Origin of the sequence: Pseudomonas sp., from assembly GCF_017744435.1 — a bacterium.
Classification (GTDB): domain Bacteria; phylum Pseudomonadota; class Gammaproteobacteria; order Pseudomonadales; family Pseudomonadaceae; genus Aquipseudomonas.
Genome location: NZ_JAGIBG010000026.1, coordinates 1 through 57,671 on the forward strand (window position 1 = coordinate 1; position 57,671 = coordinate 57,671).

Genomic DNA, 57,671 nt, shown 5'->3' on the forward strand with positions numbered 1-57,671 from the left:
CTTCAAGAATCGAGTTGCCGCGATAATCTGGGGCTGCTTTGCAGCCCTTTCGCCGGCAAGCGCGGCTCCCACAGGTCAGCACTGTCATCAAAGCCTGTGCAGTACCTGTGGGAGCCGCGCTTGCCGGCGAAAGGGCTGCAAAGCAGCCCCAGATTATCGCGGCAACTCGATTCTTGAAGTTTCCCCAGGCACTGTCGGCCAATCCCCGGCAGCCCACTTGGCCCTGGCCCGCTCGATCAGCTCCCCATCACTGGCCACAAAATTCCAGTTCATCCGCCGTGGCCCATCCAACGGCTCCCCACCAATCAGCACCAGCTGGCATTCCTCCTCGGCATACAACGTCACCTCTTCGCCCTCCGGCAGCACGATCAGGCTACAGGCCGCGACCGGTTCACTGTCCATGAACAGCTCGCCGTCGAGCAGATACAGCGCACGCTGCACATGTTCGCCAGGCACCACCAGCGTGGTAGCTGGCTGCATCAGCACATGCGCATAAAGGGTGGGGGAGAGGACCGGCACCGGTGATTCCAGGCAGAACCCGCTGCCGGCAATCATGCAGATGCGTACGCCCAGGTTGTCACTGACCGGCAGGCTCGCCGCCGGATGGTGGCTGTAGCTCGGCTCGCCCTGTTCAAGCGCCTTTGGCGAGGCCAGCCACACTTGCAGCCCGTGCAGGCGTGAACCATGGGCCAGGGCGTCTGCAGGCGTGCGCTCGACATGCGCGACACCTTTGCCAGCGGTCATCCAGCTCACATCACCCGGCAGCACGCGCTGCTCCGAGCCGAGGCTGTCCTTGTGCAGGATCGCGCCTTCGAACAGGTAGGTGAGGGTAGAGAGGCCAATATGCGGGTGCTGGCGAATGTCCATGCCTTTGCCCGGTTCATAATCGGTCTCGAGCATATGGTCGAAGAACACGAACGGGCCGACGCTACGGCACTGGGCCGAGGGCAGCGGGCGCAGGATCGGTTGGCCCTCGACCGATTCGGCGCGTGGGCGGATGATCAGGGGGCTGCTCATGGCGGGCTCCAGGCGAGGTGGAAATGCCCCAAGCATAGCGGCTTGCCGAGCAATGCTGAAACACTGCGCTGGCTGCCCAGGCAACGCAAATGAAAACGCCCCGAACCAGTCGGGGCGTTTCAGTTGCTGCAGCAGCGTATTACTTGCCAGTCCAGCGCTTGAGCACCAGGGTGGCGTTGGTGCCGCCGAAACCGAAGCTGTTGCTCATGACCGTGTCGATCTTGGCGTTTTCTTCGGTTTTGCGCAGTACCGGCAGGTCGGCAACCTCGGGGTCCAGCTCGTCGATATTGGCGGAGCCGGCGATGAAGTTGTTTTCCATCATCAGCAGGCAGTAGATCGCCTCGTGCACACCAGCGGCACCCAGCGAGTGGCCCGACAGGCTCTTGGTCGAGCTGATTTTCGGTGCCTTGTCGCCGAACACTTCACGTACGCCCTTCATCTCGGCGACGTCGCCGACCGGGGTGGAAGTGCCGTGGGTGTTCAGGTAGTCGATCGGGGTGTCGACGGTGGACAGCGCCTGCTGCATGCAGCGGATGGCGCCTTCGCCGCTCGGTGCGACCATGTCGTAGCCGTCGGAGGTTGCACCGTAGCCGACGATTTCGGCGTAGATCTTGGCGCCACGGGCGAGGGCGTGTTCCAGCTCCTCGACCACCACCATGCCGCCGCCGCCAGCGATGACGAAGCCATCACGGTCGGCGTCGTAGGCGCGCGAAGCCAGTTCCGGGGTTTCGTTGCGCTTGGTCGACAGGGCGCCCATGGCATCGAACAGGAACGACTGGCTCCAGTGCTCTTCTTCACCGCCACCGGCGAAGACGATGTCCTGCTTGCCCCACTGGATCTGCTCCAGGGCGGTGCCGATGCAGTGTGCGGAAGTGGCGCAGGCCGACGAGATCGAGTAGTTGATGCCCTTGATCTTGAACGGGGTGGCCAGGCACGCCGAAACGGTGCTGCCCATGGTGCGGGTGACGCGGTACGGGCCGACGCGCTTGACGCCTTTTTCGCGCAGGGTATCCAGCGCTTCCATCTGGTTCAGGGTCGAGGCGCCGCCCGAACCGGCAACCAGGCCGGTACGCGGGTTGGAAACCTGCTCTTCGGTCAGGCCCGAGTCCTTGATCGCGTCCTGCATCGCCAGGTAGGCGTAGGCAGCGGCGTGGCCGACGAAGCGGTAGACCTTGCGGTCGATCAGTTCTTCGAGGTTGAGGTCGATGGACCCGGAAACCTGGCTACGCAGCCCCATTTCCTTGTATTCCGGGTTGTAACGGATACCCGGACGGCTGTTGCGCAGGTTTTCGGTGACGGTAGCTTTGTCATTGCCCAGGCACGATACGATGCCCAGACCAGTGATAACGACGCGGCGCATGCGAATAACCCTTAGAAATTGTCAGTGGAGGTGAACACGCCGACCCGCAGGGCTTCGGCGGTGTAGATCTCGCGACCGTCGACGCTGACCGAGCCATCGGCGATGGCCATGTTCAGCTTACCCTTCAGGACGCGCTTGATGTGAATGTTGTAGGTGACTTTCTTGGCGGTCGGCAGTACCTGGCCGAAGAACTTCACTTCGCCCGAACCCAGCGCACGGCCACGGCCCGGCAGGCCTTGCCAGCCGAGGAAGAAGCCGACCAGCTGCCACATGGCGTCGAGGCCCAGGCAGCCCGGCATCACCGGGTCGCCTTCGAAGTGGCAGGCGAAGAACCACAGGTCCGGGGTGATATCCAGCTCGGCGACCAATTCACCTTTGCCGTACTTGCCGCCTTCTTCGCTGATATGGGTGATGCGATCGACCATCAGCATGTTCGGCGCGGGCAGTTGCGCATTACCTGGGCCGAACAGCTCACCGCGACTGCAGCGCAGCAGGTCTTCCCGAGTAAAGGCGTGTTGTTTGGTCATGCGAGCTCCTCAATAACCCCCTGTGGCAGGGGATGAATCTTCCCGGCCGACCCTTCTTGCTTCTGGGACGGCAGCCTACAGGTAGACTATTGCGTTGTGGTGAAAGTCACAGCGCACCTGGCGAAAGAAGTACAGGTGTGCACTGAAACGTCTATTTTCAGGTCCGGATAAGGTCCTGTCCAGTACTTAAGACTGCCGCACTTTAGCATTTATCGCCAGTCGCCGCTGTCCGTCCAGGCAACCAGCGCTGCAATACCCGCTGCAACTCGGTGCGGCGGAACGGTTTGCTCAGGTAATCATTCATGCCGGCTGCCATGCAACGCTCGCGGTCACCCTGCAGGGCATTGGCGGTCAAGGCGATGATCGGCAGCTGGCCGCAGGCCGGCAACAGGCGGATGCGCCGGGTCGCTTCATAGCCATCCATCTGCGGCAGGCGGCAATCCATCAGCACTGCGGCGAACGGCTGCTGGCTGACCTGTTCCACGGCCTGAAGCCCGTCGTGGGCCACGCTGACCTCCATCCCCAGGCTGCGCAACATGGCTTCGATGACGCTCTGATTGACCGGATTGTCCTCCACCAGCAGGATCCGTTTGCCGACCTCAAGTGGCGCATTGGCCCCCGAGCTGCCCGGCAGCGTTGCCGGTGTGGTACTGGCCAGGGGCAGTGGCATTTCCAGGGTAAAGGTCGAGCCCAGCCCTTCGCGGCTTTCACCGCGCAGTTTGCCGCCCATGCGTTCGGCCAGGGTGCGGGCGATCGACAGGCCCAGGCCCGTGCCGCCATAGCGTCGCGAAATCGAGCTGTCGGCCTGCTGGAAGGCGACGAACATCATTTCCAGGCGTTCGCTGTCGATGCCGATACCCGTGTCACGTACGCTGCAGGTGAACCACAGCAATTGTCGGTCGAGCAGCTGCCAGTGCGCCTCGACCTGGACCTGGCCGCGCTCGGTGAACTTCAGGGCGTTGCCGATCAGGTTGAGGAGGATCTGGCGGATGCGCGTCGGGTCGCCGACCACCTGCGGCTGTGCGCCCTCTGCCGGCAATTGCAGGTGCAATTCCAGGCCGCGCTGCTGGGCGCCGTGCTGGAACGACTGCACGCAGGTGGCGATCAGCTCGCCCAGGTTGAAGTCGATGTGCTCGAGCTCCAGCGTCGTGCGTTCGATCCGCGAGAAGTCGAGGATGTCATTGATGACTTTCAACAGGTGCCCGGTGGACTCGCTGGCCACCGCCGTGTAATCCGCCTGTTCACTTGTCAGCTGGGTGGTTTCCAGCAGTTGCAGCATGCCCAGCACGCCGTTCATGGGGGTGCGCAATTCGTGGCTCATCATGGCCAGGAACTCCGACTTGGCGCCGTTGGCCTGTTCGGCTTCCTCGCGCGCCTGGATCAGCTGGGCGATGGCCTGCTTCTGTTCGGCACTGGCCTGGTCCAGGGCGTTGGCGAGGTTGTTGATATGCCGCGCCAGGTGGCCGAGTTCGCTGTCGTCGACCACCGGCAGCGGTGCATTGAATTCACCCTGCTGGATGGCCTTGACCGCATGGCCCATGTCGCTGATGGGTTTGGCCAGGCTCATGGCCAGGCGGCGTGCAAGGAGGAAGGTGAACAGCAGGGCGAACAGCGCCAGGATGCCGGCCTTGATCACAATTTCCTGCTGGCGCTGGCTGAAGGCATCGTCCGACATGCCGACGATCACCCGGCCCAGGTAGTCGTCGCCGATGGCCGGTGTCGGCGCCTTGCCCTGTTGCAGGAAGTCGCTGTCCAGGCGGATCTGCTGCAGGCGGATCGGCGCCTGGAACACTTCCACCTGCTGCGCCCGGTTGTTGCTCTCGTCCTGCTGTTCGACGTACACCAGGATGTGGTTGCGGCTGTCCTGTACTTCGAGGAAGCGCACGTGCGGGATGCTCAGGGTGGCGCGCATCAGGCCTTCGAGGACTTCATTGTTACCGGAGATGACACCGTACTCGGATGCCGGTGCCAGCTGGTTGGCAATCAGCTGCCCGGTGTGGTTCAGCTCCTGGCGCAGATCCTGGATCCGCACGAACGTGAAAAAGCTGATCAACAGCAAGGTCAGCAGCAATGCCGGGCCCAGGCTGATGATCTGGGTGCGGGTGTGGATGTCCCAGCTCAGGCGTTTGCTCATGGGGTGGGTTCTCCTTCGGCCAAGGCCTTGGCAGTGGCGTTCGGATCAATCGGCTCAAGGCCCAGTGCGCGGGCTACCTGCTGGTTGCCGCTGACGCCATAGCGCGCCGGGTACAGGCTGCGTGGCCAGTGCGTCGGAGGCTGGTCGAGCAACTGGTCGAGCACGGCCAGCCAGTCGTCCTGGTCGCTGTAGGTGCTGGCCAGTGCGCCAGCGCGCACGAAGCCGGCGTTCGGCCCGATCAGGGCCATCTGTCGGCCGTAGCTGCTGAGCAGCAGGTTCTTCGCTGTCTTGGAGTTGTACAGGTCGGGGTCATCGAGGCCCAACAGCACGTCGCTGTTGGCCAGCAGGTGTTGCAGGGGACGGCTGTCGCGTTGGTCCGGCCAGTCCTGGGCGACGATCTCCAGGCCCAGCGGGCGTGCCGCCTGGCGCAGTTCGTCGAGCAGGAACTGACTGCGCTTACCGTACAGCACGCCAATGCGCTGGGCCTGTGGCAACAGGTAGCGGGCCAGGCGCAGTTGCCGCGCCAGCGGCGGGTCGCTCCACAGCAGGGTCAGGTAAGCGGGACGCGACTTTCCCAGGCGTTGTTCAGCCTGTACCCGGCTGACGCGCATGGCCAGCGCAGGTGGCCCGCCGTTGTCGCTCAGGCGCCACTCGAGCGCGCTGTTGTCGAGCAGCACCAGGCGCACGTCAGCCTTGAGCTGAGCGGGGCGGGGCAGCGCGGCGATGCTCTGGAAACGAACCTGGTCATGGCTGCGGCGGCCTTGCAGGGCTTCGACGAAGCTGCGAAAGCCAGGCTGTTCGTCGCCGCCGACCAGCAGGATTTCGCTGGCGGACAGCGTACCCAGTGGCCACAGGCAGAACAGCAGCAGGCGCAGCAGTCGGGCCATCAGAACTCCAGCTCCGCGCTGACGCTCAGGCGGTGGCGGCTGTCATAACGATTCTGCTCCACCGTGGTGGGCTGGTCGTCCAGGCGTTGCTGCCACAGCCCGGCCAGTTCCAGGGTGCTGCCCTGGATACGGAAGCGCTTGGCCACGCGCAGGTCAACGCGTTCGTAGCGGTACTGGTTGAGGGCGTCGTCGCCGTAATAGAACAGCGCGCTCGACCAACCCTCGCCCCAATCGCGCATCCAGCCAGCCGAGCCACTGTTGCGCGCGCTGAGGCGTCGGTCGGCGGGGTTGCTGGCCCAGGCATCGACATAGGCATAGGTCAGGCGCAGGCGGTCGCGTGGCGCCAGGTGCCAGTCGAATTGCGCCTCGCTGCCGCTGAAGCGGGCCTTGTTGGCGTTGCTGGCGATGTACTGGTTGTTCCTCAGGGGTTCGCTGATCATTCCGGTGATCTCGTCGTAGAACAGCTTCACATCCATGTTCAGGTCGAAGTCGCTGAAGTAGCCGTTATAGCCCAGCTCGCGCGAGCGCATGCGTTCCTGTTCGAGGTCGCCAGGGCCGCGGGTCTTGACGAAGTATTCGGCATTGCGCTGGCCGAACGCGGTGGGGCTCAGGTTCTTGACCGTGTAGCTCCAGTTGACGTTGTTCTCGAACATGTCCGGCGAGCGCACCGCCTCGGAGTACACCGCACGCAGGCCGTGGCGCGGTGTGATGAGGTAGTTGATAGCCATGCGCGGGGTCAGGGAGCTGCCGGACAGGCGCGAATCTTCGAACATCGCGCCACCCTGGAGAATCCAGTGCTCGTCGGCGCGCCATTCCAGCTGGCCGAACAGGCGCCAGGTCTGGTCGTCGATGCTGCCGTCGAAGTAGGTCTGCGAATCGGCGCGATCATAGCGGTAGTTCATGCCGCTGAGCAGGCGCAGGCTGTCGGTCAGGCTCAGGGTGTCCTGTACCTCCAGGTCATAGCGGGTCTCGCGGGTACTCTGGTCGACATCGCCGCAGACCACATTCTTGCCGCCCTGGTTGTTCCACTGGTCCTTGATCGCATCGACCAGCGCTTGTTCTTCCGGGTTGCTGCTGTTCGGCGGGTTGTTCGCCCCGCGGGCGACCTTTTCGGCGAAGTCGGGGTTCATCTGCCACAAGCGGGTCAACTCGGGGCTGAACGACAGTGCCGCATCACAGGCGCGCCAGACCTGCTGGCGGTCGAACATCTGGGCCGAACCCTGCACATACAGGCTGTGCTCGGGGTTGAAGTCGATGTTCCAGCGTACCGAACCGGCATAGTCCTTGGCATTGACGTCGGCGTTGTCACCGCTCTGGGTGACGTAGGGGAACACCGGCTGATAGGTATACGGCCGCTGGTTGCTGCCTTCCTTGGCCGCCAGTTGCCATTCCAGGGTCTGGTCCGGCGCCAGAACGTGGCTGACACTGAGGTTGAAGCGGTTCAGGCGGCGGCTGTCGCGGTAGTCCTGGCCGAACTGGTTCTCGTCGAAGCCATCGTCCTGCTGGCCGGACACCGACAGGCGCATGTCGCCGCCGTCCCAGCCGAAGCCATGGCTGAGGTAGTAGTCGTTGATGCCATCCTGGCCGCGGGTCAGTTTCATCCGCGAGCCGTGGCTGTCGGCCGGGTTGCGGGTGAGAATGTTGACCACCGCCATCAATGCGTTGGCGCCGTAGCTGACGGTGTTGGGGCCGCGGAACACTTCGATGCGCTCGATGTCCTCGATGGCGACCGGGATGTCGCTCCAGTCCACCGTGGCCAGGCCTGCGCGGTACACCGAGCGGCCGTCGATCAGCACTTGCATGCGGCGTGCATCGTTGACGTTGCTGCCGTGGTAGTTGACGGTCGGCTGGTTGCCGGCGCCGTAGCCGATCATCATGCCCGGTACCAGGCGCAGCAGCTCGGGGATATCACGGGCACCGCTGGCACGGATCAGTTCGTTGTCGAGCACGGTCATGCTGCCCGGCACCGCTGCCGGGGATTGTTTCAGCCGCGTGGCGGTCAGAACCTGTGGCAGGTCCGAGTTGTCGATGAACAGGTCATCGGCCACAGCCGAGCCGCCGAGCAGGGCAGTCAGCAGCAGCAGGCGAGGGTAAGGGGGCGGGCCAGGGAACACAGGACAGCCTTGTCTCAGGATTGAAACAGGCATGTTAACTGACCGAGAAGGTTTTGCCAGTGATCTGCGGTGTGATCTGCGGTGGATATAACGGCCTCTTCGCGGGTAAACCCGCTCCCACAAGTATTGCGCAGCTTTTCGCAGTGGCGCGGTACCTGTGGGAGCGGGTTGGCCCGCGAATGGGGCAGTACTGGTTCTGTAGCAGGTGAGCCGTATAATGAGCGGGTCGCCACTTAACTTAATGGCTTTAACGGATTGAATATGACTGAACAGCAACCTGTTGCAGTTCTGGGGGGCGGCAGCTTCGGCACCGCCGTGGCGAACCTGCTGGCCGAGAATGGCGTGCCGGTACGCCAATGGATGCGCGACCCCGAGCAGGCCGAGGCGATGCGGGTCAATCGCGAGAACCCGCGCTATCTCAAGGGCATCCGCCTGAAGGACGGTGTCGAGCCGGTCAACGACCTGCTGGCCACCTTGCAAGCCAGCGACCTGATTTTCGTCGCGCTGCCTTCGAGTGCCCTGCGCAGTGTGCTGGCGCCCCATGCCGAGCTGCTGCGTGGCAAATACCTGGTCAGCCTGACCAAGGGCATCGAGGCGCAGAGCTTCAAGCTGATGAGCCAGATCCTCGAGGAAATCGCGCCCGAAGCCCGCATCGGTGTGCTCTCCGGCCCCAACCTGGCCCGCGAGATTGCCGAACATGCACTGACCGCCACCGTGGTCGCCAGCGAAGACGAAGCACTGTGCCAGCGGGTGCAAGCCGTACTGCACGGGCGTACGTTCCGGGTCTACGCCAGCAGCGACCGCTTCGGCGTTGAGCTGGGCGGCGCACTGAAGAACGTCTATGCGATCATTGCCGGCATGGCTGTCGCCCTGGGCATGGGCGAAAACACCAAGAGCATGCTGATCACCCGTGCGCTGGCCGAGATGACCCGCTTTGCCGTCAGCCAGGGGGCCAACCCCATGACGTTCCTCGGCCTGGCGGGTGTCGGTGACCTGATCGTCACCTGCTCGTCGCCCAAGAGCCGCAACTACCAGGTCGGCCACGCCCTGGGCCAGGGCCTGAGCCTGGAGCAGGCGGTCAGCCGCCTGGGCGAAGTGGCTGAAGGGGTCAATACGCTCAAGGTGCTCAAGGCCAAGGCCCAGGAAGTGCAGGTCTACATGCCGCTGGTGGCCGGCCTGCACGCCATCCTGTTCGAAGGCCGCACGCTGAACCAGGTGATCGAGCACCTGATGCGCGCCGAGCCCAAGACCGATGTCGATTTCATTTCCATCAGTGGTTTCAACTAAGCGAAGGAGCAGCACATGAACGATACACCCGAGCGCGCCCAGCGCGAGTCGATCATCCTGCGGGTGCTGTGGATGCTGGTGTTCCTGGTGGTCTGGCAACTGGCCGAGCTGCTGCTCGGCGGCCTGGTGCTGGTGCAGCTGATCTACCGCCTGGTCTATGGCGCACCGAGCGCCAGCCTGATGAACTTCGGCGACAGCCTGAGCCAGTACCTGGCGCAGATCGGCCGTTTCGGTACCTTCCACACTGACCAGAAGCCATGGCCGTTCGCTGACTGGCCGGCAGCCCGTGCCCCGGAAGGCGAGGCGCCCCACGCCGTGGCCCCGGCAGCGCACCCGGTGCGCGACGAGGAGCCCAAGCTGTGAAGCTGTGGGTGCTGCGCCACGGCGAGGCGGAACCGCGCGCCAACACCGACGCTGAGCGGCGCCTGACCGGCCATGGCCGCGAGCAGGTGCTGCACAGTGCGGCCCGGCTGCTTGGCCAGCCGTTGCAGGCGATCATCGCCAGCCCGTACGTGCGTGCGCAACAGACAGCCGCCCTGGTGCATGACACCCTGGGCTTCGCCGAGCCCGTGCGCACTGTGCCGTGGCTTACACCTGACAGCGACGTGCGGCAGGTGATCGGCGAGGTCGAGCGCCTGGGCCTGGAGCATGTGCTGCTGGTCAGCCACCAGCCTCTGGTGGGTTCACTGGTTGGCATGCTCGAGCATGGCCATGCGCAGCAGCCGGCGCCAATGAGCACTGCCAGCCTGGCGGAGTTGGAAGGCGATTGGCCGCTGGCTGGGCTGATGACATTGCGCGCGCTTATTTCGCCGGACTGAGCTGAAGCAACTGGCATTTTTGCCAGTTGCTTAAAAATTGGATCCAATGGATGCTTGGCGCCGGGATCAGCAGCAAATGAAAAGGCAGGGAGCGTTGAATGAGCGGGTTGATGCACGAGCTGCTGCGCTCTCTGGATCTGCAGCCCACGATTGAAACTGTGCAGCGCAACAACCGTCTCGATTTTGCCCAGTACACCCTGTTGCGCGAAGCCGCCGACGCCAAGCTCCATCACTTGAAGGGCAGAATCCGCAACAAGGTCGAGCAGCAGCCCCTGGACAACCTGTTGATCGAGCAGGACCTGGACGAACTGCAGAGATCCTGCATGCGCATGTCTCACCTGCTGCAAACCAGCTGCCTGGCCTTGCGCCGCCTGCAACTCGACCTTCAGGACCAGAGCCTGGCCCGTGAGGCGCTGGAGAGCCAGATTGCCTACATGCAAGCCTGCCTGCGCCGTTCGCTGGCCAGTTTCGACGAATCGGCATGACCTGATTGCCCTTGGCGATGACATTTACAGACGTTGCCGAGTGCCGGCCCGATGCAGACAATAAGCCATCTTTCCCGTCCGGACCCGGCGCCATGTCGCAGCAGATCTTCTTCGCCCATGCCAACGGTTTTCCCTCGGCCACCTACGGCAAGTTGTTCGCCGCCCTGGCGCCGGATTATCAGGTCAGTCATCTGGCCCAGCACGCCCATGACCCGCGTTTTCCGGTGGGCGATAACTGGCAGAGTCTGGTCGATGAGCTGCTGCACCACCTGGCGCAGCAGGCGGCGCCGGTGTGGGGCGTCGGCCATTCGCTGGGCGGCGTGCTGCACCTGCACGCCGCCTTGCGCCGGCCCGAACTGTACCGCGGCGTGGTGATGCTCGACTCGCCGGTATTGACCCGCGCAGACCAATGGCTGCTGCGCACCGCCAAGCGCTTTGGCTTCATCGACCGCATCACCCCGGCTGGTCGTACCCTAGGGCGGCGTGAAGCCTTTGCCGACCGTGCCAGCGCACGTGACTACTTCGCCAGCAAGTCGCTGTTCCGCCACTTCGACCCGGATTGCCTGGAAGCCTACCTCGAGCATGGCCTGCAGGCGGACGAACAGGGCTTGCGCCTGCGTTTCGACCCGGCCACCGAGATCAGCATCTACCGCAATATCCCGCACGCCAGCCCGGCGCCGGCGCGCCAGTTGCAGGTGCCTCTGGCGATGGTGCGTGGCGAGCGCAGCAACGTCATCCGCCGTCACCATGCGCTGGCGGTGCGCGGCATGCCGCAGGGCGAGTACCACAGCGTGCCGGGCGGGCACATGTTCCCGCTGGAACGGCCGGCCGACACGGCCAGCCTGATCAAGGGCCTGTTCGACCGCTGGAGCCAGGCATGAGCGCACAGGTCGAGGAGGTCCGCCTGAGCCTGGGCCATATCGAGCTGGCCGCGCACCTGTTCGGCCCGGAGGATGGCCTGCCGGTGATCGCCCTGCACGGCTGGCTGGACAACGCCAACAGCTTCTCCCGCCTGGCCCCGCAGTTGAAGGGCCTGCGCATCGTCGCCCTCGATCTGGCCGGGCACGGTTATTCCGAGCACCGCCCATTGGGTGCGGGTTATGCCTTGGCCGATTACGCCCATGATGTGCTGCGGGTTGCCGAGCAACTGGGCTGGCAGCGTTTTGCCCTGCTCGGGCATTCGTTGGGCGCGATCATTTCGGTGCAGCTGGCCGGCGCCTTGCCAGACCGGGTCAGCCATCTTGCCCTGATCGACGGTGTCATTCCCCCGACCGGCGCCGAGCAGGATGCCGGTGAGCGCCTGGGCATGGCCCTGCAGGCCCAGCTGCGCCTCGATGGCAAGCGCAAGTCCGTTTACCCGACCCTGGAGGAAGGCGTGCAGGCGCGCATGAAGGGCATGGTCGCGGTCAGCCGCGAAGCCGCCGAGCGGCTGGCACAGCGCGGCCTGATGCCGGTGCCCGGTGGTTACAGCTGGCGCAGCGACAGCCGTCTGACCCTGCCATCGCCGGTGCGCCTGAGCCAGGCACAGGCCATGGCCTATGTGCGGCGAGTGAGCTGCCCAGCCAGCCTGGTGGTGGCGGCCGACGGTATGCTGGTGCGCCACACCGAACTGCTGGAGCAGCTACCCTTTGAGCAGGCGGTGCTGCCCGGCGGGCATCACCTGCACCTGAACGACGAACCGGGCGCGGCCCTTGTCGCAGACTGTTTCAATCGCTTCTTTGGCTTTGCTTGACTTGCACCGGACAAGTGTCGAGGCTTGGCGGGTTGAACAGGGAGACAACCATGCAACTGCCAGACATCCTGGAGCTTCAACCCGGCGCACAGCGTCGCATGGGTCGCCGATGAGCGCGCCCGTTCCCATTCGTACTGCCATCGCCACCTGCCTTGTGCTGGCCAGCCCCTTGCTGTGGGCCGGCAGCCTGCCCGTGCCGGTGGACGCGAAGGTCGTCGACCAGCGCCCGGCCGTGGAGCAGGAACGTGTCTACCCCATGGGCCCGCTACGCAAGATTAGCGGCCGCCTGCGTGTCGAAGACAAGATCGAAAGCCGTGGCCAGGTCAGCTCGGTCACCTATGAACTGCCGGTCGAGCGTAGTGCCCGCGAAGCCTTCACCAGCGCACGCGAAGAGCTGCAGCATGACGGCGGCTATCCGCTGTTCTGGTGCCAGGGCCGCGATTGCGGCGAAGGCAGCCTGTGGGCCAACGACGTGTTTGCCAATGCCCGCTTGAACGGCGGTGACGAGCAGCAGGCGTTCATCCTGCTGCGCCGCTCGGCCGAGGAGGCCGACACCCTGGTTGCGCTGTACAGCGTCACCCGTGGCAACCGCCGCGCCTATCTGCATGTGGAAGAATTCGTCGCCAGCAGCCCGCTGGGCGAGATACTGCCGACCGCCGCCACGGTGCTGCGCGAAATGCGCGACACCGGCAAGCTCGACTACCCTGACCTGGCTGCACCGCAGGACAGCTGGGTGACCTTGCTGGCACGCAGCCTGAACCTCGACAGCACCTTGCGCGCGAGCCTGAGTGGCGCCCAGGCCGAGGCCTGGCGCGAGCAACTGGTCAAGGCGGGTGTGCGTGATGGCCGGCTCGAAGTCGGCAACGCACCCACCGATGGCCTGCACCTGGAACTGATTCGTTGAGTGAGCGTCACCATGGCCAATAATGATCGCCTGCTGATCCAGATTCTGCTGCTGGCGCTGCTGGGTGCCGCCCTGTGGGTCATGGCACCGTTCATCTCCGCGCTGCTGTGGGGGGCTATCCTGGCGTTCGCCAGCTGGCCGCTGATGCGCCTGCTGACGCGTGTGCTGGGGGGCCGCGAAACCCTGGCCGCCAGCCTGCTGACTACGGCCTGGATCCTGATCGTCGCCTTGCCGCTGGTGTGGCTGGGCTTCAACCTGGCCGACCACATCCGCGACGCCACGGCCTTTGTGCGTGACGTGCAGGTCGATGGCCTGCCCGATGCACCTGACTGGCTGGGCGGCATTCCCTTCGTGGGCGAGCGCCTGGTCAGTTGGTGGCAATCCCTCGATCAGCAAGGCGCGGCCCTGTTGCAGTCGATGAAGCCGTACCTGGGGCAGGTCGGCAACTGGTTGCTGGCGCGCAGTGCGCAGATTGGCAGCGGTGTGCTGGAGCTGACCCTGAGCCTGGTGTTCGTGTTCTTCTTCTACCGTGACGGGCCGCGGCTGTCGGCTTTCGTGTTGCGGCTGCTGAACCGGTTGGTGGGCGAGCGCGCCGATTACTATCTGGAGTTGGTGGCCGGGACCGTCCAGCGGGTGGTGAACGGTGTGATCGGCACGGCGGCGGCCCAGGCGCTGCTGGCACTGATCGGCTTCCTGATTGCCGGAGTGCCTGGGGCGATCGTGCTGGGCCTGGTGACTTTCATGCTCAGCCTGATCCCGATGGGGCCGCCACTGGCCTGGATACCGGCGACGGGCTGGCTGGTGTGGAAGGGCGAATACGGCATGGCGGTATTCCTCGGTATCTGGGGCACATTCGTCATCAGCGGCGTGGACAACGTGCTCAAACCCTACCTGATCAGCCGCGGCGGCAACCTGCCGCTGGTGATCGTGTTGCTGGGTGTGTTCGGCGGCTTGTTGGCATTCGGCTTTATCGGCCTGTTCATCGGGCCAACCCTGCTGGCGGTCGGCTACAGCCTGCTGCTGGACTGGAGCCGTAACTCGGCGCAAACCCCACCGTAAGGCTGTTTTTACGCATTCTTTATAGCCAGTCTCTCCCTCCGGTCTCGTCCCTTTACGCCCCTCTCCCAGACAATTCCCCCAAAGCGGCCCAGGCCGTACCACGGGGGAATTGCACTCATGTACATGCTCGACGGGTTGTCACTGCTACTGGCAGTGGCATTGGCGGTTTACCTGCTGGTAGCGCTGCTGCGCGCCGATCGCAGCTAGGGAGCGGCCATGCACAGTTACGATTACCTCTTGCTGTTGGCCTTCTTCGCCATAGTGCTGCTGCCGGCACCCTGGCTCGGGCGTTTCTACTACAAGGTCATGGAAGGGCAGCGCACCTGGCTGACTCCCGTGCTCGGGCCGGTGGAGCGCGGCTGTTACCGCCTGGCCGGCGTGCGCGCCGACCAGGAGCAGAATTGGAAGCAGTACACGCTGGCCCTGCTGGCCTTCAACCTGGCCGGCTTCCTGCTGCTGTTCAGCGTGCTCCTGCTGCAAGGCTACCTGCCACTCAACCCGCAGCACCTGCCCGGCCAGGAATGGTCGCTGGCCTTCAACACGGCGGTGAGCTTCGTCACCAACACCAACTGGCAGGCTTACAGCGGTGAGGCGTCGGTCAGCTACCTGAGCCAGATGCTCGGCCTGACCGTGCAGAACTTCGTCAGCGCTGCCACTGGCCTGGCCGTGCTGGTTGCGCTGTGCCGCGGCATCGCCCGTCGCTCCACCACCAGCCTGGGCAACTTCTGGGTCGACATGACCCGCGCCACCCTCTACGGCCTGCTGCCGCTGTGCCTGCTGCTGGCGCTGCTACTGGTGTGGCAGGGTGTGCCGCAGACCTTCGCCGACTACGCCCACGCCGTGACCCTGCAAGGCGCCGACCAGACCATCCCGCTGGGCCCGGCCGCCAGCCAGATCGCCATCAAGCAGCTGGGCACCAATGGTGGTGGCTTCTTCGGCGTCAACTCGGCGCACCCGTTCGAAAACCCAACGGCCTGGAGCAACCTGTTCGAGGTAGCCTCGATCATCCTGATCCCGGTGGCCCTGGTGTTCACCTTTGGGCACTACGTCAAGGACCTGCGCCAGAGCCGCGCCATCATCGCCTGCATGCTGGGCCTGTTCCTGCTGGGCGGCGCCACGGCAATGTGGTCGGAATACCAGCCGAACCCGGCGCTGGACAGCGCCCAGGTGCAGCAGAGCGCGCCCATGGAGGGCAAGGAGAGCCGCTTCGGCACCACCGGCTCGGTGCTGTGGACGGTGACCACCACGGCGGCCTCGAACGGCTCGGTCAATGCCATGCACGACAGCCTCAACCCGCTGACCGGCATGGTCGCGATGGTCAACATGATGGTGGGCGAAGTGATCTTCGGCGGCGTCGGCGCCGGGCTCTACGGCATGCTGCTGTTCGTGCTGATCGCGGTGTTCCTGGCCGGGTTGATGATCGGCCGAACACCCGAATACCTGGGCAAGAAGCTGCAGGCGCGGGAAGTGCAGTTACTGGTGGCAACCCTGCTGGTGATGCCGGTCGGCGTGCTGGTGCTCGCGGCCATCGCCGCCAGCCTGCCAGGGCCTGCCAGTGCAGTGAGCAACCCGGGCGCCCACGGCTTCAGCCAGCTGCTGTACGCCTATACCTCGGCCACGGCCAACAACGGCTCGGCGTTCGCCGGATTTGGCGCCAACACGGTGTACCACAACGTGATGATCGGCCTGGCCATGCTGATCGGCCGCTTCGGCTACATCCTGCCGATCCTGGCCCTGGCCGGCAGCCTGGCGGCGAAGAAGAGCGCGCCCCAGGGCAGCAACAGCTTCCCCACCCACGGCCCGCTGTTCGCCTGCCTGTTGCTGGTGACCATCCTGCTGGTCGGTGGCCTGACCTTCCTGCCGACCCTGGCCCTCGGGCCGATCGCCGAACAACTGAGCCTGGGTTTCTGAGGAATCATCCATGAACATGCCCATTCCTGAAGTGAAAGCCTCACACTGCGCCAAGGACCAGACCCGCTTTGCGGCCCTGTGGCGGCCGGCGCTGGTGCAGGCCTTCGTCAAGCTCGACCCGCGCCAGCTCAAACGGGCGCCGGTGATGCTGGTGGTCGCCCTGACGGCGATCCTCACCACCGCGCTGTGTTTCGCCCCCGGCAATGGCGTCAGCACCGGTGTTGCCGCGCAGATTGCCCTGTGGCTGTGGTTCACCGTGCTGTTCGCCAACTTTGCCGAAGCCCTCGCGGAGGGCCGTGGCAAAGCCCGCGCCGACAGCCTCAAGGCCGGTAGCCAGGGGCTGACGGCACAGCGCCGCAAACGCGATGGCAGTTTCGAAAGCGTCGCGGCCACGGCGCTGCGCAAGGACGATGTGGTGCGGGTGGTGGCCGGCGAGATGATCCCCGGTGACGGCGAGGTGCTCGAAGGCATCGCAGCGGTCAACGAAGCGGCCATCACCGGCGAGTCCGCGCCGGTCATCCGCGAATCCGGCGGCGACCGCTCGGCCGTCACCGGCAACACCCGGCTGGTTTCCGACTGGCTGCTGATCCGCATCACCAGCAACCCCGGCGAGTCGACCCTGGACCGCATGATCGCCCTGGTCGAAGGCGCCAAGCGGCAGAAGACCCCCAACGAAATCGCCCTCGACATCCTGCTGATCGGCCTGACCCTGATCTTCCTGATCGTGGTGGTGACCTTGCAACCGTTCGCCCATTTTGCCGGCGGCAGCCTGCCGCTGATCTTCCTCGCCGCGCTGCTGGTGACGCTGATCCCGACCACCATCGGCGGCCTGCTCTCGGCCATCGGCATCGCCGGCATGGACCGCCTGGTGCGGCTGAACGTGATCGCCCGCTCCGGCCGTGCGGTAGAGGCAGCCGGCGACGTGCATACGTTGATGCTCGACAAGACCGGTACCATCACTTTCGGCAACCGTCGCTGCAGTGCCCTGCATGCGGCCCAGGGCGTGACAGCCAAGGAGCTGGGGGAGGGTGCCTTGCTCGCTTCGCTGGCCGACGACACCGCCGAGGGCAAGTCGATCGTCGAATACCTGCGCCAGTTGCACGACTTCGTCGAGCCGTCGCCCGGCCAGTACCAGGCCATCGCCTTCAGCGCCGAGACGCGCCTGTCGGGCATCGACTTCCAGCAACACCGTTACCGCAAGGGCGCCGTTGACGCCGTGCTGGCCTTCGTCGGCATGCAGCGCCTGGACCTGCCCACCGCCTTGGCCCGTGAAGTGGAGCGCATTGCCCAGAGCGGTGGCACCCCGTTGCTGGTATGCCTGGACAAGCGCCTGCTCGGCGTGATCCACCTCAAGGACGTGGTCAAGCCGGGCATCCGCGAGCGTTTCGCCGAGCTGCGCAAGCTGGGCATCCGCACCGTGATGGTGACCGGTGACAACCCGTTGACCGCTGCGGCCATCGCCGCCGAAGCCGGCGTGGACGATGTGCTCGCCGAAGCCACGCCGGAGAAGAAACTGGCACGCATCCGCCAGGAGCAGAACGACGGTCGTCTGGTGGCCATGTGCGGTGACGGCGCCAACGACGCCCCGGCGCTGGCCCAGGCGGACGTCGGCATGGCCATGAACGATGGCACCCAGGCGGCACGCGAGGCGGCCAACATGGTCGACCTGGACAGCGACCCGACCAAGCTGCTGGACGTGGTGCAGGTGGGTAAGGAACTGCTGGTGACCCGCGGGGCGCTGACCACCTTCTCCATCGCCAACGACGTGGCCAAGTACTTCGCCATCCTGCCGGCGCTGTTTGCCGCCATCTACCCGCAGCTCGGCGTGCTCAACCTGATGCACCTGGCCAGCCCGCAGAGCGCGATCCTCTCGGCCATCGTGTTCAACGCGCTGATCATCATCGTGCTGATCCCGCTGGCACTGCGCGGTGTGCGTGTGCAGGCGGCGAGCGCGGCGCACCTGCTGCGGCGCAACCTGCTGATCTACGGGCTGGGCGGCATCATCGTGCCGTTTGCCGGGATCAAGCTGATCGACCTGCTGCTCAATGCCCTGCACCTGGTCTGAGGAGGCCATCATGAACAGTTACGTACGCCCGGCGATGAGCCTGATCCTGCTGATGACGGTCGTCACTGGCGCGCTGTACCCGCTGGCGGTGACCGGGGTTGCCCAGCTGGCGTTCCCCGAGCAGGCCAATGGCAGCCTGGTGCGCGATGAGCGCGGGCAGGTGCGGGGTTCGGCCTTGATCGCCCAGGATTTCCAGGGCGATGGCTGGTTCCACTCGCGGCCCTCGGCCGGGGCATTCGCCACCGTGGCCAGCAGCGCCAGCAACCTGGCACCGAGCAACCCGGCACTGGCCGAGCGGGTCAAGGGCGATGCTGCGACGCTGTACCAGGCGCAGTTGGGGCCGGTGCCGCAGGCCTTGCTGACCACCTCGGGCAGCGGCCTTGACCCGCACTTGCCACCGCAAGCCGTGGCCTACCAGATTCCTCGGGTAGCGGCGGCGCGCCAGGTACCGGTGGAGCGCTTGCAAGCCTTGCTGGAAGAGGCCACCCTCCACCCATTGATCGGGCCGCCGGTGGTCAATGTGCTGGCCTTGAACCAGGCACTGGAACATCTTTGACCGGGGCCGCTCTGCGGCCCTTCGCGGGCTTGCCCGCTCCCACAGGGATCGCCACAGCTTTCATGCCAGTGGTATCCCTGTGGGAGCGGGCAAGCCCGCGAAGGCCTGCAGAGCAGGCCCAGGGAATACGCAAAAGAGCAAATTCTGAAGGATGAAACATGAGTGACTCCACCCGCGCAGACGCGCTGTTGGCCACCCTCCCACGCAGCGGCCGCGGCCGGCTCAAGGTCTTCCTCGGCGCCGCCCCAGGCGTGGGCAAGACCTTCGCCATGCTCCAGGCCGCCCACGCCCAGCAACGCCAGGGCGTGCAAGTGTTGGCCGGGGTGGTCGAAACCCATGGCCGCAGCGAAACCGAAGCGCTGCTCGGCGGCCTGCTCCAGCAGCCCTTGCTGCGCAGCGAATACCGCGGTGTCACCCTCGAGGAAATGGACCTCGACGGCCTGCTCAAGGCTGCCCCGACCCTGGCCCTGGTCGACGAACTGGCCCACACCAACGCCCCCGGCAGCCGTCACGCCAAGCGCTGGCAGGACGTGCAGGAGCTGCTCGCCGCCGGCATCGACGTGTACACCACGGTCAACGTCCAGCACCTGGAAAGCCTCAACGACAAGGTCCGCGGCATTACCGGCGTGCAGGTGCGCGAAACCCTGCCGGACTGGGTGCTGCAGGAAGCCTTCGAGCTGGTGCTGATCGACCTGCCGCCGCGCGAGCTGCTCGAACGCCTGCGCGAAGGCAAGGTGTACGTGCCGGAGCAGGCACGGGCCGCCATTGATGCGTACTTCTCGCAAACCAACCTTACTGCCCTGCGCGAACTGGCCATGCAGACCGCTGCCGCCCAGGTCGACGCCGACCTGGCCCACGGTTATCGCCTGCGCGGCGAAGCGGCGCCGGCCTTGCGTGGGCGCCTGCTGGTGGGCGTGGATGGTGACGAGCAGGCCGAGCGCCTGGTGCGTCACGCCAGCCGTGTTGCCCAGCGCCGCCACCTGCCCTGGAGCCTGGTGCACGTCGACAACGGCCGGCTGCGTGACGAAGCCGCCCGTCAGCGCCTGCAGGCGGCTCAGCAACTGGCCGAGCGCCTCGGGGGCGAGGTGGTGTTGCTGCGTGCCGGCGAAGTGGCGCGGACCTTGATCCAGCACGCCACCGAACGTCGCGCCAGCCTGGTGCTGGTCGGGCAATCCCGTGACCGGCTGCGCCGTCGTCTGTTCGGCGCCGGCGTCGCCACCCGGCTGCTGCGCGAAAGCCATGGCCTGGAGATCAACGTGCTCGACCGCGACAGCCAGGCACGGCCGGCGCGGGCGGCGGTCAGCCGGGTGTGGGTCTGGCGCCACTACCTGCTGGCGCTGGTGGCCACGGCGCTGGCCGCCGGCCTGGCCTGGGGCGTGTCGAGCGTGCTGGCGCTGCCCAACATCTCGCTGGTGTTCCTCGCCGCCGTGCTGCTGGTGGCCGTGCGCAGCAGTCTGGGCCCGGCGCTGGCCTGCGCGGCGCTGTCGTTCCTGACCTACGACTTCCTGTTCATTCCACCGAACTTCTCGTTCAGCATCCAGCGTGAGGAGGATGTGCTGACGCTGGTGTTCTTCCTGCTCATGGCGGCCCTCACCGGCAACCTCGCTGCCCGCCAGCGCAGCCAGCTGCAGGCCCTGCGCGAAACCCAGGCGCAGACCAACCAGCTGCTCGACCTGTCGCGTCGCCTGACGGTGGCCACCGATCGCCAGGCGGTGTTCAACGCCGCCGGTCGACACCTTAATGGCTGGAAAGACGTGCAGGTGTGCCTGCTGGAGCGCAACAGCGAAGGCCTGCTGCACCTGGCGAGCGGCGAAGCCCAGGCCTTGAACGACAACGAGCGTGCTGCCGCCGAGTGGGCCTGGCAGCATGGCCAGGCCGCTGGCCACGGCAGTGATACCTTGCCCAACGGGCGCTGGTGGTGGTGGCCGCTGGCGGTTGACGATCAGCCCCTGGCCCTGCTCGGTGTGCGCCCGCGTTCCGGCGAGCCATTGAGTGCCCAGCGTCGGCGCCTGCTGATGGCCCTCGGCCAACCCTTGGCGCAGGCGCTGGCCCGTGCCCGCCTGGCCGAACAGCTCGAAGCCGCTCGCCTGCACGGCGAAACCGAGCAGCTGCGCAGTGCCTTGCTAGCCTCGGTGTCCCATGACCTGCGCACCCCGCTGACGGCCATGCGCGGCAGCATCGACAGCCTGCTGGCGCTGGGCGAGGCGATCCCGGTCGAAGATCGCCGCGAGCTGCTCGAAGGCACGCGCAACGAAGCCGAACGCCTGGACCGCTACATCCAGAACCTGCTCGACATGACCCGCCTCGGCCACGGCGGGCTCAAGCTTGCCCGCGACTGGGTGGCCCCGGCCGACATTGTCGGCAGTGCCCTCAACCGGCTGCGCGCGGTATTGGCGCCGTTGCGCGTGCACACCGAGGTGCCCGGTGAGTTGCCGTTGCTGTTCGTGCATGCCGCGTTGATCGAGCAGGCACTGATCAATGTGCTGGAAAACGCCGCTCGCTTCTCGCCCGCCCAAGGCCGCCTGGAGCTGCAGGTTTCGGTGCACGACGAGCAACTGCACTTCGCCGTCAGCGATCAGGGGCCCGGCATCCCGGTGGCCGAGCGCGAAAAGATTTTCGACATGTTCTACACCGCCGCCCGTGGTGATCGCGGCGGGCAGGGCACCGGCCTGGGCCTGGCGATCTGCCAGGGCATGATCGGTGCCCACGGCGGGCAGATCCTGGTCGGTGAAGGCATCGATGGCCACGGCACCTGCATCACTCTATGCTTGCCGCTGCCCCAGCAACCCGAAGCCGAAAGCGAAGCCCCATGAGCCAGTCCGCCACCCTGTTGGTCATCGACGACGAACCACAGATCCGCAAGTTCCTGCGCATCAGCCTCAGCTCCCAGGGCTACAAGGTGATCGAAGCCGCCACCGGCAGCGAGGGCCTGGCCCAGGCGGCGCTGGCCAAGCCTGACCTGGTGGTGCTCGACCTCGGCCTGCCCGACATGGACGGCCAGCAGGTGCTGCGCGAGTTGCGCGAGTGGAGCGCGGTGCCGGTGCTGGTGTTGTCGGTGCGGGCCAGCGAGGTGCAGAAGGTCGATGCGCTGGATGGCGGCGCCAATGACTATGTGACCAAGCCCTTCGGTATCCAGGAGTTTCTGGCCCGGGTACGCGCGCTGCTGCGCCAGGTGCCGCAGGCGGGCGGCAGCGAAGTGACGGCGAGCTTCGGGCCGCTGGTGGTGGACTTCGCCTTTCGCAAAGTGACGCTGGATGGCCTGGAGATCGCACTGACGCGCAAGGAGTACGCGCTGCTTGCACAACTGGCGGGGCACCCGGGTCGGGTGATTACCCAGCAGCAATTGCTCAAGGACATCTGGGGGCCGACCCATGTCGACGACACCCACTACCTGCGGATCGTGGTGGGGCATTTGCGGCAGAAGCTCGGTGATGACCCGACGGCGCCACGGTTCATCATTACCGAGGCTGGGGTGGGGTATCGGCTTGTAGCCCCCGCTTCGATCTGACTGTTTGACGCGGCCTTTGTAGGAGCGGCCTTGTGTCGCGAAAGGGCCGCAAAGCGGCCCCTCGATTTCAGCTGTTAATCACAAATTGCCGGGGCTGCTGTGCAGCCCTTTCGCGACACAAGGCCGCTCCTACAGGGACTGCGCCGTGTCAGGCCCTGGGTGGTTCTTTCTCGAACAGCTGTCGCATGACCTCCAGATAGCGCCTGGCACCCAGGCCCAACGGCCGCGGCTTCAGCCAGATGATGTCCACCCACAACCGCAAGCGGCTGGCCATGTTGTCAAACCGAACCTCGGCCAGTGCCCCCGAGGCAATCAATGGCTCCACCAGCGGCTGCGGCAAGTAGGCCCAGCCCAGGCCGGACTGCACCAGATTGAGCGTCGCCAGATAGCTGTCGGTCAACCATATTCGCCGCGACAGCACCATGCGCGGATCCGACCCGGTGGCCTTGCCCGAGGCCACGATGATCTGCCGCTGTTCGGCAAACGCTTCTTCAGGCAGCGGCGTGCCACTGTTGCTGCCAGCGGGATGACGCGGTGAAGCGACGGCCACCAGCAGCTGGCTACCTGCTTCGAGAAAGGACTCGCGTTCATCGATCCCCGGGCGCTCGAACACCAGCGCCAGTTGTACGCTGCCCTCATGCAGCAAGCGCACCGCTTCGGTCTGGGTCGCCGAGCGCACTTCGATCTCCAGACTGGGAAATTCCTTCGCCAGGGTTTCCAGCGGCTGGCTCCAGCGGCCGGTCTGCAGCTCTGGGGCCATGGCGATGGTCAGGCGCTTTTCCAGCCCCTGGTGCAGTTGCAGGGCCTGGGCGTCGAGCAGGTTGAGCTGGCAGATCACCTGCCGCGCCTGGGGCTCCAGGGCCAGGGCGGCGCTGGTGGGCAGGGCCTTGCGTGTGGCGCGGTCGAACAGGGCCAGGTCCAGCTCGGCTTCCAGTTGCGCGATGGCCATGCTCACGGCCGACGGCACCCGCCCCAGTTTGCGCGCGGCGGCAGAGAACGAGCCCGCCTCCAGCACCGCGAGGAAAATTGCCAGGGAGTCGCTGCTGAAGGCCATGTGCGCAAACCTGAGGAAGAGGCCGGAAAGTATGAACACTCGCCGACCCGGTTGACAGCCCCCTTACAGGCCTTCGCCAAGCACCCGGTCGATGCTGTCGACGAAGTAGTCGACGCTCGCCCGGGTAGTGCACATCGGCGGCTTGATCTTGAGGATGTTCAGGTAGTCGCCGGTCGGCTGCATGAAGATCCCCAGTTCGCGCAGGCGGTCGCACAGCAGCATGGTTTCCTCGGTGGCCGGCTCCAGGGTTTCACGGTTGCGCACCAGCTCCAGCCCCAGGTAGAAGCCCGAACCATGCGCCGCGCCGGCCAGCGGGTGCTTGTCGACCAGTGCCTGCAGGCGCGCCTTGAAATAGCGCCCGGTGTCGCGGGCGTTGTCCCACAGGCCTTCCTCCTGCATCACGTCCAGTACCGCCATGCCGATGCGGCAGCTGACCGGGCTGCCGCCGGCCGAGGAGAAGAAGTAACCCTCGGCCTCCAGTGCCTCGGCGATCTCGCGGCGGGTGATCACCACACCCAGCGGCTGGCCGTTGCCCATGCCCTTGGCCATGGTGATGATATCGGGCACTACGCCTTGTTCCTCGAAGCCCCAGAAGTACTCGCCCAGGCGGCCGTAGCCGACCTGCACTTCGTCGGCGATGCACACACCGCCCCGGGCCCGGACCTTGGCATAGGCGTCGCGCAGGTAACCGGCCGGCAGCGAAATGCCCCCGGCATTGCCGTACACCGGCTCGCAGATGATGCCGGCCAGCTGGCGGCCACGGGCATCGAGGTCGGCCAGCTTGGTGTCGACGTCGCGCAGGTAGTCGGCCGCCGTGTCGGCACCGCGGAAGCGGCCGCGGAAGGTGTTCGGTGCCTCCACCGGGTGCACCCAGTCGGGGCGGGTTTCCAGGGCCTGCGGGTTGTCGGCGATCGAGGTGGAAATGGCATCGGTGGCCACCGACCAGCCGTGGTAGGCCTCCAGCACACTGAGCAGGTCGCGGCCACCGCTGTAGGCCCAGGCCAGGCGGATCGCCAGGTCGTTGGCCTCGGTGCCGCTGTTGACCATGAATACCCGGTCGAAGCCCTCGGGCGCGAGGTCGAGCAGGCGCTCGGAGAACTCGGTGATGGCAGCGTAATGGAAGCGCGAGTTGGTGTTGAGCAGCGACCACTGGCGCGCCGATTCGGCGACCATGCGCGGGTGGCCGTGGCCCAGCACGGCGACGTTGTTGAGCATGTCCAGGTAAGAGCGACCCTGCAGGTCGATCAGGTAGTTGCGCCAGCCGCGTTCGATCTGCGGTGGCTGCGCGTAGTAGTGCTTCTGTGAGCGGGCGAAGCTGGCGTCGCGACGGGCCAGCAGAGCCTGCGGGTCGGGCAACGGTTCGGCGTCGCAATCGAAGCCCAGCAGCACGGCAGGCGACGGGCACAGGGTCAGCCAGGCGTCAGCTTGCGACGGGGTGGCGAAGAACGGTGGCTGGATGTGGGTGTCGAGGCACAGCTGGACACTGAGGAAGCCGCAGCTGCTACCCAGGGATTGCCCTTTCGCCACGGCCTGGCCATCCGCCGGGGCCTCTTCCAGGCCTTGCAACCACAAGGCCCAGTGTGGCGTGCGCAGGCAACCACGACCGTCGCCGTGACGTTGCCAGATGCCCGCTTCGGGCGCCTGAACCAGGCTGCCGTTGGGCACATGCAGCTCAACGCCCAGCGCGCAGGTGGCAGGCTCTTCGGGGCGGTCTATGTGGGTTTGCGACAGGCGATACTGGCCGTGAAGGCTACAGGCCGGTGCAGGTTGCGAGCTCAGCAGGTGCTGGTCGAAGCCTGCTTGTTCCCAGTTGCTGGCCTCACAATGCACACTGAGCACGCCAAGGTCGACTCGCTTGACCGGCTGCCCCACCAACTCGGGGAGCAGCGGCGCACAGTCAGTCAAATCGGCTGCGTCGGCTGGCAGGCCGGCCGCCTGCAGAATGGCCGCCTCCATCAAGGCGAACGGCACGGCCGTGGCGGTATCGAAGATTTCCCATTCATGGGCGACGTTGTCGCGGGTGTACTGGTTGTCCGGGTCCACGGCCAATTGCTGCGCGCTGCTCAGTACCAGCACCGCCGCACGGTTCAGCACCAACGGCCACAAGGCACGCAGCTCGGCCTCGGTCAGCGGGTTGAGGGCCTGGTAGGCGCTGACCGCCGGCAGGATGCGTAGCGGGTCGCCCTCGGCATGGTGCAGCAGCGCTGCGCAGGTCACCGACAGGTCGGCGATGCGCCAGGTACGCGACAGGTCGCCGAAGTCGATCACACCCTGCAGTTGCCATTGGCGCTGGTCGTCCCGGGCCCACACGGTGTTGTCGTCGGTGATGTCCAGGTGCACGGCCTGGGTCGGCAGCCGCTGCGCCAAGGGTACCAGGCGCTCGCTGGCCACACGCGTGGCCTGCTCGATGCGGGTGCGTTGTCCGGCATCCTGCAGCATTGGCAGCAGGTGCTCGATCAGCGCCTGGGCATGTTGCGGGTCCCATTGCAGGGTGCGCTCCAAGCCTGGGTGGTCGAAGTCGACCAAGGCCTGGTCGAGCCGTGCGCACAACCTGCCCAGTTCAGCCATCAGGCGTGGCGGCATGTGCTTGAGGCGGGTCAGTGACTGGCCGTCGATGTAGTCGAGCAGGCGTACCCGCAGGGGCTGCCCGTCGATGTCCACTGCCAGCAGGTTTTCGCCACTTTGCGCAGCTTGCACGGCAGGCACTGGCAGGCCCTGCTCGCGCAGGTAGGCCAGGGCGGCGTGCTGCGCCTGCAGTTCGACTTCGGCGTAGCTGCCATGGCAGGCCTTGAGCACGAAGCGCCCTTGCGCTGCGTCCACGCGGAAGTTCAAGTCCTGCTGGCTGCCCAGCGCCGTCAGGTCGCCATCCAGGCCGAAGTGCGCCTGCAGCAGCGCATGGGCCTGGGCTTCGCTGAGAGAGGGGCTGGGCAGGCCGGAACGCTGGATCAGCGTATCGAGGGCAGGGGAGGCGGGCTTTTGTTGTTGGCTGGACATGGGCTCTACCGTTGTTGCTGGGAGTTGACTGGAGAGAATCTATTCCCGATCTGGCTGATGATGAAAGACGATCGTGATCAGAATTTCTGATGACTAGAGCCGCCCGGAGCTCCGGTCACGGCGCCGCGTATTCCGAAGTTGTGGGGACAAGGTTAAGCTCGCTGGTTTTCCTGGGATGGACTGACCCATGACGGAGCATTATCAGGGGAGCTGCCTGTGTGGCGGCGTACGCTATGAGTTGCTGACCGCGCCGAAGGCGGTGAGCCATTGCCACTGTAGCCAATGCCGGAAAGGGCACGGGGCGGCGTTTGCCAGTTATGGCAGCGTGCCGCGGGAGTCGATGCGGATGCTGAGTGGTGCAGAGTTAGTCAGCGGCTATGCCTCTTCCGAGGCAGTGCGGCGCGAGTTTTGTTCGCGTTGTGGGTCCAGTTTGTTCTGGTCTCGTTCATCAGGCGAGTATTCAGATTGGGTTTCCATCGCGTTGGGAACACTGGATACGGCGTTCACGCCCATTAAGCAGAAACATGTTCACACGGGTGATGTGCTGCTCTGGTGCACTCCATCAGCGCTTCAACGCCTGTGAATTTGAGTGCGCCCTGCGCGCGGGGATGTGTTCGAGACGCATGAGCGGCCGGCCAGTTGGATAACAGCAAGTGAAATCATGTTTGCTTGCCTCGAACCTTTGAATACGCCGCAAGGGCTCCTTTCACAATACGCTCGGCTTGCTCAAGAGAAATGCTGCTGTTCATCGAGAAGCGAATCAAGGCATGTCGTAATGGCGTGGCAGGTGAACAGAATACCGACCCATATACGTCATGGCTCTCCAGTGCGTCGCGAAGCTGCATGGTCTGAGTTTCATCGCCGGCTTCGAGCGCAATAATCTGTTCGCCGATGTTACTCACCGGCAGTCCTGCACCATGGAGTTGTTGTCGTACGCGTTTACTCATATCACGCAGGTGCTCTCGGCGTGACTCCGATGCAGTAATGAAATTCAGCGCCTGCTCTAACCACACTAACTCGTGATCAAGTAGGCTGGAGCTGAAACAGGTCGGATAAGAGGCCATCATGAAGTAATCACGCACGCCATTTGGACAACCAATAAGCCCGGCGCGGCCTGCGAAGGCCTTGGCCAGGCTGACAGTGATGAAATGAACACTGTCCTCCAGACCTAGAGTTTGGGTAACGGTTGCTCCACCCTTGCCGTAAACCCCTAGTGAATGAGACTCGTCGACCACGAGCGCGCTCTGTGTTTGCCTAGCGACAGTGGTGATGTCCCGGAGCTGACAAAGGTCCCCGTTGGTACTGTAGATTGCATCAACCGCAATGATGCCTGGGCCTTTGGAGTGAATCTGCGCCTCAAGGTGGGCAGCATCGTTATGGCGGAATGAGTAGACGGGTGCCCGCACTGCCTGGGCACCGTACCACAGTGACATGTGTGCCATATGATCGAGATAGACGGGTATGTGCGCACTGGCGATTGCCTGCATAAGCCCAGTGTTCGCGGCCCAGCCAGACTGACAGAGAATTCCGTCAGCCGTGCCCATGTACCGGGCCAGCGCCCTTTCCAGGGTACGTGTAGCACTGTTCTCGTCATGAAATACGGGTGACATCAGCACCTGCTTGGGTGCGTTGATCATGGCTTTCGCTTGGGATTTCAGTAGCGAAAGTTCGGAAGAGAGGCACAGGTAGTCATTGCTGGAAAGCCGGATACTGCTGGCCGACGGGGCGGCGCCATGTAGAAGATGGCGGCCTCCCCAAGTGTCTTTGTAACGTTTTTGATTGAACCGCTCCATGCGTTCTTCGATGAACGCTGGAAGCATCACATCAAGTCCATGCTCAGTAACGGCCATGGTGCGTCTCGCAATTTTGAACGTGATGCCATTCAATTACGATCTGCTCAGCTCCGAAACTGGTAGAAATGCCAGGGGCTGCACACTTAAGGCGATTAACCTGCCTGATCTATGGAACAGCAGGCTCAATGCCTCATACCCAGCTCGGCATCATCCATCAGCGCCTTGGCCATTGCGCTTAGATAGTGTGAAGCCCAGATCATCATCGGTTTCTCGTCCATCAGGCCAAGGATGGTCAGTTCCCGCACATAGCCCATGAGTTCCGAGGCCTGTTCGCGGGCATCCTGGCAAGGAATGCCGGGTTCGATGCGGAACAGTGGGTGGGTCTGGTTTTCACCTTGGAAGAAGGTGGTCTTGCCGACAGTGCATTGGGGGTTGTCTGTGGTCATTGTGTAAATCTCCCTGAAATCTCTATTGCCTGGTCTGGCCTCTTCGCGGGCACGCCCGCTCCCACGGGGATACGCGATTCCCTGTGGGAGCGGGCGTGCCCGCGAAGAGGCCAGACCAGCCAGGACATCACCTGAGCCTTAGTGCAAAGTCCGATGCCCAGTGGGCATCTGCACCTGGATCAAAGCGGATTCGAGCAATGCCCGCAGCGCCTCCATCTCATGCATCGAGGCCATCATCAAAATCGACGCCGGTGACTTGGGCTGCAGCAGCAATGCCTGATGCACCACGGTCGTCGCACACAGCGCGTAGTCGGTGGCCTGGATCAGGGTGTCTTCAAGGGAATGAATATCGTGAGGTGGATCGGGGACTATCTTCAGCATCGTAATTAACCGTTATCGAGGCCACCACCTGTCTGCTGTCAAACAGAAGGGTGGCAGCTGTACGTGGGTTGACAGACCGGCGGTTAATCACGCAAAAGTTCCGGCGCACGCAAGCGTGCCCACACGTACAGCCGCCATAGAGTGGAGACCGTCTGCGTGATAGAACCGTCACAGCCTGTCAAAGCTGTATCGCTGAGGTTCAGCGACCAGCCGAGACTAGGGCTAGCCCCACATAGCCGCAACGGAAAACATGCGCTGGGAGTATCTTTGGGAAATGGACTACAAACCAGCGGTTAAATCTGATTCTGAATGCTTCAAGCGTCCCCCAGAAACGCCGCTTCCAACAATTGTTTCGTATAAACATGTTGCGGCGCATGGAAGATCTCCCGCGCATCCCCTTGCTCCACCACATGCCCATGCTTGATCACCATCAACTGATGGCTCAGCGCTTTCACCACCGCCAAGTCATGGCTGATGAACAGGTACGTCAGGTTGTACTTGGCCTGCAGGTTCCGCAGCAACTCCACCACCTGCCGCTGCACCGTGCGGTCCAGCGCCGAGGTCGGCTCATCCAGCAGGATCAGTGCCGGCTTCAACACCAGTGCCCGGGCAATGGCGATCCGCTGGCGCTGGCCACCGGAAAACTCATGGGGGTAGCGATGGCGGGTGCGCGGGTCCAACCCCACTTCCTCCAGCGCCGCAACGATTGCGGCTTCCTGTTCCTCTGGCGTGCCGATCTTGTGAATCCGCAGCCCCTCGCCAACGATATCCGCCACACACATGCGCGGGCTCAGGCTGCCAAAGGGGTCCTGGAACACCACCTGCATTTCCCGCCGCAGCGGGCGCACTGCCTTCTGGTTCATCCCTTCGAGCTGCTGGCCATGAAAGCGAATCCCGCCCTGGCTGGAGATCAACCGCAGAATCGCCAGCCCCAGTGTCGACTTGCCCGACCCGGATTCGCCGACAATCCCCAGCGTCTGCCCCTGGGGCAGGCTGAAGTTGATCCCGTCCACCGCCTTCACGTGGTCAACCGTCTTGCGCAGCAGCCCCTTCTTGATCGGGAACCAGACCTTCAGGTCATTCACCTCCAGCAACGGCGCCCCCACCGGGTTATGCGCTGGCAACCCGCTGGGCTCGGCGTTGATCAGCATCTGCGTGTAGTGATGCTGCGGGGCACTGAACAGCGTGGTGCACTCGGCTTGTTCGACGATCTGCCCGCGCTGCATCACGCACACGCGGTGGGCGATGCGGCGTACCAGGTTGAGGTCGTGGCTGATCAGCAGCAGGGCCATGCCTAACTTCGCCTGCAGCTTTTTCAGCAGGTCGAGGATCTTCAATTGCACGGTTACATCCAGCGCCGTGGTCGGCTCATCCGCGATCAACAGCTCCGGCTCGTTGGCCAGGGCCATGGCGATCATCACTCGCTGGCGTTGGCCGCCGGAGAGCTCGTGAGGCAGCGCCTTCAGGCGCTTGCGCGGTTCGGGGATGCCGACCAATTCCAGCAGTTCCAGTGTGCGCGCTGTGGCTTCCTTGCCGGTCAGGCCCTTGTGCAGCAGGAGGATTTCGTTGATCTGCTTCTCGATGCAGTGCAGCGGGTTCAGCGAGGTCATCGGCTCCTGGAAGATCATCGCGATACGGTTGCCGCGAATACGTTGCAGGGTCTTCTCGTTCTGCTGCAGCATGTCCTTGCCTTCATAGCGGATGCTGCCGCTGGGGTGGCGGGCCAGGGGGTAGGGCAGCAGGCGCAGGATCGAGTGCGCGGTAACGGATTTGCCCGAACCGCTTTCGCCGACCAGGGCCAAGGTCTCGCCCTTGCGGATGTCGAAGCTGATGCCATCGACCACCCGGTTGACCTGCTCGCCGGTGACAAACTCCACCGCCAGGTCGCGCACTTCGATCAGGTTCTGTTCGCTCATTTCACTTCCTCGGGTCGAAGGCATCGCGGGCGGATTCGCCGATGAACACCAGCAGGCTCAGCATGATCGCCAGCACGGCGAAGGCGCTGATGCCCAGCCACGGGGCTTGCAGGTTGGACTTGCCTTGCGCCACCAGCTCGCCCAGCGACGGCGCGCCGGCGGGCAGGCCGAAGCCGAGGAAGTCCAGCGCGGTCAGGGTGCCGATGGCACCGGTGAGGATGAACGGCATGAAGGTCATGGTCGAAATCATGGCATTGGGCAGGATGTGCCGGTACATGATCGCGCCATTGCGCATGCCCAGGGCACGGGCCGCGCGCACGTATTCGAGGTTGCGCCCGCGCAGGAACTCGGCGCGCACCACGTCCACCAGGCTCATCCACGAGAACAGCAGCATGATGCCCAGCAACCACCAGAAGTTGGGCTGCACGAAGCTGGCGAGGATGATCAGCAGGTACAGCACCGGCAGGCCGGACCAGATTTCCAGGAAGCGCTGCCCGGCCAGGTCGACCCAGCCGCCGTAGAAGCCCTGCAGGGCGCCGGCGATGACGCCGATGATGGAGCTGAGCACGGTCAGGGTGATGGCGAACAGCACCGACACACGGAAGCCGTAGATCACCCGCGCCAGCACGTCGCGGCCCTGGTCGTCGGTACCCAGCCAGTTGTCCGCCGAGGGTGGCGCCGGGGCCGGTACGCGCAGGTCGTAGTTGATGCTCTGGTAGCTGAACGGGATCGGCGCCCAGACCACCAAGCTGTCTTTCTTCTCCAGCAGGTCGCGGATATACGGGCTCTTGTAGTTGGCCTCCAGCGGGAATTCGCCGCCGAAGGTGGTTTCCGGGTAGCGCTTGAATGCCGGGAAGTACCACGAGCCGTCGTAGTGCACGGCAATCGGTTTGTCGTTGGCGATCAGTTCGGCGCCCAGGCTCAGGCCGAACAGGATCAGGAACAGCCACAGCGACCACCAGCCTCGGCGGTTGGCCTTGAAGCGCTCGAAGCGCCGGCGATTGAGGGGGGACAGGGCCATGTCAGTGCTCCCGGCTGGCAAAGTCGATGCGTGGATCGACCAGGGTGTAGGTCAGGTCGCCGATCAGCTTCACCACCAGCCCGAGCAGGGTGAAGATGAACAGGGTGCCGAAGACCACCGGGTAGTCGCGGTTGATGGCCGCTTCGAAACTCATCAGGCCCAGGCCATCGAGGCTGAAGATCACCTCGATCAGCAGGGAGCCGGTGAAGAAGATGCCGATGAACGCCGACGGGAAGCCGGCGATCACCAGCAGCATGGCATTGCGGAACACATGCCCGTACAGCACGCGCGGCCGGCTCAGGCCCTTGGCCTTGGCGGTGACCACGTACTGTTTGTTGATCTCGTCGAGGAAGCTGTTCTTGGTCAGCAGGGTCATGGTGGCGAAGTTGCCGATCACCAGCGCGGTGATCGGCAGCACCAGGTGCCAGAAGTAGTCGAGCACCTTGCCCGTGGTGGACAGCTCGTCGAAGTTGTTCGAGGTCAGGCCGCGCAGCGGGAACCAGTCGAAGTAACTGCCACCGGCGAACAGCACGATCAGCAGGATGGCGAACAGGAACGCCGGGATGGCGTAGCCGACAATGATCGCCGAGCTGGTCCAGACGTCGAAGTGGCTGCCGTGGCGCACGGCCTTGGCGATGCCCAGCGGGATCGACACCAGGTACATGATCAGCGTGCTCCACAGCCCCAGCGAGATCGACACCGGCATCTTCTCGGCGATCAGGTCGATGACCTTGGCGTCGCGGAAGAAGCTGTTGCCGAAGTCCAGCGTGGCGTAGTTCTTGACCATGATCCACAGGCGTTCGGGCGCCGACTTGTCGAAGCCGTACATGTGCTCGATCTCGGCGATCAGCGCCGGGTCCAGGCCCTGGGCGCCGCGGTAGCTGGAACCGGCCACCGAAACTTCGGCGCCGCCGCCGGCGATGCGGCTGGTGGCGCCCTCGAAGCCTTCGAGCTTGGCGATCATCTGTTCCACCGGGCCACCGGGGGCGGCCTGGACGATGATGAAGTTGATGATGAGGATACCGAACAGGGTCGGGATGATCAGCAGCAGGCGGCGCAGGATGTAGGCCAGCATGTCAGTTGGCCTCGTCTGCAGGGGCTTCGGTGACCGCTGGGGTCACGTTGGGCTTGATCCACCAGGTGTCGATGCCGACGTCATACTTCGGCGATACCTTGGGATGGCCGATGTGGTTCCAGTAGGCCACGCGCCAGGTCTTGATGTGCCAGTTGGGGATCACGTAGTAGCCCCACAGCAGCACGCGGTCCAGCGCACGGCAATGGTCGATCAGGCTCTGGCGCGAGTCGGCATTGATCAGCTCTTCCACCAACTGGTCGATGGCCGGGTCGCGCAGGCCGATGAAGTTGCGGCTGCCGGGGTTGTCGGCGGAGGTGCTGCTCCAGTACTCGCGTTGTTCGTTGCCAGGCGAGTTGGACTGGGAGAAGCCGCCGACGATCATGTCGTAGTCGCGCGAGCGCAGGCGGGTGATGTACTGCGAGACATCGACGCGGCGGATGTTGAGGTCGATGCCCAGGTCGGCGAGGTTGCGCTTGAACGGCAGCAGGATGCGCTCGAACTCGGTCTGTGCGAGCAGGAACTCGATCACCACCGGCTTGCCCTGGGCGTCGACCATCTTGTCGTCGACGATCTTCCAGCCGGCTTCCTGCAGCAGCTTGTAGGCCTTGCGCTGTTGCTCGCGGATCATGCCGCTGCCATCGCTGACCGGGTTGTGGAAGGCCTCGCTGAAGGCCTGCTCGGGCACCTTGCCGCGCAGCGGTTCGAGGATCTTCAGTTCATTGGCGCTGGGCAGCCCGCGGGCGGCCATTTCCGAGTTCTCGAAGTAGCTGCCGGTGCGGGTGTAGGCGCCGTTGAACAGCTGCTTGTTGGTCCACTCGTAGTCCAGCAACTGGCTCAGCGCCTCGCGCACGCGCACGTCCTGGAACAGCGGGCGACGGATGTTGAAGACGAAGCCCTGCATCCCTGTGGGGTTGCCGTTGGGCAGCTCTTCCTTGATCAGGCGGCCTTCGCGGACGGCTGGCACGTTGTAGGCGGTAGCCCAGTTTTTCGCGCTGATTTCCAGCGCGTAGTCGAATGCACCGGCCTTCAAGGCTTCCAGGGCGACGGCGGTGTCGCGGTAGGAATCGAAGGTCATGGCGTCGAAGTTGTAGAAGCCGCGGTTGATCGGCAGGTCCTTGGCCCAGTAGTCCTTGACCCGCTCGTAGCGGATGGTCCGGCCAGCCTTGACCTCGGCAACCTTGTACGGGCCGCTGCCCAGGGGGATTTCCAGGTTGCCGCGGTTGAATTCGCGGTTTTCGTACCAGTGCTTGGGCAGCACCGGCAGTTGGCCGAGGATCAGCGGCAGCTCGCGGTTGTTGTTGTGCTTGAACTTGAACAGCACTCGCAGCGGGTCTTCGGCGATTACCTCGGCGACGTCGCCGTAGTACTGGCGGTACAGCGGTGCGCCGTCCTTGATCAGGGCGTTGAAGGTGAACACCACGTCCTCGGCGCGCATCGGATGGCCATCGTGGAAGCGTGCCTCGGGGCGCAGGTAGAAGCGCACCCAGCTGTTGTCCGGGGCCTTTTCGATCTTGCCAGCCACCAGGCCGTACTCGGTGAACGGCTCATCCAGGCTCTGGCGCATCAGGGTGTCGTAGATGATGCTGACGTTATCGGCCGACACGCCCTTGCTGATGAACGGGTTGAGGCTGTCGAAACCACCGAAGCTGGACTGGCGGAAGGTGCCGCCCTTGGGCGCGTCGGGGTTGACGTAGTCGAAGTGCTTGAAGTCAGCCGGGTATTTCGGCGGCTCGTCGTACAGGGTCAGCGCGTGTTGCGGCGCGGCCAGCGCGGGCAGGCTCAGGCAGGCGCACAGCAGGCTGCAGGCCAGGCGTAGCGTCGGCTTCATTGGGCTTTCTCCGAAGGCTTTATCCACCAGCTGTTCAGCCCGAGGGTGTAGGGCGGCGTGGTGACGAAGGCGAACCGGTTGCGGTAGGCCAGGCGGTGATTGTCGAGGTACCAGTTGGGGATCATGTAGTACTGCCATGAAAGCACGCGGTCCAGGGCGCGGGCGGCGGCGACCTGGTCGTCGCGGGTGCGCGCGGCCAGCAGGGTGTCGAGCAGGTGGTCGACCACCGGGTCCTTGACCCCAGCATAGTTCTTGCTGCCCTTGGTCGAGGCCTGGCTGGAATGGAAGTACAGCCACTGTTCGAGGCCCGGGCTCAAGGTCTGGTTCAGGGTCATCAGGATCATGTCGAAATCGAACTGGTCCAGGCGTTGTTTGTACTGGGCACGGTCCACGGTGCGCAAGCGCGCGTCGATGCCGATGCTGGCCAGGTTTTCGACATAAGGTTGCAGGATGCGTTCGAGGCTCGGGTTCACCAGCAACAGCTCCATGCGCAGCGGTTGGCCCTTGGCGTTGACCAGGCGCTGGCCGTCGAGCTTCCAGCCGGCCTGGTTGAGCAGACCCAGGGCCTGGCGCAAAGTCTGGCGGCCAATGCCACGCCCGTCGGTGTGGCTGACCTGGTAGGGCTGGGTGAACAGCTTGTCGGGCAGCTGGTCGCGGAACGGCGCCAGCAGCAGCCATTCCTTGCCGGTGGGCACGCCGCTGGCGGCGAACTCGCTGTTGGGGTAGTAGCTGGTCGCACGGCGGTAGGCGCTGCTGAACAGCGCACGGTTGGTCCACTCGAAGTCGAGCATCAGCCCTAGCGCCTGGCGCACCCGCGGGTCGCTGAAGGTGGCCCGGCGACTGTTCATGAACAGGCCCTGGGTCTGGGTAGGGATCTGGTGCGGGATCTGCGCCTTGATCACCTCGCCACGGCGCACGGCCGGGAAGTTGTAACCGTTGGCCCAGTTTTTCGCCTGGTGCTCGATATAGATGTCGAACTCACCCGCCTTGAACGCTTCGAAGGCCACGGTGGCATCGCGGTAGAACTCGTACTCGACGCGGTTGAAATTATACTTGCCGCGGTTCACCGCCAGGTCCTTGCCCCAGTAGTTCTTCACCCGCTCGAACACCAGGCGCCGGCCAGGTTCCACCTGGGTAATGCGATACGGCCCACTGCCCAGCGGCGGTTCGAAGGTGGTGGCCTCGAAGTCGCGTTTTTGCCAGTAGTGCTTGGGCAATACCGGCATTTCGCCCAGGCGCAGGATCAGCAGTGGGTTGCCGGCGCGCTTGAAGACGAAGCGGATGCGCAGCGGGCCGAGGATGTCGACGCGCTGTACCTCTTGCAGGTTGGTGCGGTAGATCGGGTGGCCTTGCTTGAGCAGGGTGCGGTACGAGAACGCCACGTCGGCGGCGGTGATCGGCGCGCCGTCATGCCAGCGGGCTTCCGGGCGCAGGTTGAACACCACCCAGCTGCGGTCTTCGCTGTACTCCACCGAGCGGGCGATCAGGCCATAGCTGGAAGTGGGCTCGTCACCGGACGGGTCGTACTGGCCGGTACCGACCATCAGCGTTTCGTTCAGCTCGCTGACGCCATACTGCAGGAAGTTCGGCGTGGTGACCGGGCTGGTGCCCTTGAAGGTGTAGGGGTTTAGCGTATCGAAGGTGCCGAATGCCATGGCCCGCAAGGTACCACCCTTGGGCGCTTGCGGGTTGACCCAGTCGAAGTGGGTGAATGTGGCTGGGTACTTGAGCGTGCCGAACTGCGCGTATCCGTGGCTTTCGCTCACCATCGCGACGGCGGGGAAGCTCAAGGCCAGGCTGAGTGACAGCAGGAGGGGACGTATCAAGTCGGCATCCGATCCAGAGGCGTTGGGCTTTGGTCGGGGTACAGTAACAGCTTGCCGGGTATGGAAAAAGAGTGGGGTCTAGGGGATTGCTAAGGGCCGCATAGCGGCCCTTCGTCGTGTATCAGTGCGACAGATAGACGGTCAGCGTCTGGCCTGGCTTGAGCGCATGCCCACTGCGCGGGTTCCAGCGCTTGAGGTGCTGCATCTCAACGTTGAAACGTTTGGCTACAAGATAGAGGGAATCACCCTTGCGCACCTTGTACTGGGTGGAGCGTTGCCCGGAGTCGGCCACCCGATTGCCTGCGGCGCTCGGCGCGCTGCCGCCGCGCAGGGCCAGGACCTGGCCAGCCTTGACGCGGTTGCCCGGCAGTTTGTTCCAGCGCTGGAGGTCCTTGACCGCAACCCGGTTGGCCTTGGCGATGCTGCTCAGGCTGTCGCCACGCTTGACCCGGTAGCTGCGCGCAGCAGGCGCCTTGGCTTCGGCCACGGCGGCGGCAAACACGGCCTTGTTCGGCTGCAGGCTGACCAACTGCTCGGGCTTGAGGTTGGACAGGCTGTCGCTGAGCAGTTGCGCCTTGGCAGTCGGCACCAGCAGCTGCTTGGGGCCATCCACGGTCATGCGCTTCTTGAAAGCCGGGTTGAGCTGGATCAGTTCGTCTTCGTCGATGTTGGCGAAGGCGGCGACCCGCGACAGGTCGAGGCGGTCGTTGATGGCCACCGCTTCGAAGTAGGGCTCGTTGGCGATCGGCGTAAGGTTCACACCGTAGGCTTCAGGCGTGGACACCACTTGCGACAGTGCCAGCAGCTTGGGCACGTAGTCACGGGTTTCCTGCGGCAGTGGCAGGTTCCAGTAATCGGTGGGCAGGCCGAGCTTCTCGTTGCGCTCGATGGCACGGCTGACGGTGCCTTCGCCCGCGTTGTAGGCCGCCAGGGCCAGCAGCCAGTCGCCGTTGAACATGTCGTGCAGGCGGGTCAGGTAGTCCAGTGCGGCGTTGGTCGACGCGGTGATGTCGCGACGGCCATCGTAGAAGTTGGTCTGGCGCAGGTTGAAGTGGCGACCGGTGGCCGGCATGAACTGCCACATGCCTGCCGCACTGGCGCGCGAGTAGGCCATTGGGTTGTAGGCGCTCTCGATCGCCGGCAGTAGAGCGAGCTCCAGCGGCATGTCGCGCTCTTCGAGGCGCTCGACAATGTAGTGCAGGTAGAGGCTGCCGCGCTCGCCGGCGCTCTCGAGGAACGTCGGGTTGCTGGCGAACCACAGGCGCTGCTGCTCGATGCGCGGGTTGACGTCGATGTTGTCCTGCAGGGCGAAGCCCTGACGCATGCGCTCCCACACGTCCTGCGGTGGTTCGGCCGGTTTGACCGCCAGTGGCGAGGGCTTGTGCTTGATCCGTGCCTGGTAGTTGTGCGCGCGAACGCTGTCGGCTTCGTCGAGCTGACGGGTACTCTGGCAGCCCACCAGGGTGGCGGCCAGCGCCAGCGCACTGATTTGGGCCAGGCGCGTCAGGGCGACTGAATGAGCGGTTCTGCGGCTACGGGAAGACATCGGCTGACACAGGTTTCCGGGCGAAAAATTTCGGCGATTCTAGAAACCGCTCCCGCCTGGGTCAACCGTTGTGAACCCTCTGCGATATATCTTGAGGTTATCAGAAGGTGTCCTTCCAAGACCTCAAAGCAGCAAAAACAGTGACCTGCGAGTCGTTTGAATGTCCCTTCCATTCGTCTGCTTTTTGTTTAACTAATGTTTCAGCGGTACGCAGGAAGGGGTTGGTCAGGCGCTCGAGACCGATCGTTGATGGCAAGGTGATGCGATTTTCGGCGCGCAACCGGGTAACGTCTTCGAACCGCTGCAGAACGTGCGGGTTGGTGGGCTCCACGGCCTTGGCGAAGCGCAGGTTGCTCAAGGTGTATTCGTGGGTGCAATAGACTTCGGTCTGCGCCGGCAGTGCTGCCAGTCGGGCGAGGGCAGGCTGCATCTGTTCCGGCGTGCCTTCGAACATGCGCCCGCAGCCAGCGGCGAACAGGGTGTCGCCGCAGAACAGCAGCGGTGTTGCCGGCTGGTCGCTGAAGTAGGCGATATGCCCGAGGGTATGGCCCGGCACGGCGAGAACCTGGAAGGTCACGCCCAGCACGCTGACCTGGTCACCCTCGTCCAGTGCCAGGTCGCGGCCCGGGATCTGCTCGCGGGCCGGGCCGCAGACGCGGGCACCGGTCTTTTGCTTGAGGCGTTCGACACCGCCGACATGGTCATGGTGGTGGTGGGTCACCATGATGGTGTCCAGCGCCCAGCCGGGGTTGGCGGCCAACCAGGCCTCCACCGGGCCGGCATCGCCGGGGTCGACCACCGCGCAACGGCGTTTGGCAGTATCCTGTAACAACCAGATGTAGTTGTCGGAGAAAGCGGGAAGAGCGTCGATCTGTATCATGGTGCGGATCCGTATCGCCAGGCGTGGCACATGAGGGCATCTTAGCCGCGATGGCGCGGAGCGAGAACCTTCGAGGGAGAGCGCAATGACCGACCAAGCCTTTGCTCAGGCCGACCCGGAATGGGTCGAACTGATCAGCCTGGCCCGAGAGTGGTTCAACGGCCCACTCGGCCAGCTGATGTTGAAGGAAGAGGAAAAACTGCTGGAAGAAGAGCTCGGGCGCTTCTTCGGTGGCTACCTCGTGCACTATGGCCCCTGTGCCGAGACGCCGCCCAGCGCGCCTCAGGTGCAGCGTAATGTGCGCCTTGGTGCACCGCTGCCGGGGGTGGAGATCGTCTGCGAGGAGCAGGCCTGGCCTTTGAGCGAGCACGCCGCCGATGTAGTCGTGCTGCAGCATGGCCTGGACTTCAGCCTGTCGCCCCATGGCCTGTTGCGCGAGGCCGCCAGCGCGGTGCGCCCGGGCGGGCACCTGCTGATCGTCGGCATCAACCCCTGGAGCGGCTGGGGCATGCGCCATTTCTTCAGCCATGGTGCCCTGCGCAAGGCGCGCTGCATCTCGCCGTCACGGGTCGGCGACTGGCTCAACCTGCTGGGCTTCGCGCTGGAGAAACGCCGCTTCGGGTGCTATCGTCCGCCGCTCACTTCGCCGGCCTGGCAGCAACGCCTGGCAGGCTGGGAACGGATGGCGGGCGGCTGGCAGAGTGCCGGCGGCGGGGTCTACCTGCTGGTGGCGCGCAAGATGGTGGTCGGCCTGCGGCCGTTGCGCCAGGTGCGCCGCGAGCCGATGGGCAAGCTGTTGCCGCTGCCGCTGGCCAAGGTCAACCGCAGCGCCGCCAACCCGGATACCGAAAAGCACTGAACATGAGTGGTACATGAGCGATAGCGTCGAGATGTATACCGATGGCGCCTGCAAGGGCAACCCCGGCCCGGGCGGCTGGGGCGTCCTGCTGGTCTTCAAGGGCGTCGAGAAGGAACTGTGGGGTGGCGAGCGCGAAACCACCAACAACCGCATGGAACTGATGGCCGCGATCCAGGGGCTGATGGCGCTCAAGCGTGAATGCGAAGTGGTACTGACCACCGACTCGCAGTACGTGATGAAGGGCATCAACGAGTGGATGGCCAACTGGAAGAAGCGCGGCTGGAAGACCGCGGCCAAGGAGCCGGTGAAGAACGCCGACCTGTGGCAACTGCTCGACGAGCAGGTCAACCGCCACAAGGTCACCTGGAAGTGGGTGCGCGGGCACATCGGCCACCCCGGCAACGAACGCGCCGACCAGCTGGCCAACCGCGGCGTCGAGGAAGTGCGCGCCAAGCGTTGAGCTGCGGTACAATCGCAGCCTTTGTAACTGATGCAAGTTGGAGCGCCCCGCGTGGAGCAGCAGCAAGATAAACGCCTGGTCATTCTCGATACCGAAACCACGGGTATGCCGGTCAGTGAAGGCCACCGGATCATCGAGATCGGCTGTGTCGAGGTCATGGGCCGGCGCCTGACCGGGCGGCACTTCCACGTCTACCTGCAGCCCGACCGCGAAAGTGACGAGGGCGCGATCAACGTCCACGGCATCACCGATGCGTTCCTGGTCGGCAAGCCGCGCTTCGCCGATGTCGCCGAAGAGTTCTTCGAATTCATCCAGGGCGCCACCCTGGTCATCCACAACGCGGCGTTCGACGTCGGCTTCATCAACAACGAGTTCGCTTTGCTGGGGCAGGGCGACCGCGCCGACATCGCCAACCACTGCACCATCCTCGATACCCTGCTGCTGGCCCGTGCCCGCCACCCAGGGCAGCGCAACAGCCTCGATGCGCTGTGCAAACGCTACGACATCGACAACTCTGGCCGTGAGCTGCACGGCGCATTGCTCGACTCCGAGTTGCTGGCGGACGTCTACCTGGCGATGACCGGTGGCCAGACCAGCCTGTCGCTGGCAGGGCACGGGGCAGACGCTGACGGTGACGGGCAGGGCGCCGGTGGCAGCGAGATCCGCCGCATCGTCGGGCGTGCGCCTGGGCGGGTGATCATGGCGTCTGCCGAAGAGCTGGAGGCGCATGCCGAGCGGCTGGCAGCGGTGGCCAAGTCGGCGGGAGGGCCTTCGATGTGGCAGGCCCTGACCGAGACACCGGCTGGCTGATCCGTAAGCCTGTACCGGCCTCTTCGCGGGTAAACCCGCTCCCACAGGAATGTCATCACCCTCAGGTCCAGTGATAATCCTGTGGGAGCGGGCTTGCCCGCGAAGAGGGCGCTACAGGCAGCGCAAGGCCAACTAACCTCAATAGGACAACAAGTCCTGCGAGGGTAGCAGCCGGATGTACAAGGACCTCAAGTTCCCCATCCTCATCGTCCACCGTGCGATCAAGGCCGACAGCGTTGCCGGCGAGCGCATCCGCGGCATCGCCGAGGAACTGAGCCAGGATGGCTTCGCCATCATCAAGGCTGCCGATCACACCGAGGCGCGCCTGGTCGCCACCACCCACCACGGCCTGGCCTGCATGCTGATCGCCGCCGAAGGCGTCGGTGACAACACCCACTTGCTGCAGAACATGGCCGAGCTGATCCGCCTGGCCCGCCTGCGTGCACCGGACTTGCCGATCTTTGCCCTGGGCGAACAGGTCACCCTGGAAAACGCCCCCGCCGAGGCCATGAGCGAGCTCAATCAGCTGCGTGGCATCCTCTACCTGTTCGAAGACACCGTCCCATTCCTCGCCCGCCAGGTAGCACGTGCTGCGCACAACTACCTCGACGGGCTGCTGCCGCCGTTCTTCAAGGCCCTGGTGCAACACACCGCCCAGTCCAACTACTCGTGGCACACACCTGGGCACGGCGGCGGCGTGGCCTACCGCAAGAGCCCGGTGGGCCAGGCATTCCACCAGTTCTTCGGCGAAAACACCCTACGTTCAGATCTGTCCGTCTCGGTGCCGGAGCTGGGCTCGCTGCTCGATCACACCGGCCCCCTGGCCGAAGCCGAGGCCCGTGCAGCGCGCAACTTCGGTGCTGATCACACCTTTTTCGTCATCAATGGCACCTCCACTGCCAACAAGATCGTCTGGCATGCCATGGTGGGCCGCGATGACCTGGTGCTGGTTGACCGCAACTGCCACAAGTCGGTGGTCCACGCCATCATCATGACCGGCGCGATCCCCATCTACCTGTGCCCGGAGCGCAACGAGCTCGGCATCATCGGGCCGATTCCGCTCAGCGAGTTCAGCCCCGAGTCGATCCAGGCCAAGGTCCAGGCCAACCCGCTGGCCGCAGGGCGGGAGCCACGGATCAAGCTGGCGGTGGTGACCAATTCCACCTACGACGGGTTGTGTTACAACGCCGGGCTGATCAAGCAGGCCCTGGGCAGCAGCGTCGAGGTGCTGCACTTCGACGAGGCCTGGTTCGCCTATGCGGCGTTCCATGACTTTTTCGAGGGCCGCTACGCCATGGGCACTGCGTGCAGCGAGAGCAGCCCGCTGGTGTTCAGTACCCATTCCACCCACAAGCTGCTGGCCGCCTTCAGCCAGGCGTCGATGATCCATGTGCAGGACGGCGCCCAGCGCCAGCTGGACCGCGACCGCTTCAATGAAGCGTTCATGATGCATATTTCCACCTCGCCGCAATACAGCATCCTCGCTTCGCTGGACGTGGCTTCGGCCATGATGGAAGGCCCGGCCGGGCGCTCGCTGCTGCAGGAGATGTTCGACGAAGCCCTGAGTTTCCGCCGCGCCCTGGCCAACCTGCGCGAGCACATCGCCGCCGAGGACTGGTGGTTCAGTATCTGGCAGCCGCCAGCGGCGGAGGGCATCCAGCGCCTGGCGGCGCAGGACTGGTTGCTGCAGCCGGGGGCCGAGTGGCATGGCTTTGGCGAAGTGGCGGACGACTACGTCCTGCTTGACCCGCTGAAGGTAACCTTGGTGATGCCTGGGCTCAGCGCCGGTGGCGTGCTGGGTGAGCACGGCATACCGGCGGCGGTGGTCAGCAAGTTCCTCTGGGAGCGTGGGCTGGTGGTGGAGAAGACCGGCCTGTACAGCTTCCTGGTGCTGTTCTCGATGGGCATCACCAAGGGCAAGTGGAGCACGCTGCTCACCGAGCTGCTGGAGTTCAAGCGCCATTACGACGGCAACACGGCGCTGAGTGCCTGCCTGCCGAGCGTCGTCGCGGTCGATGCCGCGCGTTACCAGGGCCTGGGCCTGCGCGACCTGTGCGATCAGTTGCATGACTGCTACCGTGCCAATGCCACAGCCAAGCAGCTCAAGCGTTTGTTCACACGTCTACCGGAAGTGGCCGTGAGTCCGGCGCGGGCCTATGACCAGATGGTGCGCGGGGAAGTGGAAGCGGTGCCGATCGAAGCATTGCTGGGGCGGGTCGCTGCGGTGATGCTGGTGCCGTACCCGCCGGGTATTCCGCTGATCATGCCGGGCGAGCGGTTCACCGAAGCGACCCGCTCGATCCTCGATTACCTGGCGTTCGCCCGGGCTTTTAACAGTGGCTTCCCGGGCTTTGTCGCCGATGTGCATGGCCTGCAGAATGAAAGCGGCCAGTACACGGTCGACTGCATCAGGGAATGCGAATGATCTCGACGCCGGTCTGCGCCAGTTCGAAGCGGTTTTCACCCAGGTGGTTGACGCGGTCACCGATGGCCAGGCGGTAGGTGGTGATCGGGGCACCTAGTGCGCTGCCGTCCGCCTGCAGGGTGGACTCCTGGAATTCGTGGACGGGGTAGATACGGCCTTCGGCGTCACGGGCGTGGAATTGGCCGACCATTACTGCTGCCATTTGGGGGGAAACCTCTGAATTACGTAGGAAATGTCTGCAGTGATAGACCGTAAAAGATACCTGGAAGTTTTAGCGCGATGGAAAAAAATCCAGGCCGCCGAGGAACGGTCATCTATAACTACTGACGTCCCTTTTTCCAGCAAAGGATGGATCACGCCATGAGCCAGGTGTATTCGGTAGCGGTTGTCGTCGGCAGCTTGCGCAAGGACTCCTACAACCGCAAGGTGGCCCGCGCACTTTCGGAGCTGGCGCCGTCCAGCCTTGCCCTGAAGATTGTCGAGATCGGCGACCTGCCGCTGTACAACGAGGATGTCGAGGCCGAGGGCGTGCCTGAGGCGTGGAAGCGTTTTCGTGATGAGATCCGCCGTAGCGATGCGGTGCTGTTCGTCACCCCGGAGTACAACCGTTCGGTCCCGGGTGGCCTGAAGAACGCCATCGACGTGGGGTCGCGGCCCTACGGGCAGAGCGCCTGGAGTGGCAAGCCGGCGGCGGTGGCGAGTGTGTCGCCGGGCGCCATTGGCGGCTTTGGTGCCAATCATGCGTTGCGCCAGTCGCTGGTGTTCCTCGACATGCCGTGCATGCAGATGCCTGAAGCGTACATCGGTGGGGCGGCCAGCCTGTTCGATGAAGGCGGTAAGCTCAGTGACAAGACCCGGCCGTTCCTGCAGGGCTTTATCGACAAGTTTGCTTCCTGGGTGAAGTTGAACCGGGCGGTCTGATCCATCGTTGTTTCCTGAGCCGACGCATTCGCGGGCACGCCCGCTCCCACAAAAATTGTGCTGCCCTGTGGGAGCGGGCGTGCCCGCGAATGGCCATACACCGGTCTGTCAGAAGGCCTGCGGCATCTCACCCTTGGCCAGGCGGCGATTGATATCGGCAATCACCTCTGGCAAGTCGTTGATGGTGTCGATCAGGTAGTGCGGCCGCGAGCCGGCAAACAGTTCGTGAATGCGCTTGCGCTCGCTCTCCAGTTTCTCCGCGCTCAGCGCCTGGTAACCTTCCCAGGTCAGCCCCAGGGCATTGCCCGAGCACACCAGGGCCACGGTCCACATCCCGGCACGGCGGCCTTCGAGGATGCCTGGCACGGTGTCGTCGACCTTGACGCACGCCGCCACATCATCGATCCCCAGGGCAATCACGTTGGCCAGGGCCTGGGCCGGCCATGGGCGGCCATTCGGGGTCTCGTCGGTGGCCACCACGTGGTCGGCGACGTAGCCGTTCTGTGCTGCCAGCTCCACCACCTTGTCCATCACCACCTTCGGGTAGCCCGAGCACGAGCCGATCTTCAGGCCTTCCTGGCGCAGGCCGGTGAGGGTGTCCAGGGCGCCAGGGATCAGCGCCGAGTGCACGGCGATCTTCTCGATCTGCAATGGCATGAAGCGGTTGTAGATGGCGGTGACGTCATCGTCGCTCGGGGTACGGCCGAACACTTTGCGGTAGCGCTCGGCGATCTCCGGCACGTCGCACAGGGTGCGGATGTGGTCCCACTTGCCCATGCCCATCGGACCGCGGGCTTCTTCGATGGACACCTGCACGTCGAACTCGGCGAAGGCTTCGACGAAGATCTGGGTCGGGGCGAAGGAGCCGAAGTCGACCACGGTGCCGGCCCAGTCGAGGATGGCGGCTTGCAGCTGGGTAGGATTGCTGTAGTTCATGTGCGCTAATTCCTGAAAACGGGTGGGCAAAGGGGTTAGATGTCCAGCACTTCCATTTCCCGCAGCACGTCGGCCACGGCATTGACGGCGGCCTGCATGCCATCGGCACCGACCACGCCGATGCAGCCGACGCGGAAGGTCTCGACCTGGGTCAGCTTGCCCGGGTAGAGGATGAAGCCCTTGGCCTTGACCCGCTCGTAGAACTCCTTGAACTGGTAGCGGGCATCGTTCGGCGCGTGGAAGGTGACGATGATCGGCGCCTGGATCTCGGCCGGCAGGAAGCTGCGCAGGCCGATGGCGGCCATGCCGTCGAGCAGGGTCTTGCAGTTGTCGGCGTAACGCTGGTGGCGCGCTGGCAGGCCGCCTTCTTCGTTGTACTGTTGCAGGGCTTCATGCAGGGCCGCGACCACGTGGGTCGGTGGGGTGAAGCGCCACTGGCCGGTCTTGGCCATGTAGGTGTGCTGGTCGTGCAGGTCCATGGCCAGCGAGTGGGCATTGCCTTCAGCGGCGGCCAGGGCGGTTTTTTCGGTGAAGACGAAGCCCATGCCCGGCACGCCTTCCAGGCACTTGCCGGAAGCGGCGATCAGCGCCTCGAAGGGGATTTCGCGGGCATCGATCGGCAGCGCGCCGAACGAGCTCATGGCGTCGATGATCAGGCGCTTGCCGTGGCGTTTGATCACCTGGGCGATCTCTGGCAGCGGGTTGAGGATGCCGGTGCTGGTTTCGCAGTGGATCAGTGCCACGTGGGTGATGGCCGGGTCGGCGGCGAGCAGGCGGTCGACGTCGGCGGCGGTGGTTGGCTGGTCTTCGGCGGTTTCAAAGGTGCTGTAGGTGCGGCCCAGCACTTTGCAGATCTTCGCCAGGCGCTGGCCGTAGGCACCGTTGATCAGGACCAGGACCTTGCCGTCACGCGGCACCAGGGTGCCGATGGCCGCTTCCACGGCGAAGGTGCCGCTGCCTTGCAGGGGCACGCAGTGGTGGCTGGCGCTGCCGTCGATGATCGCCAGCAGTTGTTCGCAGACACTGGCGGTCAGTTGGTTGAAGTCGCGGTCCCAGGAGCCCCAGTCCACGAGCATGGCTTGGCGGGTGCGGATTGATGTGGTCAGGGGACCGGGGGTCAGCAGGATCGGGGCATTGCTCATTCCGTTATTCCTCACAAGCGGTGGGCTGAAACTACGAGGCCTAGGTTGCAATTCCCGCTCTCATCAATCAAATTGTTTGTCGTTATCAAAGCTATAAGTCAGGCCGATAGATATGAACCTGTTCCAGCTGCGTGCCTTCGATGCCGTCGCCCGTGAAGGCAGCTTCACCCGCGCCGCCGCACGCCTGTTCATCAGCCAGCCGGCGGTGACCGGGCACGTCAAGGCACTTGAGGAGCACTACCAGATCACCTTGCTGCGGCGTACTGCGCGGCGGGTCGAGTTGACCGAGGAAGGCACCCGCCTGGCGGCCATCACCCGGGCCATGTTCGGTTTGGCCGAAGAGGCCCAGGCCATGCTCGAAGCCAACCGGCAGCTGCTGACCGGGCGCCTGGAGGTGGCGGCCGATGGCCCGCACCGGGTCATGCCGATGCTGGCGCTGCTGCGTGAGCGTTACCCGGGCATTACCGTCAACCTGCGCCTGGGCAATGCCCAGGAGACCTTGGCGGCATTGCTCAGCGAGCATGCCGACGTGGCAGTGCTGACCGAGATCGAGCCACGCAAGGGCTTGTACCTGCAGAACCTCTGCGAGTCGCGCCTGTGCGCCTTGCTGCCGGCGGGCCACGCCTGGGCACAGGTGGGCAGCGACCTGCCGCTGGCAGAACTGCACCAGCAGATCATGGTGCTGCGTGAGCCCAGTTCGACAACACGTCGCACGTTCGACAAGGCCTGCAATGCAGCCGGTGTGCAGCCCCGGGTGCAGCTGGAGCTGGATAGCCGCGAGGCGGTGACCGAGGCGGTGGCGTCGGAATTGGGCATCGGCGTGGTGTCATCGACCGAGGTGGCCAACGACCCGCGGGTGGTGGCGCGGCCTCTGAGCGGCCAGGGCCTGCTCAACCAGCACATGGTCGGCTGCCTGGAACGGCGCCGCGAACTGCGCCTGAACCAGGCGTTCCTGGGCCTGGCGGCCAGCCTCTGAGCCAGCCTAAGATGCCAGCCTCAGCGAATGGAATGCCGATGAGCGAAAAAGACACCATCTCCATGCAACTGGTACGTGAGGCGCTGTTGCAGACCTGCCCGGCGGGCGAGCCGGATGCCGCGCTGCTGGCCCGCGCCGGGATCGACGCCGGGCAGTTGCAGGCGCCTGCCGCACGGGTCAGTGCCGAGGCCTATGCGCGGCTCTGGCGCCTGCTGGCGCGGCGCTGCAATGACGAATTCTTCGCCATGGACCCACGCGGCCTGCGCAGCGGCAGCCTGGCGTTCATGTGCCGGGCGAGCATGGCCCAGCCGACGCTGAGCGCAGGGCTGGACACCGCGCTGGCCTTCCTGTCGCTGATGCTGGAAGACCTGCAGCCAAGCCTGGTACGCCAGCAGGGGCTCGCCGAAATTGTCATCAACGAGCCGCGCGATGCGCCGCGGCGTGCGTTCACCTATTTCACCTTCTGGATGATTGTGCACGGCGTGGCCTGCTGGCTGGCCGGTCGGCGCATTCCGATCCTGGCAATCGACTTGCGCTGCGCCGAGCCACCGTTCTGCGATGATTACCGGGTGATGTTCTCGGACAACCTGCAGTTCGAGCGCCCGCGCACGCGCATGATCATTGCCGCCGACAGCCTCGACCAACCGCTCAGGCGTACGCCCGAGGAACTGCAGCGCTTTCTGGCCGAGGCCCCCGGCAACATCCTGGTCAAATACCGTGATGCCGCCAGCCTGGGGCGGCGCATCCGTCATGACTTGCTGCACCTGGACCCCAATCACTGGCCCGATGGCGATGCCCTGGCAGGGCAACTGTGCCTGTCACCTTCCACCTTGCGCCGCCGCTTGGCAGAGGAGGGGCAGACCTATCAGGGGCTCAAGGACAGCGTGCGGCGTGAGCTGGCCATCGCCTGGTTGAGCCAGGCGGAGCCTGGCATGGGCGAGATTGCCGCGCGCCTGGGCTTTGCCGACAGCAGTTCGTTCTACAAGGCGTTTCGTAAATGGTTCGGTTGCAATCCTGGGCACTACCGCGCGCTGGCCCAGGCACGCGGCGTTCACGGGTAGGTCAGTTCCCTCTGATTCGGCTGGGCAAGCACTGAAAGAGTGTGCGTTCCCTTTGAGTTGGAGCAGCCCGTGCATAACCGTAAATTCACCAAGGTCCCGAACGAGCGCCCTGTCAGCGAGGCTGAAATCAGCCAAAAGGTTACGGATACCTTCATCCATAAGCGAACGCCGGAATGGATCACAAACGCCTCTCTGGCAGATATCCGCAAGTTGCGCAGCTTGTATCTCGAACACAAGAAAACCCAGGAAAAGGCAAACGCCGCGACAGCCGGCGCGTCGCGGCCGCACGCGTTCGCTGAAGCTGCGTTCTCTGCTGCCTCGGCAGGCATTGTGCCAAACGGCCATCGGTTGAGTCAGTTGTTGTGGCAGGACAAGGTGCGCAAGCAAGAGGGCGTTTCAGTGCCTCGGTTGGAGGACGAATTCAGATTGCAACCGGCCTTGCCGCGCCTGATGCAGAACTTCGCGACAGGTGTTACGCCGCTGGAGGGCAGTGGTCTGGTTGCCGCAGGCTCGAATACAGTGCTGTCGGGTAATCTGGAGACCTTCATCACAACCTGCCGACGGCTGGATGTCGGGGGGCTTTACCAAGCTCAACTGGACACTACCTTCAAGCAGAACGCAGCGCTGCTCGTGGACGACAAGCTGGCAGGTTTCAGGCTGGCCCTGCATATCGCTTTTCTCAAGGGTGCAATCGAACCTAGCGTCAGGGATGCTTTACTCGCTTGTATCAGCGACAGCGTCGAGCACGGCCCTGAGGTGCAAACAGCAGCGGTTCAAGCGGGCGATGTGCCCACACTCACGGCGTATCCTGGCCTGATGTCCATGCTCGGCGTGCGCGTGCATGAAGCGCTGTTTGTGCAGCTGCGCGGTGCTGAAGACAGCGACGCAGGCGTTGTCATCTACATGCCAGGCGAGCCGGAGCCCTTGCGCTGGTTCGTCTCCAAAATGGCTTGGGTCACGGAAATGGTCAGTGCCCTGAAGGACGAAGCCCGGCTCGCAGCCTTCATTCAATTGATCGCGCTGGGGGACCGCGCTGCTTTCTTCACCACCTTGCTGACGCGACTCAAGGATGATGTGCCGGACCTGGAACTGGAGGGAGAGACACACCCGGCCCCTGTTTTCAGCCGTTGGGTCGATGCGCAGATCGAGCGTGCCAAGTCAGATGCCAGACTGCTTTTGGTCCCTACGGCCGATGTCGATGCCAAGGCCAGCCGCGAACGCCTGGACGCGTGGAAGTCTCTGGGGTGGGGGCTGGCCAACCTGGCAGGGTTCTTCATACCCGTGGTCGGCACGCTGTTGCTCGCGCAACTGGTGACGTACGTCTGCAAAGAGGTGTTCGAGGGCATCGAGGATTGGGCGCAGGGGCATGACCACGAAGCCTTGCAGCACATTCTCGACGTCGCCGCGAACGTGGCGGCCGCTGCCGGAGCGTTCTCGCGCAGTGCCTTTGTCGATGGCCTCGAGCCTGTGGCGGTTGGCTATGACGCTCTGCGTCTGTGGAGTGATGACCTGAGCGCCTATCGGACTTCGGCAGAGGGCTCTGTGCTGAACGAGGACGGTCTCTACTACGACGGCGAGCGGCGACTGTTGCGGCTGAACGAGCACTACTACGAGGTCCATATGGCTGAGGATCGTGGGCCATGGCGCCTGCGGCATCCCGTGCGACCTGATGCCTATGGCCCCGTTGTCGAGTGCAACGGTGAGCGCTTCTGGCGCTTGCGTGACGAAGTACCGCAGGCTTGGAGCGATGAAGCGAAGCTGCTGGATCGGCTCTGGCCCCAGCAACGTCCGCTTGATTCGGTGCGAGCCCGGCAAGTGCTGCAAGCCGCGTGCAGTGATGTCGATGAGTTACGTGGGATTGCAATCGAAAACCGTGCCTTGCCAGCCAACCTGCGTGACACGTTACGTCGGTTTGAGGCTGATGAGCGGGTAAACCGGTTCCTTGCCGACGCCGATCCTTCCGGTACGAGATTCGCTGACCCGGTGCTACGTGCATGGTGCAAGCAGCGTCCGGAGTTTTCCGCACTGGATACGGAGCAGCTCAACGTCGCAATCAGTGAAAATGCCAGCCGGCTACGCACAGGGCTGTTCGATCATCTGACCTATGCCGAGCCACCCAGCGATGTGGCTGCACAGGTCATCTTGCGTGATTTTTCAGGTTTGCCTCCTGACTATGTCAACGCATTGGTCGCTACATTGACCGGCCCGGAACGTGAGGTGATCGAAGTAAGGCAGCGGCTGCCGCTGTCCGTGGCGCAAAGGGCCCGATCATTGTTGCAGCTTGCCAGGCTCAACCGGGCCCAGCAGGGTTTGATGTTGCGCAATGCCTATAGCGATGGTGCGGGTGAACTGGCCTTCAATCTGTTCGAGCGGGTTGAGCATTGGTCGTTCAAGACGCGCCTGGAACTCCGGGAAAACTCGTCGTCGGGGCGCTTGCTGGCGGTGCTCAACCCGCAGTCAGCCGAATCGACGCAAAAAATCCTGGTGCATCGTGATGGGGAATTTGGCCTTTATGACAGCCGTGGCCTGGCTCTGGAAGCGCAGCCCGCTGAGCCGGATGACTTCTTCCAGGCCGTTTGTACGTTGCTTGAGCCCTCACAGTGCACCCGGCTTGGCCTGGGCGAGGCAGATCCGGCCGATGGCTTACGGCAATTGTTGTTGAGCAAGTTGCCTGGGGAGCATTCGAAGCTGCTGGGCCTGATGGGGCTCGTTGAAAAGAAGGGCTGGTTCAACCCAGGGCTGCGCCTGCCCGATGGCCGTGTGGGCTATCCGCTGGGAGGTGGTGTTTCGAGCGAGAGAGGAGCCTCTGCACGGATACGACGTCGCGTGGCCGCACTCTATCTAGGTGACAGTCCCGAAGTCATTCAAGCGCATATGGACAGAGTGCTGGACGCCGAAGATCCGTACGAGCAACTGGTGTTCGAAGAGCGCAACCAACAGATGCTCGAAGAACATCTCAGTGCCTGGATTGTCGAATCGCCAGAGCTTGAGCGGCCCGCACGCCGTCAGATGTCGCACAGACTGCGTGCGGCTTGGCGCAGGCAACTGGAAATGGACCTGGAGGATATGTCGGGCCAAGGTTACATCCTCGATCTGAGCGGCTGTCAGGTCACTGCGTTGCCTGAACTGGCCGAGGAGCTCGATTTCCACTTCGTGACGTCCCTGTTGATGGTCAACACGCCAATGCAGAGCGTGCCTGAGTCGTTCTTCAGCTGCTTCAGCGGGCTGCAGCGGCTCAATCTTTCGAGAAACGGCTTGCAGGCATTGCCCGCCGGTATTCGCTACCTGGGGCAGCTGGAAAGGCTGCAGCTCTCCTACAACCGCATCAGGTGGAATGAGTCGGCGACCAACATCCTGCAGGAGCATCACAACCTGGTTTCACTGGACTTGAGCTTCAATCCTCTGCGCAGGCTGACGCTGCGCTTTACCCAGGCACCGGCGCTGCGGCGGCTGCACCTGTCGCATTGCGGATTGCTGGAGTGGCCAGTCGGGTTGGAAAACTGTGGCCTGCTTCGTGTCGTGAACCTCAATTCCAATATCCTGACCGGCATACCCGACGCCATCATGCGCATGCCCTATGCGTTTCGTGAGTCCATCCAGCTGGAGCGCAACGCGATTCAACGCGTGCAGCTGGAGCGCTTCTACGCGCGCCCGGCACATCGCGAGCACGGCCAGGACCAAGCGCTGAACCCGGTGCCTTCGGCCAGTGCGCTGTGGGTCACGGGGGAGCAGGCGGCGGAGCGCAGAGCGTGTTGGGACCGACTGTTTCCTGCCCATGGTCCAGATCAGGAAGACAGCGTTTTGCAGATACTGAGTGGGTTGCGTCACTGTGCCGACTTCCAGAATACCGCCCATCGCGAAGTCCTTACCGGCCAAGTGTGGGATCTGCTGAATGCAATGGATGCCGATGCCGATCTGGCGCAAGAACTGCGATTGATTGCCGGCGAGCCGATCACTTGCGCTGACAGTGTTGCAGAACGCTTTGCCGATCTGCAGCTGCGGATGCTGGTCAGCAAGGCCGAGCGTTTGGCGCCGGGCCAGAACGAGGTGCTTAAGCTGGGAGAAGGGCTGTTTCGGCTGAAAACGCTCGAGGCGTACATACATGGCGATATCGAGCGACGACTGCGGACTACACCTGAAATGGACCAGATAGAGGCCAGGCTGTACTACATCGTCCATCTGGCGCAGGAAATGCAGCTTCCAGGGCAGCCAGCCTCGATGCGGTTCGAAATGGTCAGTGGTGGTAACTCGTCCCAACTTGCCCAGGCGCGAGCCTATGTGAGGGCGGCAGAAACCGTCGAGGCCAAGGCGCGATTTCTCAGCGAGCAGTCATTCTGGAGTACCTGGCTTAAAGCCCAGTATCCAGACGAGTTCAAGGCCATGGAAGATGAGTTCGATGAGCTCGGGGAGGAGCTGGATGATACTCGCGCTGCATTGAGCGACCTGCAATACAAGGAGCAGTGGGATGCGTTGAGCGTCAATCGGGCTGCCAGTCTGTCGCGCGTGAAAATACTGCTGACGACGCAAGTCCTGGAAAGCGGCCAAACCAGTCATCCAGATTGACGGCTTAGGCCATTGCCGCCGAGCTTGAGCGGCGCGAACATCGTCGGACCGATGGTTCAACTCCAAAAACAAGAAACCAGGAGTCCGACGATGCGCGATTATGCCGAGGCCGCTCGTGCGTTCGACCATGCCCAGGCCGCTGCTGCGGCGCTGCATGGCGAGCTTGCGGCCCTCAATGCCTGTGTCGAATGCTGTGACCGCCATGCCGGTGCCGGCAAGCTGGCGCTGGTCTGCGAAGACCGTGATGGCAACGGTGCCCGTTACAGTTTCGATGAGCTCAAGATCCAGGCTTCCCGCTTCGCCAATGTGCTCAAGGCGCAAGGGGTGGGCCCTGGCGATCGGGTCGCCGGCCTGATGCCGCGCACCGCCGAGTTGCTGGTGACGATTCTCGCCACCTGGCGCCTGGGGGCGGTGTACCAGCCGTTGTTCACGGCCTTCGGCCCCAAAGCCATCGAGCACCGCCTGGAGCAGTCCCACGCCCGGGTGGTGGTCACCGACGCCCATAACCGCGCCAAGCTCGACGAAGTGCAGGGTTGCCCGACGATCATCACGGTCAAGGCCCGTAGTGGTGAACTGGACTTTCGCCAGTGCCTGGAGGCTGCAGCCGATGTGTGTGAGCCGGTGATGCGCTCGGGGGACGATCCGTTCCTGCTGATGTTCACCTCTGGCACGACCGGCCCGGCCAAACCGCTGGAGGTCCCGCTACGCGCCATTGTCGCTTTCCAGGGCTACATGCGTGACGCCATCGACCTGCGCCCCGACGACCATTTCTGGAACCTGGCCGACCCGGGCTGGGCCTATGGCCTCTACTACGCGGTCACCGGGCCGTTGGCGCTGGGCCATGCCACCACCTTCTACGATGGCCCGTTCAGCGTCGACAGTTGCGCACGGGTGATCGACAAGCTGGGCATAACCAACCTGGCCGGTTCGCCCACGGCGTACCGTTTGCTCATTGCTGCTGGCGATGGCTTTTCGGCACCGATCAAGGGCCGCCTGCGGGTCGTCAGCAGTGCCGGCGAACCGCTCAACCCCGAAGTGATTCGCTGGTTCGCCGACGAACTGGGGGTAACCATCCACGACCATTACGGGCAGACCGAGCTGGGCATGGTGCTGTGCAATCACCATGGCTTGCAGCACCCGGTGCGCCAGGGCTCGGCCGGCTTCGCCATCCCTGGCCACCGCATCGTGGTGCTGGACGAACAAGGTAATGAACTGGCAGCCGGCCAGCCAGGCATTCTGGCGGTGGATCGCGAGCAGTCGCCGCTGTGCTGGTTCGGCGGCTACCACGGTTTGCCGACCAAGGCCTTTGTCGGCAAGTACTACCTCAGCGGCGACACGGTCGAGCTCAACCCGGACGGCAGCATCAGTTTTGTCGGCCGCAGCGACGATGTGATCACCACTTCGGGTTACCGCGTGGGTCCTTTCGACGTGGAAAGCGCGCTGATCGAGCACCCGGCGGTGATCGAAGCGGCGGTGATCGGCAAGCCGGACCCCGAGCGCACCGAACTGATCAAGGCCTTCGTTGTACTGGCCAGTGGTTGCCAGGGCAGCGCCGAGCTGGAAGAAACCCTGCGTCAGCATGTGCGCCAGCGCCTCTACGCGCATGCCTACCCCCGTGAAATCGAATTCGTCAGCGAGCTGCCCAAGACCCCGAGCGGCAAGCTGCAACGCTTCATCCTGCGCAATCAGGAAGTCGCCAAACAACATGCGCAACAGGCCACCCCTGCCAGCGTCTGAAAGGAACCCGATCATGCAGATAGCCAACAAACACTTCATCGTCAGCGGCGCCGCCTCCGGGCTGGGTGCTGCCACCGCGCAGATGCTGGTCGAGGCCGGCGCCAAGGTCATGCTGGTCGACCTCAATGCCCAGGCCGTCGAGGCCAAGGCCCGCGAACTGGGTGGCAACGCCCGCTTCGCGGTGGCTGACATCAGCGACGAACAGGCCGCCCAGGCGGCGGTCGATTCGGCTGTCAGCGCCTTTGGCAGCCTGCACGGGCTGGTCAACTGCGCCGGTATCGTCGGTGCTGAAAAGGTGTTGGGCAAGCAAGGCCCACACGGTCTGGCCAGCTTCGCCAAGGTCATCAACGTCAACCTGATTGGCAGCTTCAACCTGCTGCGCCTGGCGGCAGCGGCGATGGCCGAAGGCCAGGCGGACGACAACGGCGAGCGCGGGGTGATCATCAACACCGCGTCCATCGCCGCCTACGACGGCCAGATCGGCCAGGCCGCCTATGCGGCCTCCAAAGGCGCCATCGCCAGCCTGACCCTGCCGACCGCCCGCGAACTGGCGCGCTTTGGCATCCGCGTGATGACCATCGCCCCGGGCATCTTCGAAACCCCGATGATGGCTGGCATGAGCGATGAGGTACGTGCCTCGCTGGCGGCTGGCGTACCGTTCCCGCCGCGCCTGGGTCGCCCTCAGGAATACGCCGCGCTGGCCCGCCACATCATCGAGAACAGCATGCTCAACGGCGAGGTGATCCGCCTCGACGGCGCACTGCGCATGGCTGCCAAGTAAGGAGAACGCACATGACCCTCGCCAATGACCCGATCGTTATCGTCAGCGCCGTACGCACGCCCATGGGCGGCCTGCAGGGCGACCTCAAGAGCCTGACCGCGCCGCAGCTCGGCAGCGCGGCCATCCGCGGTGCGGTGGAGCGCGCTGGCATCGACGCCACCAGCGTCGAGCAGGTGTTGTTCGGCTGCGTGCTGCCCGCAGGCCTAGGCCAGGCCCCCGCACGCCAGGCTGCGCTCGGTGCCGGGCTGGACAAGCACACCACCTGCACCACCCTGAACAAGATGTGTGGCTCGGGCATGCAGGCGGCGATCATGGCCCATGACCTGCTGCTGGCCGGTACCGCCGATGTGGTGGTGGCCGGCGGCATGGAGAGCATGACCAACGCACCGTACCTGCTGGACAAGGCCCGTGGCGGCTACCGCATGGGCCACGGCAGGATCATCGACCACATGTTCATGGACGGCCTGGAAGATGCCTACGACAAGGGTCGCCTGATGGGCACCTTTGCCGAAGACTGCGCCCAGGCCAATACCTTCAGCCGCGAAGCCCAGGACCAGTTCGCCATCGCCTCGCTGACCCGCGCCCAGGACGCTATCAAAAGCGGCCGCTTTGCCGCCGAGATCGTGCCGGTAGAGGTCACCGAGGGCAAGGAGAAGCGCGTCGTCAAGGACGACGAGCAACCGCCCAAGGCACGCCTGGACAAGATCCCGCAGCTCAAGCCGGCCTTCCGCGAAGGGGGCACGGTGACCGCTGCCAACTCCAGCTCGATCTCCGACGGTGCTGCAGCGCTGGTGCTGATGCGCCGCTCCGAAGCCGACAAGCGTGGCCTCAAGCCGCTGGCGGTAATCCACGGCCACGCCGCGTTCGCCGATACCCCGGCACTGTTCCCCACTGCGCCGATCGGTGCCATCGACAAACTGATGAAGCGAACCGGCTGGAGCCTGGGCGAAGTCGACCTGTTCGAGATCAACGAAGCGTTTGCCGTGGTCACCCTAGCGGCCATGAAGCACCTCGACCTGCCACACGACAAGGTTAATATCCACGGTGGCGCCTGCGCCCTGGGCCACCCGATCGGCGCCTCGGGTGCACGTATTCTGGTGACCCTGCTGTCGGCCCTGCGCCAGAACAACCTGCGTCGCGGCGTGGCTGCCATCTGCATCGGCGGTGGCGAGGCCACGGCCATGGCAGTCGAATGCCTGTATTGAGGTGAACCATGCTGGTAACTGACGAGCAACAACAGATCGCCGACGCGGTACGTGCCTTCGCCCAGGAGCGCCTCAGACCGTTCGCTGAGCAATGGGACAAGGAACATCGCTTCCCAAAGGAGGCCATCGAGGAAATGGCCGAACTCGGCCTGTTCGGCATGCTGGTGCCGGAGCAGTGGGGCGGCAGTGACACCGGGTACGTGGCCTACGCCATGGCGCTGGAGGAGATCGCTGCCGGTGACGGTGCCTGTTCGACCATCATGAGCGTGCACAACTCGGTGGGTTGCGTACCGATCCTGCGGTTCGGCAACGAGCAGCAGAAGGCGCAGTTCCTTACCCCGCTGGCCATGGGCTCGATGCTGGGTGCCTTCGCCCTGACCGAGCCGCAGGCCGGTTCCGACGCCAGCAGCCTGAAGGCCCGTGCACGGCTGGAGGGTGACCACTACGTGCTTAACGGCAGCAAGCAGTTCATCACGTCCGGGCAGAATGCCGGCGTGGTGATCGTCTTCGCCGTGACCGATCCGGATGCCGGCAAGCGTGGCATCAGCGCTTTCATTGTCCCCACCGACTCTCCGGGCTACCAGGTGGCGAGGGTCGAGGACAAACTGGGCCAGCATGCCTCGGATACCTGCCAGATTGTCTTCGACAATGTGCGCGTGCCGGTGGCCAAC

At 64.3% G+C, this 57,671-nt stretch carries 48 protein-coding genes (1 of these 48 running past the window's edge); 27 read left to right on the forward strand and 21 right to left on the reverse strand.

Annotated features, from left to right (window positions below):
• Positions 1-153 precede the first annotated feature (153 nt).
• The 6 genes from J7573_RS17415 to J7573_RS17440 all read right to left on the reverse strand — a co-directional run bounded on the left by J7573_RS17415 (position 154) and on the right by J7573_RS17440 (position 8,072).
• Positions 154-1,017: a pirin family protein gene (locus J7573_RS17415; protein ID WP_294337835.1), complete on the reverse strand. Its 864-nt coding sequence runs from the start codon at positions 1,015-1,017 to the stop codon at positions 154-156.
• A 139-nt stretch (positions 1,018-1,156) separates the two neighbouring features.
• Entirely contained in the window at positions 1,157-2,377 is a 1,221-nt protein-coding gene (gene fabB / locus J7573_RS17420) for a beta-ketoacyl-ACP synthase I (protein ID WP_050706509.1), read from the reverse strand.
• A gap of 11 nt (positions 2,378-2,388) precedes the next feature.
• Positions 2,389-2,904, reverse strand: coding sequence for a 3-hydroxyacyl-[acyl-carrier-protein] dehydratase FabA (fabA, locus tag J7573_RS17425; protein WP_012315334.1), 516 nt, complete (start codon positions 2,902-2,904; stop codon positions 2,389-2,391).
• A 202-nt stretch (positions 2,905-3,106) separates the two neighbouring features.
• Positions 3,107-5,038: an ATP-binding protein gene (locus J7573_RS17430; protein ID WP_294337842.1), complete on the reverse strand. Its 1,932-nt coding sequence runs from the start codon at positions 5,036-5,038 to the stop codon at positions 3,107-3,109.
• Positions 5,035-5,925 (reverse strand): ABC transporter substrate-binding protein, encoded by an 891-nt coding sequence (locus J7573_RS17435; protein ID WP_294337844.1) that lies wholly within the window; start codon positions 5,923-5,925, stop codon positions 5,035-5,037. The genes J7573_RS17430 and J7573_RS17435 overlap by 4 nt, the downstream gene beginning before the upstream one ends.
• Positions 5,925-8,072 carry a TonB-dependent receptor gene (locus tag J7573_RS17440; RefSeq protein ID WP_294337845.1) on the reverse strand — a complete coding sequence of 716 codons (2,148 nt, stop codon included), beginning with the start codon at positions 8,070-8,072 and terminating at the stop codon, positions 5,925-5,927. The genes J7573_RS17435 and J7573_RS17440 overlap by 1 nt, the downstream gene beginning before the upstream one ends.
• A 228-nt stretch (positions 8,073-8,300) precedes the next feature.
• Between J7573_RS17440 and J7573_RS17445 the strand changes: the two genes are divergently transcribed.
• From J7573_RS17445 to J7573_RS17510, 14 genes are all read left to right on the forward strand, one after another.
• Complete coding sequence (locus tag J7573_RS17445) at positions 8,301-9,326, forward strand: NAD(P)H-dependent glycerol-3-phosphate dehydrogenase (RefSeq protein WP_294337846.1); 1,026 nt, start codon at positions 8,301-8,303, stop codon at positions 9,324-9,326.
• A 15-nt stretch (positions 9,327-9,341) separates the two neighbouring features.
• Positions 9,342-9,689, forward strand: a complete 348-nt coding sequence (locus J7573_RS17450; protein WP_027919063.1) for a DUF4389 domain-containing protein — start codon at positions 9,342-9,344, stop codon at positions 9,687-9,689.
• Positions 9,686-10,144: a phosphohistidine phosphatase SixA gene (gene sixA, locus J7573_RS17455; RefSeq protein ID WP_294337851.1), complete on the forward strand. Its 459-nt coding sequence runs from the start codon at positions 9,686-9,688 to the stop codon at positions 10,142-10,144. The genes J7573_RS17450 and sixA overlap by 4 nt, the downstream gene beginning before the upstream one ends.
• A gap of 110 nt (positions 10,145-10,254) precedes the next feature.
• Complete coding sequence (locus J7573_RS17460) at positions 10,255-10,629, forward strand: hypothetical protein (RefSeq protein WP_294338071.1); 375 nt, start codon at positions 10,255-10,257, stop codon at positions 10,627-10,629.
• Between the two features lie 92 nt (positions 10,630-10,721).
• Positions 10,722-11,510 (forward strand): alpha/beta hydrolase, encoded by a 789-nt coding sequence (locus tag J7573_RS17465; protein WP_294337854.1) that lies wholly within the window; start codon positions 10,722-10,724, stop codon positions 11,508-11,510.
• Complete coding sequence (locus tag J7573_RS17470) at positions 11,507-12,361, forward strand: alpha/beta hydrolase (RefSeq protein ID WP_294337857.1); 855 nt, start codon at positions 11,507-11,509, stop codon at positions 12,359-12,361. Before J7573_RS17465 ends, J7573_RS17470 begins: the two co-directional genes overlap by 4 nt.
• A gap of 109 nt (positions 12,362-12,470) precedes the next feature.
• Entirely contained in the window at positions 12,471-13,265 is a 795-nt protein-coding gene (locus tag J7573_RS17475; protein ID WP_294337859.1) for a DUF4892 domain-containing protein, read from the forward strand.
• Between the two features lie 12 nt (positions 13,266-13,277).
• Positions 13,278-14,324, forward strand: a complete 1,047-nt coding sequence (locus tag J7573_RS17480; protein ID WP_294337861.1) for an AI-2E family transporter — start codon at positions 13,278-13,280, stop codon at positions 14,322-14,324.
• 117 nt (positions 14,325-14,441) lie between these two features.
• Entirely contained in the window at positions 14,442-14,531 is a 90-nt protein-coding gene (gene kdpF / locus J7573_RS17485) for a K(+)-transporting ATPase subunit F (RefSeq protein ID WP_033696222.1), read from the forward strand.
• A 9-nt stretch (positions 14,532-14,540) separates the two neighbouring features.
• Positions 14,541-16,235 (forward strand): potassium-transporting ATPase subunit KdpA, encoded by a 1,695-nt coding sequence (kdpA, locus tag J7573_RS17490; RefSeq protein ID WP_294337868.1) that lies wholly within the window; start codon positions 14,541-14,543, stop codon positions 16,233-16,235.
• Between the two features lie 10 nt (positions 16,236-16,245).
• On the forward strand, positions 16,246-18,300 hold the full coding sequence (gene kdpB, locus J7573_RS17495) for a potassium-transporting ATPase subunit KdpB (protein ID WP_294337870.1): 2,055 nt from the start codon (positions 16,246-16,248) through the stop codon (positions 18,298-18,300).
• A gap of 10 nt (positions 18,301-18,310) precedes the next feature.
• Positions 18,311-18,856 (forward strand): potassium-transporting ATPase subunit KdpC, encoded by a 546-nt coding sequence (kdpC, locus tag J7573_RS17500; protein WP_294337874.1) that lies wholly within the window; start codon positions 18,311-18,313, stop codon positions 18,854-18,856.
• 158 nt (positions 18,857-19,014) lie between these two features.
• On the forward strand, positions 19,015-21,669 hold the full coding sequence (locus J7573_RS17505) for a sensor histidine kinase KdpD (RefSeq protein ID WP_294337876.1): 2,655 nt from the start codon (positions 19,015-19,017) through the stop codon (positions 21,667-21,669).
• Positions 21,666-22,364, forward strand: a complete 699-nt coding sequence (locus J7573_RS17510; RefSeq protein ID WP_294337877.1) for a response regulator — start codon at positions 21,666-21,668, stop codon at positions 22,362-22,364. The genes J7573_RS17505 and J7573_RS17510 overlap by 4 nt, the downstream gene beginning before the upstream one ends.
• 148 nt (positions 22,365-22,512) lie before the next feature.
• Here J7573_RS17510 and J7573_RS17515 read toward each other — a convergent pair whose 3' ends face one another.
• Both J7573_RS17515 and J7573_RS17520 read right to left on the reverse strand, forming a co-directional pair.
• Positions 22,513-23,418, reverse strand: a complete 906-nt coding sequence (locus J7573_RS17515; RefSeq protein WP_294337880.1) for a LysR family transcriptional regulator — start codon at positions 23,416-23,418, stop codon at positions 22,513-22,515.
• Positions 23,419-23,481: 63 nt separating this feature from the next.
• Complete coding sequence (locus J7573_RS17520; RefSeq protein WP_294337883.1) at positions 23,482-26,412, reverse strand: aminotransferase; 2,931 nt, start codon at positions 26,410-26,412, stop codon at positions 23,482-23,484.
• Between the two features lie 187 nt (positions 26,413-26,599).
• On the opposite strand from J7573_RS17520, the gene J7573_RS17525 reads away from it, so the two are divergent.
• Positions 26,600-26,995, forward strand: a complete 396-nt coding sequence (locus J7573_RS17525; RefSeq protein WP_294337885.1) for a GFA family protein — start codon at positions 26,600-26,602, stop codon at positions 26,993-26,995.
• 76 nt (positions 26,996-27,071) lie between these two features.
• On the opposite strand, the gene cqsA is transcribed toward J7573_RS17525, so the two are convergent.
• From cqsA to gloB, 10 genes are all read right to left on the reverse strand, one after another.
• Complete coding sequence (cqsA, locus tag J7573_RS17530; RefSeq protein ID WP_294337887.1) at positions 27,072-28,298, reverse strand: alpha-hydroxyketone-type quorum-sensing autoinducer synthase; 1,227 nt, start codon at positions 28,296-28,298, stop codon at positions 27,072-27,074.
• An 89-nt stretch (positions 28,299-28,387) separates the two neighbouring features.
• Positions 28,388-28,651, reverse strand: coding sequence for a DUF3077 domain-containing protein (locus J7573_RS17535; RefSeq protein WP_294337890.1), 264 nt, complete (start codon positions 28,649-28,651; stop codon positions 28,388-28,390).
• A gap of 138 nt (positions 28,652-28,789) precedes the next feature.
• Positions 28,790-29,032, reverse strand: coding sequence for a hypothetical protein (locus J7573_RS17540; protein WP_294337892.1), 243 nt, complete (start codon positions 29,030-29,032; stop codon positions 28,790-28,792).
• Positions 29,033-29,346: 314 nt separating this feature from the next.
• Positions 29,347-30,948, reverse strand: coding sequence for an ABC transporter ATP-binding protein (locus tag J7573_RS17545; RefSeq protein WP_294337894.1), 1,602 nt, complete (start codon positions 30,946-30,948; stop codon positions 29,347-29,349).
• A 1-nt stretch (position 30,949) separates the two neighbouring features.
• Positions 30,950-31,969 carry an ABC transporter permease gene (locus tag J7573_RS17550; RefSeq protein WP_294337895.1) on the reverse strand — a complete coding sequence of 340 codons (1,020 nt, stop codon included), beginning with the start codon at positions 31,967-31,969 and terminating at the stop codon, positions 30,950-30,952.
• Between the two features lies 1 nt (position 31,970).
• On the reverse strand, positions 31,971-33,044 hold the full coding sequence (locus J7573_RS17555; protein ID WP_294337897.1) for a microcin C ABC transporter permease YejB: 1,074 nt from the start codon (positions 33,042-33,044) through the stop codon (positions 31,971-31,973).
• A 1-nt stretch (position 33,045) separates the two neighbouring features.
• A complete protein-coding gene (locus tag J7573_RS17560) occupies positions 33,046-34,872 on the reverse strand; it encodes an extracellular solute-binding protein (protein ID WP_294337898.1) in 1,827 nt (608 codons plus the stop codon).
• Positions 34,869-36,641 (reverse strand): extracellular solute-binding protein, encoded by a 1,773-nt coding sequence (locus J7573_RS17565; protein WP_294338075.1) that lies wholly within the window; start codon positions 36,639-36,641, stop codon positions 34,869-34,871. Before J7573_RS17565 ends, J7573_RS17560 begins: the two co-directional genes overlap by 4 nt.
• Positions 36,642-36,819: 178 nt before the next feature.
• Positions 36,820-38,244, reverse strand: coding sequence for a lytic transglycosylase domain-containing protein (locus J7573_RS17570; RefSeq protein WP_294337900.1), 1,425 nt, complete (start codon positions 38,242-38,244; stop codon positions 36,820-36,822).
• Between the two features lie 100 nt (positions 38,245-38,344).
• On the reverse strand, positions 38,345-39,124 hold the full coding sequence (gene gloB, locus J7573_RS17575) for a hydroxyacylglutathione hydrolase (RefSeq protein ID WP_294337902.1): 780 nt from the start codon (positions 39,122-39,124) through the stop codon (positions 38,345-38,347).
• Positions 39,125-39,209: 85 nt separating this feature from the next.
• On the opposite strand from gloB, the gene J7573_RS17580 reads away from it, so the two are divergent.
• The 4 genes from J7573_RS17580 (at position 39,210) to J7573_RS17595 (ending at position 43,678) form a co-directional block, all read left to right on the forward strand.
• Positions 39,210-39,983, forward strand: coding sequence for a methyltransferase domain-containing protein (locus tag J7573_RS17580; RefSeq protein ID WP_294337905.1), 774 nt, complete (start codon positions 39,210-39,212; stop codon positions 39,981-39,983).
• Between the two features lie 13 nt (positions 39,984-39,996).
• On the forward strand, positions 39,997-40,443 hold the full coding sequence (gene rnhA, locus J7573_RS17585; RefSeq protein WP_054884018.1) for a ribonuclease HI: 447 nt from the start codon (positions 39,997-39,999) through the stop codon (positions 40,441-40,443).
• Positions 40,444-40,494: 51 nt separating this feature from the next.
• Positions 40,495-41,253, forward strand: a complete 759-nt coding sequence (dnaQ, locus tag J7573_RS17590) for a DNA polymerase III subunit epsilon (RefSeq protein ID WP_294337913.1) — start codon at positions 40,495-40,497, stop codon at positions 41,251-41,253.
• A gap of 175 nt (positions 41,254-41,428) precedes the next feature.
• Positions 41,429-43,678: an Orn/Lys/Arg decarboxylase N-terminal domain-containing protein gene (locus tag J7573_RS17595; protein ID WP_294337915.1), complete on the forward strand. Its 2,250-nt coding sequence runs from the start codon at positions 41,429-41,431 to the stop codon at positions 43,676-43,678.
• Here J7573_RS17595 and J7573_RS17600 read toward each other — a convergent pair.
• A complete protein-coding gene (locus J7573_RS17600) occupies positions 43,662-43,880 on the reverse strand; it encodes a hypothetical protein (protein WP_027919089.1) in 219 nt (72 codons plus the stop codon). The genes J7573_RS17595 and J7573_RS17600 overlap by 17 nt on opposite strands.
• 158 nt (positions 43,881-44,038) lie before the next feature.
• Between J7573_RS17600 and J7573_RS17605 the strand changes: the two genes are divergently transcribed.
• Positions 44,039-44,599: an NAD(P)H-dependent oxidoreductase gene (locus J7573_RS17605; protein WP_060512767.1), complete on the forward strand. Its 561-nt coding sequence runs from the start codon at positions 44,039-44,041 to the stop codon at positions 44,597-44,599.
• Positions 44,600-44,707: 108 nt separating this feature from the next.
• Here J7573_RS17605 and phnX read toward each other — a convergent pair whose 3' ends face one another.
• Together phnX and J7573_RS17615 are read right to left on the reverse strand one after the other, a co-directional pair.
• Positions 44,708-45,535: a phosphonoacetaldehyde hydrolase gene (gene phnX, locus J7573_RS17610; protein ID WP_294337919.1), complete on the reverse strand. Its 828-nt coding sequence runs from the start codon at positions 45,533-45,535 to the stop codon at positions 44,708-44,710.
• Between the two features lie 35 nt (positions 45,536-45,570).
• Complete coding sequence (locus tag J7573_RS17615; protein WP_294337922.1) at positions 45,571-46,677, reverse strand: 2-aminoethylphosphonate--pyruvate transaminase; 1,107 nt, start codon at positions 46,675-46,677, stop codon at positions 45,571-45,573.
• A gap of 112 nt (positions 46,678-46,789) precedes the next feature.
• On the opposite strand from J7573_RS17615, the gene J7573_RS17620 reads away from it, so the two are divergent.
• From J7573_RS17620 to J7573_RS17650, 7 genes are all read left to right on the forward strand, one after another.
• Positions 46,790-47,653 carry a LysR substrate-binding domain-containing protein gene (locus J7573_RS17620; protein WP_294337924.1) on the forward strand — a complete coding sequence of 288 codons (864 nt, stop codon included), beginning with the start codon at positions 46,790-46,792 and terminating at the stop codon, positions 47,651-47,653.
• A gap of 38 nt (positions 47,654-47,691) precedes the next feature.
• Complete coding sequence (locus tag J7573_RS17625) at positions 47,692-48,714, forward strand: AraC family transcriptional regulator (RefSeq protein ID WP_294337925.1); 1,023 nt, start codon at positions 47,692-47,694, stop codon at positions 48,712-48,714.
• A 69-nt stretch (positions 48,715-48,783) separates the two neighbouring features.
• Positions 48,784-53,277: an NEL-type E3 ubiquitin ligase domain-containing protein gene (locus J7573_RS17630; RefSeq protein ID WP_294337928.1), complete on the forward strand. Its 4,494-nt coding sequence runs from the start codon at positions 48,784-48,786 to the stop codon at positions 53,275-53,277.
• 90 nt (positions 53,278-53,367) lie between these two features.
• Positions 53,368-55,014, forward strand: a complete 1,647-nt coding sequence (locus tag J7573_RS17635) for an acyl-CoA synthetase (RefSeq protein ID WP_294337931.1) — start codon at positions 53,368-53,370, stop codon at positions 55,012-55,014.
• 13 nt (positions 55,015-55,027) lie between these two features.
• On the forward strand, positions 55,028-55,795 hold the full coding sequence (locus J7573_RS17640; RefSeq protein ID WP_294337934.1) for an SDR family NAD(P)-dependent oxidoreductase: 768 nt from the start codon (positions 55,028-55,030) through the stop codon (positions 55,793-55,795).
• A gap of 11 nt (positions 55,796-55,806) precedes the next feature.
• Positions 55,807-57,000 (forward strand): acetyl-CoA C-acyltransferase, encoded by a 1,194-nt coding sequence (locus tag J7573_RS17645; RefSeq protein ID WP_294337937.1) that lies wholly within the window; start codon positions 55,807-55,809, stop codon positions 56,998-57,000.
• 8 nt (positions 57,001-57,008) lie between these two features.
• Positions 57,009-57,671: the 5' portion of an acyl-CoA dehydrogenase gene (locus tag J7573_RS17650; protein ID WP_294337942.1), read on the forward strand. It continues 465 nt past the right edge of the window; 663 of the gene's 1,128 nt are visible here — the first part of the coding sequence; its start codon is at positions 57,009-57,011; its stop codon lies beyond the right edge, outside the window.

What these genes read in the sequence shown, in the direction of transcription:
- J7573_RS17465 (WP_294337854.1), top strand. Translation starts at nt 10,722, where the DNA reads ATGTCGCAGCAGATCTTCTTCGCCCATGCCAACGGTTTTCCCTCGGCC.
- J7573_RS17565 (WP_294338075.1), bottom strand. Translation starts at nt 36,641, where the DNA reads ATGGTGAGCGAAAGCCACGGATACGCGCAGTTCGGCACGCTCAAGTAC.
- gloB (WP_294337902.1), bottom strand. Translation starts at nt 39,124, where the DNA reads ATGATACAGATCGACGCTCTTCCCGCTTTCTCCGACAACTACATCTGG.
- fabB (WP_050706509.1), bottom strand. Translation starts at nt 2,377, where the DNA reads ATGCGCCGCGTCGTTATCACTGGTCTGGGCATCGTATCGTGCCTGGGC.
- J7573_RS17625 (WP_294337925.1), top strand. Translation starts at nt 47,692, where the DNA reads ATGAGCGAAAAAGACACCATCTCCATGCAACTGGTACGTGAGGCGCTG.
- J7573_RS17470 (WP_294337857.1), top strand. Translation starts at nt 11,507, where the DNA reads ATGAGCGCACAGGTCGAGGAGGTCCGCCTGAGCCTGGGCCATATCGAG.
- J7573_RS17430 (WP_294337842.1), bottom strand. Translation starts at nt 5,038, where the DNA reads ATGAGCAAACGCCTGAGCTGGGACATCCACACCCGCACCCAGATCATC.
- J7573_RS17525 (WP_294337885.1), top strand. Translation starts at nt 26,600, where the DNA reads ATGACGGAGCATTATCAGGGGAGCTGCCTGTGTGGCGGCGTACGCTAT.
- kdpF (WP_033696222.1), top strand. Translation starts at nt 14,442, where the DNA reads ATGTACATGCTCGACGGGTTGTCACTGCTACTGGCAGTGGCATTGGCG.
- fabA (WP_012315334.1), bottom strand. Translation starts at nt 2,904, where the DNA reads ATGACCAAACAACACGCCTTTACTCGGGAAGACCTGCTGCGCTGCAGT.
- kdpB (WP_294337870.1), top strand. Translation starts at nt 16,246, where the DNA reads ATGAACATGCCCATTCCTGAAGTGAAAGCCTCACACTGCGCCAAGGAC.
- J7573_RS17550 (WP_294337895.1), bottom strand. Translation starts at nt 31,969, where the DNA reads ATGGCCCTGTCCCCCCTCAATCGCCGGCGCTTCGAGCGCTTCAAGGCC.
- J7573_RS17640 (WP_294337934.1), top strand. Translation starts at nt 55,028, where the DNA reads ATGCAGATAGCCAACAAACACTTCATCGTCAGCGGCGCCGCCTCCGGG.
- J7573_RS17480 (WP_294337861.1), top strand. Translation starts at nt 13,278, where the DNA reads ATGGCCAATAATGATCGCCTGCTGATCCAGATTCTGCTGCTGGCGCTG.
- J7573_RS17595 (WP_294337915.1), top strand. Translation starts at nt 41,429, where the DNA reads ATGTACAAGGACCTCAAGTTCCCCATCCTCATCGTCCACCGTGCGATC.
- J7573_RS17445 (WP_294337846.1), top strand. Translation starts at nt 8,301, where the DNA reads ATGACTGAACAGCAACCTGTTGCAGTTCTGGGGGGCGGCAGCTTCGGC.
- J7573_RS17440 (WP_294337845.1), bottom strand. Translation starts at nt 8,072, where the DNA reads ATGCCTGTTTCAATCCTGAGACAAGGCTGTCCTGTGTTCCCTGGCCCG.
- J7573_RS17635 (WP_294337931.1), top strand. Translation starts at nt 53,368, where the DNA reads ATGCGCGATTATGCCGAGGCCGCTCGTGCGTTCGACCATGCCCAGGCC.
- J7573_RS17605 (WP_060512767.1), top strand. Translation starts at nt 44,039, where the DNA reads ATGAGCCAGGTGTATTCGGTAGCGGTTGTCGTCGGCAGCTTGCGCAAG.
- J7573_RS17615 (WP_294337922.1), bottom strand. Translation starts at nt 46,677, where the DNA reads ATGAGCAATGCCCCGATCCTGCTGACCCCCGGTCCCCTGACCACATCA.
- J7573_RS17535 (WP_294337890.1), bottom strand. Translation starts at nt 28,651, where the DNA reads ATGACCACAGACAACCCCCAATGCACTGTCGGCAAGACCACCTTCTTC.
- J7573_RS17520 (WP_294337883.1), bottom strand. Translation starts at nt 26,412, where the DNA reads ATGTCCAGCCAACAACAAAAGCCCGCCTCCCCTGCCCTCGATACGCTG.
- J7573_RS17415 (WP_294337835.1), bottom strand. Translation starts at nt 1,017, where the DNA reads ATGAGCAGCCCCCTGATCATCCGCCCACGCGCCGAATCGGTCGAGGGC.
- J7573_RS17475 (WP_294337859.1), top strand. Translation starts at nt 12,471, where the DNA reads ATGAGCGCGCCCGTTCCCATTCGTACTGCCATCGCCACCTGCCTTGTG.
- J7573_RS17545 (WP_294337894.1), bottom strand. Translation starts at nt 30,948, where the DNA reads ATGAGCGAACAGAACCTGATCGAAGTGCGCGACCTGGCGGTGGAGTTT.
- J7573_RS17505 (WP_294337876.1), top strand. Translation starts at nt 19,015, where the DNA reads ATGAGTGACTCCACCCGCGCAGACGCGCTGTTGGCCACCCTCCCACGC.
- J7573_RS17645 (WP_294337937.1), top strand. Translation starts at nt 55,807, where the DNA reads ATGACCCTCGCCAATGACCCGATCGTTATCGTCAGCGCCGTACGCACG.
- J7573_RS17435 (WP_294337844.1), bottom strand. Translation starts at nt 5,925, where the DNA reads ATGGCCCGACTGCTGCGCCTGCTGCTGTTCTGCCTGTGGCCACTGGGT.
- J7573_RS17570 (WP_294337900.1), bottom strand. Translation starts at nt 38,244, where the DNA reads ATGTCTTCCCGTAGCCGCAGAACCGCTCATTCAGTCGCCCTGACGCGC.
- phnX (WP_294337919.1), bottom strand. Translation starts at nt 45,535, where the DNA reads ATGAACTACAGCAATCCTACCCAGCTGCAAGCCGCCATCCTCGACTGG.
- J7573_RS17600 (WP_027919089.1), bottom strand. Translation starts at nt 43,880, where the DNA reads ATGGCAGCAGTAATGGTCGGCCAATTCCACGCCCGTGACGCCGAAGGC.
- kdpC (WP_294337874.1), top strand. Translation starts at nt 18,311, where the DNA reads ATGAACAGTTACGTACGCCCGGCGATGAGCCTGATCCTGCTGATGACG.
- J7573_RS17555 (WP_294337897.1), bottom strand. Translation starts at nt 33,044, where the DNA reads ATGCTGGCCTACATCCTGCGCCGCCTGCTGCTGATCATCCCGACCCTG.
- rnhA (WP_054884018.1), top strand. Translation starts at nt 39,997, where the DNA reads ATGAGCGATAGCGTCGAGATGTATACCGATGGCGCCTGCAAGGGCAAC.
- J7573_RS17580 (WP_294337905.1), top strand. Translation starts at nt 39,210, where the DNA reads ATGACCGACCAAGCCTTTGCTCAGGCCGACCCGGAATGGGTCGAACTG.
- J7573_RS17450 (WP_027919063.1), top strand. Translation starts at nt 9,342, where the DNA reads ATGAACGATACACCCGAGCGCGCCCAGCGCGAGTCGATCATCCTGCGG.
- kdpA (WP_294337868.1), top strand. Translation starts at nt 14,541, where the DNA reads ATGCACAGTTACGATTACCTCTTGCTGTTGGCCTTCTTCGCCATAGTG.
- J7573_RS17560 (WP_294337898.1), bottom strand. Translation starts at nt 34,872, where the DNA reads ATGAAGCCGACGCTACGCCTGGCCTGCAGCCTGCTGTGCGCCTGCCTG.
- J7573_RS17460 (WP_294338071.1), top strand. Translation starts at nt 10,255, where the DNA reads ATGCACGAGCTGCTGCGCTCTCTGGATCTGCAGCCCACGATTGAAACT.
- J7573_RS17620 (WP_294337924.1), top strand. Translation starts at nt 46,790, where the DNA reads ATGAACCTGTTCCAGCTGCGTGCCTTCGATGCCGTCGCCCGTGAAGGC.
- J7573_RS17515 (WP_294337880.1), bottom strand. Translation starts at nt 23,418, where the DNA reads ATGGCCTTCAGCAGCGACTCCCTGGCAATTTTCCTCGCGGTGCTGGAG.
- J7573_RS17540 (WP_294337892.1), bottom strand. Translation starts at nt 29,032, where the DNA reads ATGCTGAAGATAGTCCCCGATCCACCTCACGATATTCATTCCCTTGAA.
- J7573_RS17510 (WP_294337877.1), top strand. Translation starts at nt 21,666, where the DNA reads ATGAGCCAGTCCGCCACCCTGTTGGTCATCGACGACGAACCACAGATC.